Source organism: Chloroflexota bacterium (assembly GCA_016235055.1).
Taxonomy (GTDB): Bacteria; Chloroflexota; Anaerolineae; order JACRMK01; family JACRMK01; genus JACRMK01.
Map to the genome: position 1 here is coordinate 1 of JACRMK010000031.1, position 57,671 is coordinate 57,671.

The 57,671-nt window shown below is 63.0% G+C and carries 44 protein-coding genes (1 of these 44 running past the window's edge); 24 read left to right on the forward strand and 20 right to left on the reverse strand.

Annotation, left to right across the window (positions count from 1 at the left end; translation table 11 throughout):
* Window positions 1–427 precede the first annotated feature (427 nt).
* The 8 genes from alr to HZB53_07800 all read left to right on the forward strand — a co-directional run bounded on the left by alr (window position 428) and on the right by HZB53_07800 (window position 12,350).
* A complete protein-coding gene (gene alr / locus HZB53_07765; GenBank protein ID MBI5877530.1) occupies window positions 428–1,531 on the forward strand; it encodes an alanine racemase in 1,104 nt (367 codons plus the stop codon).
* On the forward strand, window positions 1,528–3,069 hold the full coding sequence (locus HZB53_07770; GenBank protein ID MBI5877531.1) for a 4Fe-4S binding protein: 1,542 nt from the start codon (window positions 1,528–1,530) through the stop codon (window positions 3,067–3,069). Before alr ends, HZB53_07770 begins: the two co-directional genes overlap by 4 nt.
* 25 nt (window positions 3,070–3,094) lie before the next feature.
* Window positions 3,095–3,592 (forward strand): DUF4870 domain-containing protein, encoded by a 498-nt coding sequence (locus tag HZB53_07775; protein ID MBI5877532.1) that lies wholly within the window; start codon window positions 3,095–3,097, stop codon window positions 3,590–3,592.
* A gap of 253 nt (window positions 3,593–3,845) precedes the next feature.
* Window positions 3,846–4,916 (forward strand): ABC transporter substrate-binding protein, encoded by a 1,071-nt coding sequence (locus HZB53_07780; GenBank protein ID MBI5877533.1) that lies wholly within the window; start codon window positions 3,846–3,848, stop codon window positions 4,914–4,916.
* Window positions 4,917–4,970: 54 nt separating this feature from the next.
* Window positions 4,971–7,298 (forward strand): iron ABC transporter permease, encoded by a 2,328-nt coding sequence (locus HZB53_07785; GenBank protein MBI5877534.1) that lies wholly within the window; start codon window positions 4,971–4,973, stop codon window positions 7,296–7,298.
* A gap of 63 nt (window positions 7,299–7,361) precedes the next feature.
* On the forward strand, window positions 7,362–8,438 hold the full coding sequence (locus HZB53_07790; protein ID MBI5877535.1) for an ABC transporter ATP-binding protein: 1,077 nt from the start codon (window positions 7,362–7,364) through the stop codon (window positions 8,436–8,438).
* Window positions 8,439–8,714: 276 nt separating this feature from the next.
* Window positions 8,715–9,167 (forward strand): NUDIX domain-containing protein, encoded by a 453-nt coding sequence (locus HZB53_07795; GenBank protein MBI5877536.1) that lies wholly within the window; start codon window positions 8,715–8,717, stop codon window positions 9,165–9,167.
* Between the two features lie 495 nt (window positions 9,168–9,662).
* On the forward strand, window positions 9,663–12,350 hold the full coding sequence (locus HZB53_07800; protein ID MBI5877537.1) for a hypothetical protein: 2,688 nt from the start codon (window positions 9,663–9,665) through the stop codon (window positions 12,348–12,350).
* 313 nt (window positions 12,351–12,663) lie between these two features.
* Here the strand turns inward: HZB53_07800 and HZB53_07805 are convergent, their stop codons facing one another.
* Window positions 12,664–12,888, reverse strand: a complete 225-nt coding sequence (locus HZB53_07805; GenBank protein ID MBI5877538.1) for a type II toxin-antitoxin system HicB family antitoxin — start codon at window positions 12,886–12,888, stop codon at window positions 12,664–12,666.
* A gap of 267 nt (window positions 12,889–13,155) precedes the next feature.
* Between HZB53_07805 and HZB53_07810 the strand changes: the two genes are divergently transcribed.
* Window positions 13,156–13,410, forward strand: a complete 255-nt coding sequence (locus HZB53_07810; protein ID MBI5877539.1) for a hypothetical protein — start codon at window positions 13,156–13,158, stop codon at window positions 13,408–13,410.
* Between the two features lie 1,019 nt (window positions 13,411–14,429).
* Here HZB53_07810 and HZB53_07815 read toward each other — a convergent pair.
* From HZB53_07815 to HZB53_07830, 4 genes are all read right to left on the reverse strand, one after another.
* Window positions 14,430–15,392, reverse strand: a complete 963-nt coding sequence (locus HZB53_07815; GenBank protein ID MBI5877540.1) for an RHS repeat-associated core domain-containing protein — start codon at window positions 15,390–15,392, stop codon at window positions 14,430–14,432.
* Between the two features lie 410 nt (window positions 15,393–15,802).
* Window positions 15,803–16,150 (reverse strand): DUF2019 domain-containing protein, encoded by a 348-nt coding sequence (locus HZB53_07820; protein ID MBI5877541.1) that lies wholly within the window; start codon window positions 16,148–16,150, stop codon window positions 15,803–15,805.
* Complete coding sequence (locus tag HZB53_07825; GenBank protein ID MBI5877542.1) at window positions 16,147–17,091, reverse strand: RHS repeat-associated core domain-containing protein; 945 nt, start codon at window positions 17,089–17,091, stop codon at window positions 16,147–16,149. Before HZB53_07825 ends, HZB53_07820 begins: the two co-directional genes overlap by 4 nt.
* 76 nt (window positions 17,092–17,167) lie before the next feature.
* Window positions 17,168–17,560 carry a hypothetical protein gene (locus HZB53_07830; GenBank protein ID MBI5877543.1) on the reverse strand — a complete coding sequence of 131 codons (393 nt, stop codon included), beginning with the start codon at window positions 17,558–17,560 and terminating at the stop codon, window positions 17,168–17,170.
* Here HZB53_07830 and HZB53_07835 point away from each other — a divergent pair.
* On the forward strand, window positions 17,545–17,763 hold the full coding sequence (locus HZB53_07835) for a hypothetical protein (GenBank protein MBI5877544.1): 219 nt from the start codon (window positions 17,545–17,547) through the stop codon (window positions 17,761–17,763). The two genes, HZB53_07830 and HZB53_07835, sit on opposite strands and share 16 nt — an antisense overlap.
* 357 nt (window positions 17,764–18,120) lie before the next feature.
* On the opposite strand, the gene HZB53_07840 is transcribed toward HZB53_07835, so the two are convergent.
* The 4 genes from HZB53_07840 to HZB53_07855 all read right to left on the reverse strand — a co-directional run bounded on the left by HZB53_07840 (window position 18,121) and on the right by HZB53_07855 (window position 21,971).
* On the reverse strand, window positions 18,121–18,903 hold the full coding sequence (locus tag HZB53_07840) for an RHS repeat-associated core domain-containing protein (protein ID MBI5877545.1): 783 nt from the start codon (window positions 18,901–18,903) through the stop codon (window positions 18,121–18,123).
* Between the two features lie 357 nt (window positions 18,904–19,260).
* Complete coding sequence (locus HZB53_07845) at window positions 19,261–19,812, reverse strand: hypothetical protein (GenBank protein MBI5877546.1); 552 nt, start codon at window positions 19,810–19,812, stop codon at window positions 19,261–19,263.
* Window positions 19,813–19,928: 116 nt separating this feature from the next.
* Window positions 19,929–20,840: an RHS repeat-associated core domain-containing protein gene (locus tag HZB53_07850; protein MBI5877547.1), complete on the reverse strand. Its 912-nt coding sequence runs from the start codon at window positions 20,838–20,840 to the stop codon at window positions 19,929–19,931.
* A 456-nt stretch (window positions 20,841–21,296) separates the two neighbouring features.
* The gene (locus HZB53_07855; protein MBI5877548.1) at window positions 21,297–21,971 is read right to left on the reverse strand and encodes a hypothetical protein; all 675 of its coding nucleotides are present in this window, start codon (window positions 21,969–21,971) and stop codon (window positions 21,297–21,299) included.
* 467 nt (window positions 21,972–22,438) lie between these two features.
* On the opposite strand from HZB53_07855, the gene HZB53_07860 reads away from it, so the two are divergent.
* Window positions 22,439–22,753: a transposase gene (locus HZB53_07860; GenBank protein MBI5877549.1), complete on the forward strand. Its 315-nt coding sequence runs from the start codon at window positions 22,439–22,441 to the stop codon at window positions 22,751–22,753.
* On the forward strand, window positions 22,714–23,598 hold the full coding sequence (locus HZB53_07865; protein MBI5877550.1) for an IS3 family transposase: 885 nt from the start codon (window positions 22,714–22,716) through the stop codon (window positions 23,596–23,598). Before HZB53_07860 ends, HZB53_07865 begins: the two co-directional genes overlap by 40 nt.
* Here the strand turns inward: HZB53_07865 and HZB53_07870 are convergent.
* The 3 genes from HZB53_07870 to HZB53_07880 form a co-directional block, all read right to left on the reverse strand.
* Entirely contained in the window at window positions 23,493–24,122 is a 630-nt protein-coding gene (locus tag HZB53_07870) for an RHS repeat-associated core domain-containing protein (GenBank protein MBI5877551.1), read from the reverse strand. The two genes, HZB53_07865 and HZB53_07870, sit on opposite strands and share 106 nt — an antisense overlap.
* A gap of 77 nt (window positions 24,123–24,199) precedes the next feature.
* Window positions 24,200–24,466: a hypothetical protein gene (locus HZB53_07875; GenBank protein MBI5877552.1), complete on the reverse strand. Its 267-nt coding sequence runs from the start codon at window positions 24,464–24,466 to the stop codon at window positions 24,200–24,202.
* 638 nt (window positions 24,467–25,104) lie between these two features.
* Window positions 25,105–32,115, reverse strand: a complete 7,011-nt coding sequence (locus tag HZB53_07880; GenBank protein MBI5877553.1) for an RHS repeat protein — start codon at window positions 32,113–32,115, stop codon at window positions 25,105–25,107.
* Window positions 32,116–32,773: 658 nt separating this feature from the next.
* Here HZB53_07880 and uvrA point away from each other — a divergent pair.
* The 5 genes from uvrA (at window position 32,774) to miaB (ending at window position 40,396) form a co-directional block, all read left to right on the forward strand.
* Entirely contained in the window at window positions 32,774–35,668 is a 2,895-nt protein-coding gene (gene uvrA / locus HZB53_07885) for an excinuclease ABC subunit UvrA (GenBank protein MBI5877554.1), read from the forward strand.
* A gap of 244 nt (window positions 35,669–35,912) precedes the next feature.
* Complete coding sequence (locus tag HZB53_07890; GenBank protein MBI5877555.1) at window positions 35,913–36,698, forward strand: YhfC family intramembrane metalloprotease; 786 nt, start codon at window positions 35,913–35,915, stop codon at window positions 36,696–36,698.
* Between the two features lie 253 nt (window positions 36,699–36,951).
* Entirely contained in the window at window positions 36,952–37,845 is an 894-nt protein-coding gene (locus tag HZB53_07895) for a hypothetical protein (GenBank protein MBI5877556.1), read from the forward strand.
* A gap of 17 nt (window positions 37,846–37,862) precedes the next feature.
* Window positions 37,863–38,741 carry a sulfurtransferase gene (locus tag HZB53_07900; protein MBI5877557.1) on the forward strand — a complete coding sequence of 293 codons (879 nt, stop codon included), beginning with the start codon at window positions 37,863–37,865 and terminating at the stop codon, window positions 38,739–38,741.
* Window positions 38,742–39,010: 269 nt separating this feature from the next.
* Window positions 39,011–40,396, forward strand: coding sequence for a tRNA (N6-isopentenyl adenosine(37)-C2)-methylthiotransferase MiaB (gene miaB / locus HZB53_07905; GenBank protein ID MBI5877558.1), 1,386 nt, complete (start codon window positions 39,011–39,013; stop codon window positions 40,394–40,396).
* Between the two features lie 196 nt (window positions 40,397–40,592).
* Here the strand turns inward: miaB and der are convergent, their stop codons facing one another.
* The 7 genes from der to HZB53_07940 form a co-directional block, all read right to left on the reverse strand.
* Entirely contained in the window at window positions 40,593–41,969 is a 1,377-nt protein-coding gene (der, locus tag HZB53_07910) for a ribosome biogenesis GTPase Der (protein MBI5877559.1), read from the reverse strand.
* A gap of 4 nt (window positions 41,970–41,973) precedes the next feature.
* The gene (locus HZB53_07915) at window positions 41,974–43,296 is read right to left on the reverse strand and encodes a hypothetical protein (protein MBI5877560.1); all 1,323 of its coding nucleotides are present in this window, start codon (window positions 43,294–43,296) and stop codon (window positions 41,974–41,976) included.
* A gap of 20 nt (window positions 43,297–43,316) precedes the next feature.
* On the reverse strand, window positions 43,317–44,102 hold the full coding sequence (locus HZB53_07920) for a TIGR00159 family protein (protein ID MBI5877561.1): 786 nt from the start codon (window positions 44,100–44,102) through the stop codon (window positions 43,317–43,319).
* A 24-nt stretch (window positions 44,103–44,126) separates the two neighbouring features.
* Window positions 44,127–46,334: a tetratricopeptide repeat protein gene (locus HZB53_07925; protein MBI5877562.1), complete on the reverse strand. Its 2,208-nt coding sequence runs from the start codon at window positions 46,332–46,334 to the stop codon at window positions 44,127–44,129.
* A gap of 17 nt (window positions 46,335–46,351) precedes the next feature.
* Window positions 46,352–47,140 carry a fumarylacetoacetate hydrolase family protein gene (locus HZB53_07930; GenBank protein MBI5877563.1) on the reverse strand — a complete coding sequence of 263 codons (789 nt, stop codon included), beginning with the start codon at window positions 47,138–47,140 and terminating at the stop codon, window positions 46,352–46,354.
* A 4-nt stretch (window positions 47,141–47,144) separates the two neighbouring features.
* On the reverse strand, window positions 47,145–47,807 hold the full coding sequence (locus HZB53_07935) for an HD domain-containing protein (GenBank protein MBI5877564.1): 663 nt from the start codon (window positions 47,805–47,807) through the stop codon (window positions 47,145–47,147).
* 102 nt (window positions 47,808–47,909) lie between these two features.
* On the reverse strand, window positions 47,910–48,638 hold the full coding sequence (locus tag HZB53_07940; GenBank protein MBI5877565.1) for a class I SAM-dependent methyltransferase: 729 nt from the start codon (window positions 48,636–48,638) through the stop codon (window positions 47,910–47,912).
* A 585-nt stretch (window positions 48,639–49,223) separates the two neighbouring features.
* Between HZB53_07940 and HZB53_07945 the strand changes: the two genes are divergently transcribed.
* The 3 genes from HZB53_07945 (at window position 49,224) to moaC (ending at window position 51,121) form a co-directional block, all read left to right on the forward strand.
* The gene (locus HZB53_07945; GenBank protein ID MBI5877566.1) at window positions 49,224–49,856 is read left to right on the forward strand and encodes a deoxynucleoside kinase; all 633 of its coding nucleotides are present in this window, start codon (window positions 49,224–49,226) and stop codon (window positions 49,854–49,856) included.
* 126 nt (window positions 49,857–49,982) lie between these two features.
* Window positions 49,983–50,621, forward strand: coding sequence for a deoxynucleoside kinase (locus HZB53_07950; GenBank protein ID MBI5877567.1), 639 nt, complete (start codon window positions 49,983–49,985; stop codon window positions 50,619–50,621).
* A gap of 11 nt (window positions 50,622–50,632) precedes the next feature.
* On the forward strand, window positions 50,633–51,121 hold the full coding sequence (gene moaC / locus HZB53_07955) for a cyclic pyranopterin monophosphate synthase MoaC (protein ID MBI5877568.1): 489 nt from the start codon (window positions 50,633–50,635) through the stop codon (window positions 51,119–51,121).
* Here moaC and HZB53_07960 read toward each other — a convergent pair.
* Window positions 51,108–52,373: an MFS transporter gene (locus HZB53_07960; GenBank protein MBI5877569.1), complete on the reverse strand. Its 1,266-nt coding sequence runs from the start codon at window positions 52,371–52,373 to the stop codon at window positions 51,108–51,110. The genes moaC and HZB53_07960 overlap by 14 nt on opposite strands.
* Before the next feature lie 833 nt (window positions 52,374–53,206).
* On the opposite strand from HZB53_07960, the gene HZB53_07965 reads away from it, so the two are divergent.
* The 4 genes from HZB53_07965 to fabF all read left to right on the forward strand — a co-directional run.
* A complete protein-coding gene (locus tag HZB53_07965; protein ID MBI5877570.1) occupies window positions 53,207–54,445 on the forward strand; it encodes a M20 family metallopeptidase in 1,239 nt (412 codons plus the stop codon).
* A gap of 52 nt (window positions 54,446–54,497) precedes the next feature.
* Window positions 54,498–55,589, forward strand: a complete 1,092-nt coding sequence (locus HZB53_07970; GenBank protein ID MBI5877571.1) for a pyridoxal-phosphate dependent enzyme — start codon at window positions 54,498–54,500, stop codon at window positions 55,587–55,589.
* A gap of 73 nt (window positions 55,590–55,662) precedes the next feature.
* Window positions 55,663–56,712 carry a selenide, water dikinase SelD gene (gene selD / locus HZB53_07975; GenBank protein ID MBI5877572.1) on the forward strand — a complete coding sequence of 350 codons (1,050 nt, stop codon included), beginning with the start codon at window positions 55,663–55,665 and terminating at the stop codon, window positions 56,710–56,712.
* Between the two features lie 93 nt (window positions 56,713–56,805).
* Window positions 56,806–57,671: the 5' portion of a beta-ketoacyl-ACP synthase II gene (gene fabF / locus HZB53_07980; GenBank protein MBI5877573.1), read on the forward strand. It continues 400 nt past the right edge of the window; the window shows 866 of its 1,266 coding nt (coding positions 1–866); the start codon lies at window positions 56,806–56,808; its stop codon lies beyond the right edge, outside the window.

Genomic DNA, 57,671 nt, shown 5'->3' on the forward strand with positions numbered 1-57,671 from the left:
GCGCTTTGCGTGCTTTGCGGTAAATCTTTGACGGAGAAAACGACGTGCAAGACTACTTGAACTGGCTGGAACTGAGCCGCCGCACCTTGCTGCACAACCTGTCGGCCGCGCGCGGCAACGGCAGCACGGGCCTCAGGCGCATCAAGATCGAAGAGATCGCCGTTTGAGATTCAACCGCAGAGAACGCAGAGGAAAACAAAGACCATTTAACCGCGAAGGACGCAAAGAGCGCAAAGGGCGACTTGATAGCTGAAACTGCCAGTCACGCTCTCGAGAATATCGCCGGTCGTTCTGCATACAACTTCGACATCCCTGCGGACAGTTACCATATCGCTTTTCTCTGCGTTCTCTGCGCTCTCTGCGGTTTGCTTGTATTGCTTTGCGCGCTTTGCGTGCTTTGCGGTAAATCTTTGACGGAGAAAACGACGTGCAAGACTACTTGAACTGGCTGGAACTGAGCCGCGGCGCGTTGCTTCACAACCTGGCCGCGGCACGCGCGCTGGCCGGAACGGCGCGGATCATCGCCGTCGTGAAAGCCAACGCGTACGGCGCGGGCGCGGTCGGCGTGGTGCGCGTCCTCGAACAGGCCGGTGTCGACGCATTCGCGGTTGCGACGGTCGCGGAAGGCGTGGAACTGCGGCAGGCCGGCATCGGCGGCCTGGTGCTCTGCTTGACGTACTTCACGTCGGACGAGGTCGATGCCATCATGGCGCACGACCTGACGCCCGCCGTTTTCACGAGCGATGCGGCGCAGATGGTGGCCGACGCAGTGCGGCGAAACGGCCGGCGCCAATCGGTGTGGGTCAAGGTGGACACGGGGCTGAACCGGCTCGGTGTGCCGCACGCCGATGCCCCTGCCTTCCTGCGCGCCATCCTGGCGGAGCCGAACCTCCAACTTACTGGCGTGTTCAGCACGATCGCCGAGACACCGGAACGTGACGCGCGTCAGCTTGAGCGAATGCGCGCACTGCGTACGCTGCCAGAACTGGCCGGCGTGCCGTTCAGCCTCGCATCGAGTCACGCGCTGATGGCGATGCCGGAAGCCGCGCTCGACGCGGTGCGGCCGGGGATCATGCTGCTCGGCTTCGAGCCGAGCGAGCGCGAGCGGCTCGACATGCGGCTCGTCGAGCAGGCGTCGCTGCGGTCGATCGCCACATGGAAAGCGCGTGTCGGGTACGTCAAGCCGGTCGTGCGCGGCGACCAGGTCGGCTATGGCGAGCGTACACCACTGAAGGCCGATTCGACTATCGCGACGCTGACGGTTGGTTGGGCCGACGGCTACCCGGCGCGCATGAGCGAGGGCGGCTGCGTGCTGGTGCGCGGCCAGCGCTGTGCGGTGCTGGCCGTCAGCGCGAACAGCACACTGGTCGACGCGAGTATACCCGGCGCGGCGCTTGGTGAAGAGGTCGTGCTGATGGGCACGCAGGGCGATGCGCAGGTCACGCCGTACGAGCTTGCAAATGCGACCGGCAGCGTCTATCGCTTGCTCTGGCCGATCCCGCGCGAGACGCCGCGGGTGTGGGTGACGTGAAACGCCCGACGGCGCGCCTTGCCAACGCCGCCTATGTGCCGTGGCGGCGCGCGCGGCAGGCGGTGCAGATCATCGCGCTGGCCATGTTCCTCGGCCTGCTTGTCGTCACGCGCGGCGGGACGTACCCTGATGTGCCGCCCTCGCTGTTCTTCCGGCTCGATCCGCTCGCATGGCTCACCTCGCTCATCGCCGATCGCCAGTGGATCGGCACGATGGCATGGGCGCTCGCGACAGTCGCTTTGACGGTGCTCGCGGGGCGCGTTTGGTGCGGCTGGCTCTGCCCGCTCGGCACGACGCTCGACGGAGTTCAACCGCCACGCCGCTGGTGGCGGCATCGTACGCAGCCGGACGAGCGCTGGCGGCTCGTCAAGTATCTCATGCTGATCGCGATGCTCGGTGCGGCCGTCGCGGGCAACCTGACACTGATGATCTTCGATCCGATCAGCCTGCTGACCCGCGCCCTCGCCTCGTTTGGTCTGCCGGCGCTGAACCAGATACTGCTCGCGACGGAGCGCGCCCTGTACGCGGTCGAGCCGCTGCAGCCGACTATCGACGCCGTTGACGCGGCGCGCGCGCCGTGGTTCCCGACGGCCGCGTTCAATCCGTGGGGCGTGCTGGCGTTCAGCTTGCTTGTCGCCATTGTCGCGCTGAACTGGCTGTCGCCGCGCTTCTGGTGCCGCTACCTCTGTCCGCTTGGCGGCCTGATCGGGCTGATCAGCCGCATCGCCATCGTGCGGCGAGTCGTCGCACAGGAATCGTGCAAGGTCTGCCTGCGCTGTTCGCGCGAGTGCCCGACCGGTACGATCGACTCCGAGGGCAGCTACCTGAGCGACCCGGCCGAGTGCATCGTCTGCCTCGACTGCATCCCGGTCTGCCCGGTAGCGGGCGGCCAGCAGTTCGCGCCGGTGCGCGGCATCGCGCCCGCGCAAGGCTATGACCCGCAGCGGCGGCAGGCGCTCGGCACAATCGGGCTGGCATTCGCCGGCGCGGTCGCGTATCCGCTGTTGCCGGATGCCCTGCGACGCAGCCCGTACCTGATCCGGCCGCCCGGCGCGCAGACATCGGCTTTCCTCGGCGCGTGTATCCGCTGCAGCGAGTGCGTCAAGGTCTGCCCGACGTCGGGACTACAGCCGTCAATCTGGGAAGCGGGATTGGATGGCGTTTGGACTCCGACGCTGGCGCCGCGCACCGGCTATTGCGACTACTCGTGCAACGCCTGCGGGCAGGTCTGTCCGACTGGCGCGATCCCGCCGTTGGCGCTGGAGGTGAAGCGCACGCAGGTGATCGGCAGGGCGGAGATCGACCGCGAGCGCTGCCTGCCGTGGGCGAAGAATTCGCCGTGTATCGTCTGCGAGGAGATGTGCCCGCTGGCGCCGAAGGCGGTCGAACTTGAAACGGTCACGGTGACGGACGCGGCCGGTCTCCGCATCGAACTGCAACGTCCGTCGGTGATTCGCGATAAGTGCATCGGCTGCGGCATCTGCGAGACCAAGTGCCCGGTGGATGGGACGGCCGCGATTCGCGTGAGCGGCGTGTAAGCAACGTAACCAACAGGAGCAGTTTATGAACGAGCAACCGATGGAGCTAACCACACCTGCTGAACCGTCTCAGGACGACCGCATCATGGCGGCGCTGGCGCACGCCACCGCGCTGGTGCCGATGATGGGGCTTATCGTGCCGATCGTCATCTGGGCGACGCAGAAAGACCGCTCCCCGTATCTGCGCTTCCAGGCGATCCAGGCCACAGCGTACCAGATCGCCATCGTCGTTCTGTCATTTGCAGGCATGTTCTGCTATTTCTGCTCGTTCTTCGGCACGTTCGCCCTGACGATGGGCGGCGTCGCCCTGTTCGGCGACAAGGGCGGCGAACTGCCGCCCGTCGTCGGCTTCGGCATGCTGGCGCCATTCATCGTCTTGCTTATTTATATCGGCAGCCAGGTAGCCATGGTCGCATACGGTATCCTCGGCGGCGTGCTGACGCTGACGGGCCACGATTTCCGCTACGTCTGGCTCGGCCGGCGCGTTGAGGCGTACCTGGCGCGACAAAGCACAACGGGCTAAGCACTCGCTGGCGACGATTAGGACGCGTATTTTGTTGCCTGCCCTGCCCGGACGTGATAGAATAGGGCCGCACAGGGTTGCGCGTCACAGATCTTCGCGTCAGCGGCCTATAGCATTCCGCTTCGCTTACAAAGGAGGTGCGTCGACTGCATTCCACACGTAACGAGCACGATCATTTCAGGTTGTGCCCCCGCTCGCTGTTCGCCTGGCGAGGGGTTTCACCCCATGTCATGGATTCCATTGGAGGAGCTTTATGAAGCATAATCGCCCGTTGTTGTTGCTCGCCCTGTTGCTTGGCGCGCTGATCGCCGCCTGCGCGCCGTCGCCCACAGCTGCTCCGACCACCGCCCCCGCAGCACCCACGGCCGCGCCAGCCGCTGCACTGAAAGGCGAGTTGAACGTGATGTGCACCCCGCAGCAGGAGTGGTGCGAGGGCATGAAGAAGGAGTTCGAGACCAAGAATCCCGGCGTCACTGTCAACTTCATTCGCCTGTCCAGCGGCGAGTCGCTGACCCGCCTGCGCAACGAAAAGGCGAACCCGCAGTTCGACATCTGGTGGGGCGGCCCCATTGACTCGTTCATCGCCGCGAAGAAGGAGGGCTTGCTCGACCCGTACAAGACCGCCGGCCAGGCCAACATCATCGATCCGAAGCTGATGCTCGATCCCGACAACCAGTGGGTCGGCATCTACGTCGGCTCGCTCGGCTTCGCCACCAACACGAAGCAGAGCGCGATCAAGCCGCCCACGTCGCTTGACGATCTGATCAAGCCGGAATTGAAAGGCCAGATTGTCATCGCCCACCCGGCCTCGTCCGGCACCTCGTACACGTTCCTATGCACCGTCCTGCAGATCAAGGGCGCGCAGCCCGGCTGGGACTACATCAAGAAGTTCGGGCAGAACGTCCTGCTCTGGACGAAGAGCGGCGCGGGGCCGGTCCAGAACGTCGGCAAGGGTGAGGCGGCCGTCGGCGTGGTCTTCTCGCACGACATCGTCGCCGGCATCGAAACCGGCCTGCCGCTGGCGTTGACCTTCCCGTCGGAAGGCACCGGCTATGAGATCGGCGGCATGGGCATCATCAAGGGCGCCAAGCACCCCGATCTGGCCAAGGCGTGGTATGACTGGGCGATCCAGCCGGCCACACAGGAACTGGGCAAGAAGTACCATGCGTACCAGGGCCTGACGGTCAAGGGCGCGACCCCGCCCAAGCCCGAGCTGCTGTCGGTCAAGCTCATCAACTACGACTTCGACTACTGCGGCAACAACAAGACGGCGTTCGTCGATAAGTTCTCGAACGAAATCGCCGCCGCGTCACTGGCAAAATAGACACCGCCTGCATGAGGCCCCGCGCGCGGGGCCTCATGCATTGCCCCACACTCTATGAGCGCTCAGACCGGCGGCCTGATCCCCGACGCATTCGTCAGACGCTACCGCGAATTTCGGTTGATTGCGCGCGACCCGGTCCTGCTGGGCGGCCTGCTCGTCACCGGCGCGTTCATCCTGGCCTTTGTCGTCTGGCCGCTGGCGCGGGTCATCTGGCAGGGCTTCTTCACAATGGAAGGCACGCCCAGCCTGCTGTTTTTCCAGCGCTACCTCGACCCGACCTACGCGCTCCAATACTGGCAGATCTTCTCGTGGACCATCCAAATGGGCGTGCTGTCGGCCATCGGCAGCACGGCGGTCGGCTTTCTGTTTGCGTATACGGTCGTGCGCTGCAATATCCCGTTCAAGTCGCTGGTGCACGGTCTCACCCTCCTGCCGACGATCTCACCGCCGTTTGCGATTGCGCTGGCGGCGATCCTGTTATTCGGCCGTTCCGGCTTCGTCACGCGGGAGTTACTGCACATCGAGTTCAAGCCGGGCGTCAATGACATCTACGGCCTCGACGGGCTCGTCTTCGTTCAAATCATCACCTTCTTCTCGGTCGCCTACTTGATCCTGCGCGGCCTGCTGGAGCGCATCGATCCGTCGATGGAAGAGGCCGCGCTCAGCCTCGGCGCGAGCAAGTGGCACATCTTCCGCACCGTGACGCTGCCGCTGTTGACGCCCGGTATCGCCGCGTCGTTCCTGCTCATGTTCGTCGAGTCGCTCGCTGACCTGGGCAATCCGATTTTCATCGGCGGCAACGTGACCGTGCTCTCCACCCAGATCTGGATCGCGGTCAACGGCGAATACGACCAGCAGAAAGGCGCGGCGCTCTCGCTCGTGCTGTTGCTGCCCACGCTGACCGTGTACATTCTCCAGCGCTACTGGCTGGCCAACAAGTCGTTTATCGCCGTCACTGGAAAGCCGACCGGCGGCGCCAGTTTCGTGAAGGAACCGCTGATTCGCTGGACGTTCATTGGGCTGACGTTCCTGGTCCTGCTGCTCGTGGTCGCGCTGTACGGCGCCATCCTGATGGGTTCGATCACGAAATTGTGGGGCATCGACTACACGCTGGACTTCAGCCACTACGGCGCCGCGCTGGACCGCGGGCTAAAGGCGATCCTCGACACCACCTTCCTGTCGGCGGTCGCCACGCCGATCGCGGGCCTGGTTGGGATGGTCATTGCGCTGCTGGTCGTGCGCAAGCAGTTCAGCGGCAAGGAAGCCCTGGACTTTTCGTCCAACCTCGGCGGCGCGGTGCCCGGCACCATCCTCGGCATCGGCTACATCGTGGCGTTTATCAAGGCGCCGCTGATCGTCGTCAGCGTGATCTATGCGGCGCTGGGGTTCGTGCTGATCGGTCAGGTCGCGCGCGGGGCGTGGCGCAGCACCGTGCTGCTCCTGATCGGCACCCTGGGCGGCGCCGCCCTGAACTGGCTGGCGCTGGACGACAAAGGCCGTGCGCCGCTCCTGTCCAATCCGATCGGGGCGGCGTTGGGCGCACTGCCGCAACTTGCCACGCAGGACTGGCTCGTCCTGGTGGCCGCTGTGCTTGTCGTGCTGGCCCTCGCGGCCCTGCGCATCGCGCGCGAACGCCGCACGGTAGCGGTCGTGCTCATACTGATGGCGGTCTACCTCCTTTCGCGCCAGTTCATCCCCATGCTGACCGAACCGCTGACGCTGTATGGCCGAACACTGGGCGGCAGTGCGTGGTCCAAACTGTTTGCCAGCCTGAGCGCGTGGATCAACTTCTGCTTCCAACCGCCGCTGGCGATCATTGGGTTCACCTATACCTTCCTGTCCGCGTACATCGTGGCCCAATGGGCGCCGCGGGGACGGATGGCGGTCGCGTTGCTGTTGCTGACCGTCTGCGCCGCATTGACGTTCCAGGGCGAAACGCTGGCGCTGGTCGGCACGCCGTATATCATCGTCGCAGCCTTTGCGGTGCGCAGCCTGCCCGCCTCGGTGCGCGCCGGCATCGCCGCGCTGCAGCAGATCGATCCCGCGATCGAGGAAGCGTCCACCAGCCTCGGAGCCGACGCGCAGGTGACGTTCCGCCGCGTCACGCTCCCGCTGATCGCTCCGGCGTTCCTCGCGGGCATGATCTTCAGTTTCGCGCGACATATGACCTCATTGTCGGCGATTATCTTCCTCACGTCGCCCAAATGGCAGGTCCTCACCGCGCTGATTATGAGCGAGGTCGAGCAGGGCGGCACCAGCCTGGCCGCGGCCTACTCGATGCTGCTCATCTTCATCGTGCTGGGGGCGATTGGCTTGCTGTACCTGTGGGCGGGCCGCGCGTTCCAGACCACGGTCACCGATGTGACCGGGGCCGGGCGCTGACGCGTCGTCATTGACAACGAAAAACACGCGCCCCGGCGGATGGCGGCGCACGGAGACTGCGGGATGTACCTGACACTCGAACACCTGACCAAGCAGTTCCCGGCCCGCGGCCAGAGTGGAAGCGTGGCGGCCGTCGACGACATCTCCCTGGGCATTGAGAACGGCCAGTTCGTGACGCTGCTGGGTCCCTCCGGCTGCGGCAAGACGACGACCCTGCGCCTGATCGCCGGCTTTGAGTACCCCACGGCCGGCCATATTGTGCTGGATGGTAAGCGACTGGACGACGTGCCGCCCAATCGCCGCGACATGGCGATGGTGTTTCAGAGCTACGCCATCTTTCCACACCTCAGCGTGTTTGATAACATCGCCTACGGGTTGACGATCAAGAAGCTGCCGCGCGCGGAGATCAAGCGGCGGGTGGACGATGTGATGCGGCTGGTCGCGTTGACCGGGCTGCAAGACCGTCAGCCGAACCAGGTCTCCGGCGGCCAGCAGCAGCGTGTTGCGCTGGCGCGCGCGCTCGTCGTCGAGCCGAAGGTGCTGCTGTTCGACGAGCCGCTCTCCAACCTCGACGCCAAGCTGCGCGAGGAGATGCGCTTCGAGATCCGCGATCTGCAGAAGCGGCTCGGCATCACGGCAATCTACGTCACGCATGACCAGCAGGAGGCGCTGGTCATGTCGGATGTGATCGCGATCATCAACAAGGGCAGGCTGGCGCAACTCGGATCGCCGGAGGATGTGTACGAACGGCCGCAGTCGCGCTTCGTGGCGGAGTTCATCGGCCTCTCGAACTTCCTACCTGCAAAGATTGAGTCGGTGGCCGGTGAGCAAGCGACCGTGCGCGTCGGCGTGGCGCAATTGACCGTCACCCCGCTGCCCGGTTTCAAGCCCGACCAGCCGGCCCTACTCTTCATCCGGCCCGACGAGGTCGAGATCGGCGGCACAGCCGGCGCGCCCAACACGCTGGCCGCCGTGATCGGCAAGGCAACGTACCTGGGCGACCGGATCGACTACACGGTCAAGCTCGGCGACGGGCTCGACATGCGCGTGCAGGCGAAGGGCGACCGGCGCTACCATGCGGGCGAGACGGTGCAGTTACACTTCCCGCCCGCACGCACGCGACTCGTTGCCGCAGATTAACAAACGGCTTGCCAGCGCGCCCGGAGCCACGCCGGGGACGCTGATGCTTTTCCGCCCCCGCACACCAATGAATCATAGTTCTACAGAGTTTTCCGGAAATAACCGATACGCGATCTGTCACTGCGAGTAACCCATGCGCGGTCGGCAAGATTTCTCAGGCACTGCGTGCCTTCGAAATGACGGTGCGCGGTGTCGTCATTTCGAAGCCGCGTAGCGGCTGAGAAATCTTGACCTCGTCGCCCACTGGCCGTAGCGGATTATTAGTGAAAACGCTCTATGGACAGGGCTCCACATAACCACACCCGCTTCGCGCTCGTCGCCGCCGTGCACCTGTTCCTGCGCTCCGGCGAACGGGTGTTGCTCTCACGCCGCTTCAACACCGGCTACGAGGACGGCAACTTCAGCGTCGTCGCCGGGCATCTGGAAGGTGGCGAGACGGTCGTCGCCGCCGCCATCCGCGAGGCGCGCGAGGAAGCGGGAATCGAGATCGCTCCGGCCGACCTCGCCGTCGTCGGTATCATGCACCGGATGTCCAACGATGAGCGCGTGGATTTCTTCGTCGCCGCGCAGCGCTGGAGCGGCGAGATCGTCAACCGCGAGCCGGACAAGTGCGACCTGCTGGCGTGGTTCCCACTCGACGGCCTGCCGCCGAACGTCATACCGTACGTCCGCCGCGCGCTCGACAATTATCAGGCGGGCCGCTGGTTTGACACGTTTGGGTGGCCGTAGATAGAAACGCCACAACACTTGTCATGCTGAACGCGAAGGCAAGACCGACCCTGTTCTGTACGTTACGCTCGTGAAACAACTGGGCTTGTCGCAATAAATTATCAACCCCGGAGTGCCGGCTCCTCGCGCGCGCGATATCCATGAAGACGCCTAAAGCGGATTGCGGATTAACCGACATAGTGCCGCGCGAACTACACGCCGCATGTAGGGACAGGCCTTTGGCCTGTCCGGGCAGGTCAAAGACCTGCCCCTACGCGGCGCACCGCATGGCATGCCCGATGTTTATGCAAAATGCTCTAATGTTGCCTCCGCGCTCAGAGTGACAACTTGTTGTAATCATCAAGCCTTGGTATTGAGATTGTCGCTGTCCACCTCACTCAGGCAGTCTTTGGCAGTTGCACAGCGGCACATGGCGTCCTTTCCTTGCTAGAGTTGATCATGAGGCTAACGACCCGGTTATTTGGATCGTGAACCGTCCGCCAAAGGAGCCTGACCATGACACTCTCACGCGCATTTGACCAGATTACCCGGAACGATATCGGCATTGTCGGCGGCAAAGGGGCTAACCTCGGCGAAATGACCGCGGCCGGACTGCCGGTGCCACCCGGTTTCTGCCTGACCGCCGACGCCTACCGGCAGTTTATCAGCGGCGCGGGGCTGGACAGCCAGATCGAGGCGATCCTGGCGGCGATGCGGATTGACGACCCGGCCGACGTGGACGCCAAGGCCGCGCAGATCCGCGCGCTGATCACGGGCGCGCCGATGCCGCCGGAAATCGCCGCCGAGGCGGTGGCGAACTATCGCCGGCTGTCGATCCAACTCGACCCGCACGGCGACTCGATCGCCGTGGCGGTGCGCTCGTCGGCGACCGCCGAAGACCTGCCCGGCGCGTCGTTTGCCGGCCAGCAGGACACCTACCTCAATGTGCGCGGCGAGGACGACTTGCTGGAAAACGTCCGGCGTTGCTGGGCGTCGCTCTGGACGGCGCGCGCGGTCACCTACCGCGTCAAGCAGGGCTTCGACCACAAGCTGGTGGCGCTGGCGGTCGTGGTGCAGGCGATGATCCGCTCCGAGGTGTCGGGCATCCTGTTCACTGCCAACCCGGTCAGCGGGCGGCGCGGCGAGGCGCTGATCAACGCCAGTTGGGGGCTCGGCGAGGCGATCGTCTCCGGCATGGTCACGCCCGACACGTACATCGTGAACAAGCGCGACGGCGCGATCCTGTCGCGCATGATCGCCTCCAAGGAACTGAGCGTCGAGTACGCGCCGGACGGGCGCGGCACTGTCGAACGCGCCGTGCCGGCCGAGCAGCGGCGCAAGCCGGCGCTGAACGACGCGCAGATCAGCCAGCTTGGCGTGCTCTGCGCGACGATCGAGAGGCACTACGGCGCGCCGATGGACATCGAGTGGGCGTTCGCGCGCGGGCAGTGCACCATCCTGCAGGCGCGCCCGATCACGACGCTGAAAGACGCGCCCGCCGCGGTGCCCGGCGACTTCAACCGCACGATGTTCATCGAGATCTTCGCGGAGCCGATCTCGCCGATCTTCGTCTCGGTGATCTGCCCGCTGTTCCATTCGATGCTCGACTTCACGTTCGGCGCGCTCGGCTTCAAGCCGGCCAAAGGCGTGCAGGCGATCGGCGCGTTCTACGGCCAGCCGTACTTCAACCAGCGCTACATCGAGGCGGCGCTCGCACCGCTGTCGCCCTCGGTGCGCGAGCGGCTGGTCGCGCAGATCGTCAACCCGTTCGGCAAGCACCAGGTCGGCTTCAAGGGCGAGGTCACGCCGCGTTTCCTCGGCATGGGCCTGCGCCTGCTCGGCTTCATGCGCGGATTCCCGGCGCAGTTGCCGAACCTGATCAAGAGCTACCGCACCGACATCGCGGCGATCGAAGCACAGGAGATTGACAACCTGCCCGACACGGAGATCGTGAAGCAGGTGCGGCGACTGCTCTTCACGACCGGCCGCGAGTTCCTGAGCTACGACTTCCTGATGATCGCACTGATCGGCATCACCTACCAGGCGATGTCGGAGATGCTGGTGCGCTACTTCGGCGCGGAGAGCGACACGGTGCGCAGCCGCCTCGTCTCCGGCGTGACCGGCAACGTCACGATGGAGACGAACAAGGCACTGTGGGATCTGGCGCAGATGGCCAAAGCGTCGCCGGCGGCCCGCGCCGCGCTGGCCGCGCCGGACTACGCCGCATTCCGCGCGCAGTTGGAGCACAGCGCCGACGGCGTGCGCTTCCGCCGCGCGCTCGACCAGTTCCTGCACACTTACGGCCACCGCGAAGTACGGATGGACATCATCTACCCCACCTGGAGCGAGGACCCGTCGCCGGTGCTGGCGTTCCTGCGCGGCTACCTGGACCTCGACGAGGAGCGCAGCCCGCACCGCCAGCAGGAGCGGCTGGTGCGCGAGCGCCACGCGCTGATCGATCGCGTGCACGACCGCATGCGCACCGACCTGCGCGGCCGCCTGATCGACTGGCCGATCTTCAACACCATCCTCCAGCAGGTGCAGATGCACACGCGCGAGCGCGACACGATGCACTTCGAGCTGACGCGGCTCTTCCCGCCGTTCCGGCGCATGCTGGGCGAATTAGGGAACCGGTGGACGGCGAAGGGCCTGCTGACCCAGCCGGACGATATCTACTACCTGACGTTCGACGAGATCGAGAGCACGCCCGCCAAGCCGCAGGACTGGCGCGCGGTCGCGGCGGCGCGGCGCGGCGAGCACCAGCGCAACTGCAAACGCCACGCCCCGCCGATCATCCGCGACGGCGAGGAGATGCTGGCCGAGAGCGAGGCCGCGCCGGTGCCGGATGGCGCGGTCGGCGGGTTCCGCGGCACGGCCGGCAGCCCGGGGCGCGCCAGCGGCATCGTGCGCGTGGTGCTGGGACCGGAGGAGTTCGGCAAGCTCGGCAAGGGCGATATCCTGGTCGCGCCGTTGACCAACCCGGTCTGGACGCCGCTGTTCGCCATCGCCAGCGGCATCATCACCGAAGTCGGCGGCATCCTATCGCACGGCGCGATTGTGGCGCGCGAGTACGGCATCCCGGCGGTCATGGCCGTGAGCGGCGCGACCACCCGCCTGACTGACGGCCAGCACGTGACGGTGGACGGCGACACCGGCATCGTCACGCTCATCGAGGACGGCGCGACGGCGGCGGTCACGACGTAGCGCGGACCACGCGCTGAGGAATGAAACAAGGCACCGGGATGATCCGGTGCCTTGTTGTATTTGGCGACTGTTCAGGCTGTCATGCCGGCGAAAGCCGGCATCCAGATATGAGTCCCGGCTTTCGACGGGCGGCGTCGTAGCTCGTGCTGGTCGTGAAGACGGCGACGACGCTGATGCGCGTGGCCTCGCGCGTGAAGCGCCCGCTCGCCGCGGTGGCGCGCCATCCGCGTGTCAGGTCGCACTTATAGCCAACGCGGGAGAACAAAAAAAGCCGATGAACGCTCATCGGCTTCGTGGTTGTGTACAATGCACCTCAGGCGGCCACCAGGTGCGTGCGTGGTTCTGGAATCTCGCGTCCCAGTTCGCGTGCTGTTTTGAGCCACAATTTCATGGCGTCGTTCACCTGTGCGAGCGCAGCGTCACGCGTCCTACCATGCGCCATACAGCCGGGCAAATCGGGAACTTCGGCCACATAGATGTGGTCCTCTTCGTTCCACCAGATATTAACGTCATATTTGCTGGTTAGTGTTTTGCTCATGCCTGTCTCCTCCGATCCGGTACTGCCGCAGAATCTTTCGCACCTGCCGCACCTGGTAGACTTTGGCCTGATTGCCCTCACGCTGCAGGTTGATCATCTCCCGCACGCCCGGCCGGCTGAAGAGATGATGGCTCCCGCGAGTGCGCTCCGTGAATCCGAGCGCGTTGAGCAATTGGCATAGATCGTTGAATCGTATGTTGGCATCTGATCGACCGTTCAGTACTTGATCGAGCGTTGCTTCCCAATCAGGCATACGGCGATTATAGCATGAGAGGAATCGACACGAAAGCTCGTGTTGGCTCTGGCGATGCTGCAGGCCAGCATGTGACGGTGGACGGCGACACCGGCATCGTCACGCTGATCGAGGACGGCGCGACGGCGGCGGACACGGCGAGAGACCCGAAGGGTTTTGCGAGGATGACCGCCAAGGGGAGATACGCATCCAAACCCTTCGGGTCTGCGCGGCGAGAAAGAGCAACGGGCGTTCAATTGAACGCCCGTACGTGGCAACCGAAAGTATAACGCCGTTGCGTCTCAACCTGCGCACATGAGCCTCGCCGACCGGATGTCTCTTGTCGTTGGCTTGCCCAAGTGGCGGCGTTTGATTTCCGGCGATTTCAAAGAATCGGCCTATTTTGCTCGATTGGGCCGATTTGATTAGGCCAGGACACGTTATTATTCAAACGCAAACGACCGGGGCCTGACGAATTTGAACGGCATGGCCGGGCCATACACTCGACTTCAGTGTAGCACATTTGTGCTATCGCGTCAAGCATAGCACGCGGGTTTTAAGGTTAGACGTTGTGGTTGGTCTGCGTGATGCGCTGGGTGCCGGTGAGCGTGACCTCGATGCCGCCGACATACGCGATCTTGGTGCCGTCGGGGAGTGTTTGCATGACGTGCAAGCCCTGTACCGCGCGCTACGCGCGCCGACGCGGCTTCGCCGCGTGGCACAGGGCAGGCGCGCATCGCGATCAGCTTGGCACCTGCCGCATAGTAGGTCTTCGTGATGCGCTGCGTGCTGGTGATCGTCACCTCGATGCCGCCGACGTACGCGATCTTGGTGCCGTCCGGCAGCGTTTGCAGCACGCGCCGCCGGTCGGGTACGTCAGGGAGCGTACGCGGTCGGCGGCATCATAGCTCGTGCTGGTCGTGAACACACCGACGCGTGTTGACTTCGCAGGCAAGCTTACTCGGCCATGTTGTTTGACGAGGGCCTCAGCGCCGTCGATGAAATCGTATGCGACCAAACAACGTATAAAGCGTATTGCTTGCTATGAGTGACGCACCTGCAATGAGCAAAGTCACTATGGTCGTCGTAATCCACGCTTGATCTGAATCAGGTATGCACCGGGACGCAATTTGCCAAATGACGATGTTCGATAGAAAGAACATTATGTATCCTAAGATGACATATACATAGTCAGTCGAACGTAGCCTTCGATTGCGACTTGTGCAAATCATAATGCCCAGAAGAATATTACCTATGATGAAGTTCACGATGCGTCTGTCGATACAATCTGGCATAGGTTCTAGCCTTCCTATGGCGTCGGGACTGGCACTGGAATTGGTGAATCATACAGCATTGGAGTTCCCGTAGCAGTGGGTACGATTATTGGCTCTGTAGTTGGGACAATTCCCGGGCCAAGGCATTGAGCTGCACCGCAATTGGTTTCTAAGTCTGCGTTACGTGAGCGGCGCTCTTTTGTTGGGAACTTGCGTATCGTTTCTTCTGGCGATGTCAACTCGCAGTCGTTTAGGTAACAGTAAACCTGGGCGGCAACATAACCAAGTGTAATGACCCAAGCGGCCTTACCTTTGGCACTGTAAGGGCCTTCTGGGACGGGGTTCGGCCCATGAGATGGCGAATTGCGGTCATATGGGGGTTCTAATGGAGCCGATTGTTGCGGCGGAGGCGGCGCAGGCACCGGCTTGGGATCTACCTTGCCCCGTGTTTGACTATCAGGTGCCTTTCCATAGCCCTTTGCGCCATTGGTCCGCGCCTCATCGATGTTTGACCCAATGGCCTCGGTTGCTGCGACAGTCAAGGCCGCGGCACCGGCTGCTGCGAAACCGCCCTTCACAAACGGGCCCAACGAGCGAATACCGTAGTAGCCTTCGCATTGGGTCATTGCCAGCGCCCCAGGGCAGTGCCCACTCGGGTCCGTGTACTTCAGCGGGTTCCCCAGCACATAGCTGTACCGGTTCAGCGCCTGCGGGTTGCCCGCGCCGGGGACGATGCTGTCGGCGCTGATGAACCGGTTAAGATAACTGTCGTAATAACGCGCGCCGTAGAACATCAAGCCCGTTGACGCATCCGCCCTTTGGCCTGTATATCCAACATCCGTCGGCATCGCGCCGTTCGCCGCGCGCACCACGCCCCAGGCGGTGAACTTCTGCTCGCTGACGACCGCCCCGGCGCCGTCGGTCGTCAGCGACACGCTGCCGAGATGGTCGGTATGCACGAAGTATAGCGCACTTACGGCCCCCGTTACTACACGCATCGCGATCAGCTTCGCGCCTGCGCTGTAATAGGTCTTCGTAATGCGCTGCGTGCCGGTGATCGTCACCTCGATGCCGCCGACGTAGACGATCTTGGTGCAGTCCGGGCAGAGCCACGCGCTCTGCCCGTTCGTTTCCTAACTGCGTGCGGGCTGCACCGTCCCAAGGCGGTAAACTCTAGGCAGCACGACTGCTCGGCGGAGAACCCGTGATATGCAGAGACCACGGGCTCAGATCAATCCGAGCCTGTTATTGACACAGATCGCGCTAGAGCCTGTTATGCACTTTGGTAAGATCGGCGGTTTTTCTAGGATTTCGTGCTATCACTCAGCACGCTGGTTGCTTCTGCGGCGGAAGGAAACGTCGATTTTCCCCCAATAATCCGCGCAAGCACAGAAGTGCATAACAGCCTCTAGTGATTGAAGGAAAGAGAGCCCTTGTCGAACTGTTTGAGAATCATTTCTGCATCAAATGAACAACGCCCTTTCGCATCACGTAGTTCTTCCAGGACGCGGCGTGCCAATTGAGGCGCCCAAGCCAATGCATGGGCGCCCGCCCAACAACGTACATGCGGACTAGTGTCCGACAGCAAAGTTACAATTGCAGCTCTACCTTCCTCAGTTGTACGCAGTCGTTTATACAACTCATGCAGCCTTCTCGCCGACTGGTTGGCAATATCGGAGGATTTATGTCCCGTTAACTCGGCTGCCTGCTTATATTGCATGAGAATCTGCACAGTTGTTGTTTGCGGGTCTGTCATGGTAATACCCCACCATTCTGCACCATATCGAGTATTCGTTGCCCGAATTCGAACTGATCTTCAAAGGACTGCGTCGTAAGCCATTCACGTACCGTCATCCCATTTGTGAATCCGCGAATTCGTGAATAGTAGTCCGCTATTGCCTGATTGACTTCGCGTGATACTTTGATGACATTTATCGTATTGTGAATGGCCGCGGCCCCGAAGCGCTCCACGTTGACTGCCCGCTGTTCAACTATGTGATGCCACACATTCTCTTCACCTGCGGAGCCCATGGCGCGTTTGAAGGCATCAAATGACCTATACCCAACATTGCCGACCTGCGGTGCCGAGCTTTCGAAAACAGTATGACCCCGCCTTAGGGCATCCCCGGCCGCTCTTGCTTCGTTCGTGCAATCTCCATCGTCAAAGCAAAGGCTAGCAGCTATTGCGGCAGCAAGGCGCACTCCGGTGTAGGCTATCGCAGCATCTCGCGCAACATTGCTCGCTACTTCAAAATCAGAGGGACCTTGTGAAACGCAACCGGAACTCCCACAGGGCTGACCTCTACTGTCGACCAGGCCACCGCCGACAGGCGTTGCATTGTATGGAGCAATGATTTCCCAGACGGCAACCACTAAGGCAACGCCGACAACAACGCAGGCGGGTACACAATGACCCGTTGGGTCTACGTAGCGGACCGGATTGTTGCGCGCATAGCTATAGCGATTGAGATCTTGCGGATTTGACGCGTCTGGTACAATTGAATCTGGACTGATCCACCGGTTAAGATAAGCGTCGTAATAGCGCGCCTGCATGAACGTCAGGCCCGTTGCGTCCGCATATTGCCCCGTGAACGCCAGCGCGGTCGGCATCGCGCCGTTCGCCGCGCGCACCATGCCCCAGGCGGTGAACTTCTGCTCGGAGACGACTGCCCCGCTGCCGTCGGTCGTCAGCGACACGCTGACCAGGCTTGCCCTGAGCTTGCCGAAGGGTGGTCGGTATGCACGAAGTATAGCGCACTTACCGCGCCGGTCATCACCCTGTGCCGCGCGCTACGCGCGCCGACGCGGCTTCGCCGCGTGGCACAGGGCAGGCGCGCATCGCGATCAGCTTCGCGCCTGCCGAATAGTAGGTCTTCGTGATGCGCTGCGTGCCGGTGATCGTCACCTCGATGCCGCCGACGTAGGCGATCTTCGTGCCGTCCGGCAGCGTTTGCAGCACGCGCCGCCCGTCCGCGTCATAAGCGAACTGCGTCGCGAGCGTGCTCGACACGACCTGCGTTAGCCGGTTGTCCACGTCCCACGTCTGCGTGTACGTCGTGCCCGCTTCGGTGCGCAAGGTCATGTTGCCGTTCAGGTCGTATGTGTACGTGTTGCCGCCCGCCGCCGTGACCGCGTGCGAGCGCGGCGGCGATGCTGGCAGAATCATTCGGCGTGCGGGTTGTGTTCACCATGACAGCGCTCGACCTCAAAGCCCATATCAGTATCGCAAGTGATGTCAGTCTGCACGTTTTCGTACTTTGGAAATCACTGGACTTCGTAGGTCAACAGTATGCGCAGAAATGTGGTGGCCCCATGAAAATGCATGACCGAAAAATCATCCAACAATTCAAGACCACCGCCGTCACTTGATTACGAATCTGGCCTGCATCCAAGCTAGCAGTTTTGCCCTCATCCAACGCATGCAGAATGAAAATGTTGCTGCACCAGTGAACAAAAGGAATAGTAGGATAGCCCCCTGAATTTCCATGGCGATCACAATAGCGAGAATGGCACCAAACACAATGTCAGTAAGATACAACGCTTTCGCCCAGCGCCGCAATTTTGACGTACCTCGGTTGGCAATTGAGACCGCAACTCCAACGATGATCCAAGAAATCAGTAGTATCTGAAGAACGCATGTATATGCGTTGCTCGTATTCTCCATGATCATGACCTCTATCAATGCCCGCTTCACGCCCGGTTAGTCGAAGTTGCGCATACTTCAGTCTATCGGAACCAAGACAGAGTGCTGAAGAAATCATTACTGAAGAGGCGCACTGGACCGTTGCTAATTTCCCCTTGGGAACGCTTGATGTCGTACGCAACTTGACTCATATTAATCAGAAAGTCGACATTTGCCTCTGGTATGTTGCCTAGCGCCACATTCCTGACTGATATGATTGTGTCACGGCCTAACACTAATCCGTTTGCGTCCAAACGGGTGTCGTTCCGCAGCACATCGGCAACAAGAGTAGTAGTGGCGGCAACCGAAGAAAGGGAGTTCTCCACGCCATTAATGGGGCCAAAGCTGACTACACCGTCAAGGATAGGAATCGCCTCCCAGACACCAACGATAGTTCCCAGACCGCCAATGCCATCGACGATAGCCACGCCAACGCCGGATACCGTCAGTGCTGCAACGTCAACAAATCCTGCGAAACCAGACAGAGTTTCTCCCGCACTGCGAAAGCCCTCCGTCCGCGCTCTTTCCTGTTCCTCAAACCAATCGTGGGGAAAGATGATCCATCCACAGTCAAGTGAATAGCAGCCTTCTACATCTCCGCCTCCAAATTCATCGCTGGCTGCGTGCCCCGTAGGATCTGTGAATCTTACTGGGCTATTGAGGCCATACACGTAGCGATTTCGAGCCTGCGGGTTGCCCGCGCCGGGGACGATCGTGTCGGCGCTGACGAAGCGTGCCAGCGCACTGTCGTAATAGCGCGCGCCGTAGAACATCAAGCCCGTTGACGCATCCGCCCTTTGGCCTGTATATCCAACATCCGTCGGCATCGCGCCGTTTGCCGCGCGCACCACGCCCCAGGCGGTGAACTTCTGCTCGGATACGACCGTGCCGCCGCCGTCTGTCGTCAGCGAGACGCTGACCAGGCTTGCCCTGAGCTTGCCGAAGGGTGATCGGTATGCACAAAGTATAGCGCACTTACGGCCCCCGTTACTACACGCATCGCAATCAACTTTGCGCCTGCGCTGTAATAGGTCTTCGTGATGCGCTGCGTGCCGGTGATCGTCACCTCGATGCCGCCGACGTAGACGATCTGCGTGCCGGCGGGGAGCGTTTGCAAAACGTGGTTGATTTGAATGGCGATCCAGCATGCGATTCAATGACACGTCACAACGGCGCACCAGATGTCATTTAGGTAGTCGCCGTACAGGACCAAAACCAGGCCAGCCCTGCGCCATCCGCAAGGGACCGTGCGTCTCGGTCTCCAGCTCTTCAAGTGTTCGTGCCCGGTAGAGGAAAACCGTGGTGACACGCATGGTCGGCGTCATGTTCACAGCATCTTGGTTGTACGGCCGTTCTGCTAGTGCAACTATTCCCCTGTCTCCATAGATCAAGAAGACGGCAAAATTCACCGGATCCTGCACTGATGAGCCAACCTTGTCTGGTGTGCCTACCGCTGCGACGAATTCGTCCAAGCGCATGGGGGGGACCACTTGGGCACGGCACCCATCGTCGCAACGTAGATATGCTAAATGGACTCCGACTGTTTCAAGCTCGGCAATTTGCGAATCGGGGATCGTGCCAATCGGCGTCGGCTTACTGGTCGGACGCATGATCGGCGTCAGGTATCCATTTGGATTTGTGGTTGGCACCGGGCTTTGCATCAAGGTTGGCAAGACGTTGATAGGGGTTGGCAGAATTGTTGCGTCTGAATCTGGCGTCGAGGTCAGGTTTGGCACAGTAGCCCCCGGCGTGGGAGGCAGCCTGACCATTCCGCAGGCAAACAAAAGGGTGCCACCCATCAATAGTGCGGCTATGTTATAAGCGCGCCTATAAGTGAATGACAATAGGCGCCTCACCTGGCTCCTCCCACCTGTCGCACCATTCTGGATACGAAGTCGCTACGTATCGACCATTGGTCATTAGAATAAGATCGCCTAATCTCGTTGGTCGATGCCTTCGTGACCCATAGTTGAAATGACATCGCCCAGTCCTCCCATGGCGTATTGCGCGCATGGCTTGGACGACCCGGGTCATTCATGCTCAATGCCCAGTCGGAATTGCCTGAGAATCCTGGCTCTCCTCCTTCTCTACATGCCAGATGTGTGCAGAAATAGCCGCCGGTTAGGTTTGCCATTGCGCGCCACAGCCCACCATGCTCAGTATCCTTATCGATGATGGTCCGCGCCAGCCCCTGCGGCGTCTTCGTGCGATAGTCCCAGACGTGTGCCAACTCGTTCGCTAGAGTACTAAATCCGAGATTGAGTAGATCCCAACGAGTTAGGTAAATTTCGCCATTGGGTGAGCACGACCTAGCAAAAGAACAAATCCCCCGCCTCACGAGAGTCTCGCCATCCTCATGCGTGTACACTTTCGTACCTTTCCAAATATTCCGAACGACATTGTCTCCACCCACCCCATCGGAAATTGATTGGAAAGATTTCCACAACTCATTGATTGTCCCTTCGTCGTAAGCACCTGCTGGCTCAATGCCATACGACTTTTTGATCTGGTCTTCGATGAAAAGGCACTCCTCAGACGCATTTCGGCCACCGACACAATAATGTCCTGTCGGGTCCGTATACTTCAGCGGATTCCCCAACACGTAGCTGTAGCGGTTCAGCGTCTGCGGGTTGCCCGCGCCGGGGACGATGCTGTCGGCGCTGATGAAGCGTGCCAGCGAGCTGTCGTAATAGCGCGCGCCGTAGTACATCAAGCCGGTTGAGGCATCGAGCCGCTGGCCGGTGTAGCCGATGTCGGTCGGCATCGAGCCGCTGGCCGGTGTAGCCGATGTCGGTCGGCATCGCGCCGCCGGCCCCTGAGCCTGTCGAAGGGCGCACCCCGCCCCAGGCGGTGAACTTCTGCTCGGATACGACTGCGCCGGCGCCGTCCGTCGTCAGCGAGACGCTGCCGAGGTGATCGGTATGCACAAAGTATAGCGCACTTGCTGTGCCAGTGGCAACGCGCATCGCGATCAGCTTCGCGTCTGTGGCGTAGTAGGTCTTCGTGATGCGCTGCGTGCCGGTGAGCGTGACCTCGATGCCGCCGACATACGCGATCTTGGTGCCGTCGGGGAGCGTTTGCAGCACGCGCCGCCCGTCCGCGTCATACGCGAACTGCGTCGTGAGCGTGCCCGACACGGCTTGCACGAGGCGGCTGTCCACGTTGAACGTCAGCGTCATGCCCACAACGGCTATCCAAGTTACCGTTCGCGTCGTACGGGTTAACGCCCATGTATCTTGATTGGGCCAAACCCTTTCCAATCTTCCGCCATCCGGATGTTCTGCGTTCCTGTCAATCGGTCCGATTCCATCGCGATCCCATCTAGCGTGCGAGAATGGAATAGATCCAATCGGCCTACAAACATATCCGGCGTGATTTCATCGCGCGGGTCAATCGGACGATTGGCAAAGACGGAGAAGCCCTTTTTGATGTAGTACAGTACAGCGACAATATCTGCGCGTTCGCCTCCTGAAAATAGAAAGACGTTGACCTTTTCTGGAAGACCGACCCTAGAGACAAAATCCCCAAGTTTCAACGGTCTGCCATATGCAAGGTCGCGTACAAACGTAATGCATGGCGCAACGCACTCCTTGCCGATCTCTAAACCGTACTCCTTCTGAAACTCCGCAAAGCGTGGATCGGGTTCGTGTGTGGGTACTGGTCCGGAGGGGGTCGCCGGATGTGTGGGCGTCGATCTGGGTGGAGCAAATGTGCCGGCTCGTGTGAGCGCTTGCACAAGACGATCTGGCGTGGCCGTTGCTGTCGGCGCGGGCGCCAGCGCGTCGGTCCCCGGAAAGACAATCGGTCGGAGCAACAGGATTGCGACCATAGCCAAACCTACAACTATGGCCCCGATGACCAGGCGCCGATTTCGCGAATCTTGGTATGCGTTCATCACTTTACTCGTAGTGCATCGCGATGCCTCTGAAGAAAGATGATGCGCATGTTGTATTGCTCTGTAGTGTACGTCGCTTCCCTTTTGAGTCCATCACCAGTCATCCAAAGTTCGAAAGCCATAGCGAAGTCCTCGAGTCCACTTGCTGCTCCTGCATAACTACGCCACATCCTACCATCGGGGGTGAGCCCCGATAGCGTGCCACCTGGGCCTACTTCGTAGGTGGTAAGACACGCGCGGCCACCGCAATATGTCGCCGAGTGACTGCCGGTTTGTGCTGCCATTTCTCGAGATAATCCATAGTCGTTGGTTCTATAATCCCATACGTGCCCAAGTTCGTGAAACATCGTGTCGGACAGATTGTAACCTCGCGTGAACTGTCCCCGCCGCAGAATAATGTCCCTGTAATGCGCCCCTGAAGTTGGAGACCGGTGCGGGGGTAAAATACCCACCAGCGAGGTGTTCACATGCAGGGACAACCGAAACGCAAGTTCTCCGCCGAGTTCAAGAGTCGCATCGTGCTCGACGTGCTCAGTGGGCGCAGCAGTGTCGCTGCGCTCGCCCGGCGCCATCGCCTCAAGGACAAGCTGATCTCTGAGTGGCGCGACCAGGCGCTCGCGCGCTTGCCGCAGGTGTTCAACGCCAAAGCTGACAGTGCGGCGCACGAGCAACGCATCGCCGATCTCGAGCAGTTGATCGGCCAACTGACCATCGAGAAAGAGGCCTTAAAAAAAGCCTCATTGTGGCTGAGCCGTCTGTCGCGCTCAAACGACAACTCGTGAACACGCTCAGCCCTCGGTACGGCTCAGTCCACGCGCTGTGCGGCTTGCTCGACCTGGCACCCAGCAGCTACTACTACGCCGGCCGTGGGCGCGTTGACGCCAGCGCCGATCAGCGCGTGCTGCGCGCACTCACGCAACTGGCCGGCCACTACCCGACCTACGGCTACCGGCGGCTGACCGCCTTGCTGCGCCGCCAACCCGCGTTTGCGACGCTGAACAGCAAACGGGTGCGGCGGTTGATGAAACAGGCCCATTTACAGGCCCGGCGACCCCGCCAGCGACTGTGGACCACGGACTCGCGGCACGGCTTTCAACGCTACCCGAATCTCGTGCGCGACGTGGTCGTCGCACGGCCCAATCAAGTCTGGGCCTGCGATTTGACGTACATCGTGCTGTCCAGCGGCGCGGTGGTGTTTCTGGCCATCGTGCTGGACGTGTTCACGCGCACGATTCGTGGCTGGGCCTTGGGTCAAGACCTGACCCACACACTGGCGGTGCGGGCATTGCAGAAAGCGTTGCGGCAGGGCGTGTGCCAGATGCATCACTCCGACCAGGGCGTGCAGTACGCCACCCTGGCCTACACCCAGTTGCTGACGGCGCGTGGCATCCAAATCAGCATGAGCGAGGTCGGTCAGGCTTGGCAGAACGGCTTTGCCGAGCGCTTCATGCGTACCTTGAAAGAAGAGGAGGTGTACCTCAGCGACTATCAGAGCTATGCCGAAGCGTTGCAGCATGTTGGTCAGTTCATCGATGCCGTGTACAATCGCAAACGGATCCACTCGGCGCTGGGCGATCTGTCGCCGCGTGAGTTCGAAGCGCAGTGGTACGCGCAGCAAGCCGGATAGCGATCACCCTTAACCCGGCCCCCAACCTGTCCAGCCTTAGGGGCGCACTTCACCCTCCCAGGCGCGCAAGCGTCTGATGTCTTGCATTCACCAGGTCCATCTTGCTCTTGGCGTCTGATCTTGGTTCCCGCCCAGATACTGCGGAAATTCTCGATGCCCCCTATGTAGTCTCGCACTGTTTGCATAACGTTCTTCAGCTCACCCATCTGTCCTGCGGTCCAGTAATCCCAGTCATCTGTGAACCTAAGGCCATAAAGATCCTTCAATTCATTCATGTATCTAAAGCATTCATCCCTTGCGTCTTGCTCTTCGCGGATACAGTGCCCGCTCGGGTCCGTATACTTCAGCGGATTCCCCATCACATACGAGTACCGGTTCAGCGCCTGCGGGTTGCCCGCGCCGGGGACGATGCTGTCGGCGCTGATGAACCGGTTAAGATAACTGTCGTAATAACGCGCGCCGTAGTACATCAAGCCCGTTGACGCATCCGCCCTTTGGCCTGTATATCCAACATCCGTCGGCATCGCGCCGGTCGCCGCGCGCACTAAGCCCCAGGCGGTGAACTTCTGCTCGCTCACGACGCCCCCTGCGCCGTCGGTCGTCAGCGACACGCTGACCAGGCTTGCCCTGAGCTTGCCGAAGGGTGGTCGGTATGCACGAAGTATAGCGCACTTACTGCGCCTGTCACTACACGCATCGCGATCAGCTTCGCGCCTGCCGCATAGTAGGTCTTCGTGATCCGCTGCGTGCTGGTGATCGTGACTTCAATGCCGCCGACGTAGACGATCTGGGTGCCATCGGGGAGCGTTTGCAGCACGCGCCGCCCGTCGGCGTCGTAGCCGAACTGCGTCGTGAGCGTGCCCGACACGGGTCACTTTCCGCTCGCGAGTCAAGTCGTTAATGAGACATCGGCTCAGTCTGTGACCTCATTGATTTGCCCGTCTTGGACTTTGAATCTGCACTTTTGGACAAAATTATGCAGGGGCCCACAGCGTACATCCCACCCGGTTTCTTGTTGTGTGAGGGTGACTTCGCAATCCGGCAGATTCAGTGATGTAATGTGCGTGCTAGCCAGTGATGCAACGGCCTCTATCGAATTGTGTCCGGCGAAAGTATACTTCGCCAAGTTTGGATAGAAGTCCGAAACATCATCGAACTCGAGTGACATGCTATGCAGAGATGTGTCTACCGTGACGATACTCCGTATGACTTGTCGCCCGACGAAGATTCTGGTTTCTAGGAATGTTAGCACCAGTTTGCCTCGAAAGGCCGAAAGATCGCGGCAGTGACCCGAAAATACAAGTCCCGTGAAATATGCAGCTGGCAGGGTTTTATGAACTTCAGCACTGACACCCGCAAATACTAGGTCTAGGTCCACCGCGGTCTGGCCTGGCTTCGACATTGCTAATGGAACTGCGCTCACCGTAGTTGATTCGAAACTTGATACACAGCCAGCAAGTAAGATCAAAACGACCATACTAACGACAGCGTTCCTATCGTACGGCTTCATTGCTGACTGCTCCATCGGAGATACTCATCAAGTGTTTGCTGATCGTAGTCGGAGCTGTCTATCACCCATTGAAAACCGTGTTTCTCGATATTGGCCTGAAGCCCTCTATCTCCGTCCCAACCCCAGTTATACCCGATAAGAATCAGCCGCTGCTTTTCCGAAGGACCCAACTTGTCGAAGCCAGGCATAGCACTTAGTTGATCTGTGAGGTACTGTGCCATCCCCGACACATATTCGATAGCAGTGGGGCTATTCTGAAGCGCAGCAACTCTTTCTTGGTCATTCGCACGGGTCCTTACGTAACCCAAACCCTCCAATTGGCGCGCTCTTCTCAGCTGCATTTGCCCTGGCCCTATAGACGCGATGTGCCCCGGTACCAAGACCTCTAGGGATTCGGCACCGTTAGCGATAGCCCCTGGAACCTGGTTTGGAATCGGTGTTAATAACCGGCGCTCAAACGCAGCACTCTCATGGCGGAGAATGGCCTTGACAAGTGTTGGGTCTAATCCCCTTGATGCTGATTCACTTTCGATCGCTTGCGACATCTGGGTTACGAGTTGGCCACCAACTTGATCGCGACTTGCTCGATCGGCGCCCGGGACGATCACAGTGCTGAGCTCCCAAGCACCTCGCCCTCCGACGTATGCTCCTAAAAGGACAATGCCAAAGGCGCATGCTGGGCAATGCCCCGTCGGGTCCGTATACTTCAGCGGGTTGTTGTAGGTGTAGCTGTACCGATTCAGCGCCTGCGGGTTGCCCGCGCCGGGGACGATACTGTCAGCCGACAGGAACCGGCCTAGCAGCGTGTCATAGTGCCGCGCGCCGTAGTCGTACAGCGCGCCCAGCGCCGCGCCCTCCGCCCGCTGGTCGGTGAACAACCGGTCGGTCTGCTGCGCCCCGCTCGTCGTGCGCGTCCCGCCATACGCGTAATACTTCGTGCTCGCCACCACCGCGCCGTTGGCGTCCGTCGTCAGGCTGTTGCTGCCGAGGTGGTCGCCCTGGATGAAGTATAATCCCGCCGCGTTGCGCACCGCAACCCGCTTGCCGCCCGCGAAGTAGTAACTGGTGTCCGTGCCTGCGGTCACGTTGCGCTCGTACAGCGCGCCGACGGCCACGGTCGTGGTGACGCCGTTCGCCACCCATTTGACACGTTTGCCGTCACCGTCGTAGATGTACGCCATGCTGGCGCCGTTGCTGGTCGTCACCAGCACCAAGCGGTTGTCCACGTCCCACGTCTGCGTGTACGTCGTGCCCGCTTCGGCCCGCAATGTCATGTTGCCGTTGAGGTCATACGTATAGGCGTTGCTGCCCATCGCGGTCGCCGCATGCGGGCGTGCCTGCCCAGCTGATGGGTAACTGTACGCCACGCTGCCGCTGCCCTCGTCCTTGCCCGTCAGGTTGCCGATGGCGTTGTACGCGTATGTGCCGCTGTAGCCCTGCGTCGTGGTGCTGATCACCTGTGTCAAGCGGTCGAGCGCGTCGTACTGGAACGCCTGCTTGTCGTCCGGCACGACCAGCGCGCCCCCGTTGAACTCGCGGTAGTCGTCCAGATAGAGCGTGCCGCTCTTGATCGAACTTAAGAAGTGCCATTGCTGGCCGCCAGCGATGTCGAGGTTGTAGGCGTAATGCACACCGGCGGTTGCAGTATACACCTCCAGCGTCAGTCCACGTGCGTCATCCACGACCATCGTGAGCGTGTACCACGTGTTGGCTTGCAGCGTCGGGGTCAACCACACGGGATAACGCTTGCCCACCCCGTCGTAATACTGCATGGCCAGGTGGCCGGTCGCCTCGCCGACCACGGCCAGGCGCTGATACGCTGCGTTGTTTGAGTTGATGCCCAGCGAGAAGGAGTTCAGCGCGTTATCCAGCTTGAAGCGCACCTCCATGCCCGTTCCGCTCGCTAGCGTGTAGCCGGTGCGTGTCAACATTACGCTGTAGTCCGTGCCGTTACCGACCAAGCGCGCCGTGTTGTTGCCCGCGTCGTTGTACGGGATGGTGACGTTGCCGGCGGTACTCCAGTTGCCGCCCGCGCTATCAAAGGGATCGCTGAAGGTGATATTGAGGGTGCCGGTGATCGCGCGCGGCACATCGCGAATCGCCGTGACGTTGCCCACGCTATCGTAGGCATAGCGCAAATCTTGCACCGCCGCGCCGCTGGGCGATTCGGTGCGAATGCGCCACAGCCGCCCGTAGTTGCTCAGACCGGTGCTGGGTGGACTATCCCAGGAGTTGGCGCCCCAAGCGTTGCTGCCGATGCCAAAGTACCCGAAGAGCGTGCTGAGGCCGTTGCCGAGGTCGAGGCGCGCGAGTGAGCCGTTGACGTTGTAATCCAAATTGCTCGCCAGCCACTGGCCGTTGCTCTGGCTGCGCACGTTGTCGAGCAGCCCGCGCGTGCTGTATGCGTTGGTGATGACCTCGCCGGTCGGGTATGTCAGTGACCGCACGCGGTCGGCGGCGTCGTAGCTGGTGCTGGTCGTGAACACGCCGACGCTCGTGATGCTCTTGACCTCGCGGGTGGCGCGCCCACGTGCATCATACGCCCACGTCGTATAACCCGTCGCGTCGTCCATGCGCACGCGGTTGCCGACGCCGTTCGTGCCCGTATCATACGTGTAAGTGATCGGCGCAAGGCTGCTACCGACCGGATACGTCTTCCTTGTCAAGCGGTTCAGTTGATCGTATGTGAAGCTGAGTGTCTGCCCCTTGGCGTCGGTTTGACTGGTCAGGTTGCCCGCCGCGTCGTAGGCATACAGCCAGCGGCCCATGTCCGGGTCGAGCATGCCGGTCTTGCGACCCAGGTTGTCGTAGGTGATGACCGTCGTGTTGCCGACGGTATCCGTCACGCGCGTCAGATGCCCTAGCATGTCGTAGCCGTAGCGGGTGGTGTTGAACTGCAATTCGTCGTAGTTGTCCAGGCGCTGTGTTCCCACCTTCACCCGCGCCATGAAGTTCCAGGTACGGCCTACCCAGTTGCCGTCGCCGCTCTTCACCTCCCGCAGTTCCGCCCCACTGGCTGGATTGTCGCGCTCCCAGACCTGCGTAATAAACTCGCCCGTGCCGCCCGCTTTCAGCAGTGCGCGATACCAGACGCCGGTCTTCAGCGCGAGCAACGATGCATCCGCTACGCCGTATGCCTGGCGCGCAATCACCCCACCGCTGATCCGCAAACCCCAGCTGCGCCAACTGCCGGCCGGCCAGTCGCCGGTTTCCAGGAAGATCTCCGAGTCCGGTGTGCTGCCCGCGTCCAATTCGAAATCAAACACCACGCCCTGGCTGTCGTGTGTCGTGGCCACCCGCACGGCGTTGGCGTTGTAGTCAACGCCGTTGCCGACCTCGTTGAGCGTGCTGCCCGAGGCGGTCACCTGGTTGTTCCATAAAGACCAGCCCGGCAAACTCGCGTTGTCAAAGCCATCGCTCCAGCGCACCAGCGTCTCGTCGACGGCGGATAGTCGCCCCAGTGCATCCTGGAACGACAACTTGACGTGCCGGTTGGCGTCGATGTTCGTCTGTGCCAGTGCGCCGTAGGCGGCGCCGCCGGTTGTGCCGTCGGGGTTGACCACCCACACCGGCCGCGCCAGCGCGTCGAAACTCGTCGTGGTACGCGGGCGGCTGTCGATCGCCGACCACTCGCCGCTGACGAATGTGCCCAGCGTGCCGACGACGCTAGTCGGCACCGAAGCTGCTTCGACCTTGCCCAGCGCATTGTAGCGCTGGTTGCTGACGATGATCTGCCCGGCCGTGTCGCTTGCGGACTGCGATTGCACAACCTGGCCGAGGCCGTTGTATATGCTGGCGGTCGACTGGTAGGTGGTCGCCTCGCCGGGCGCGTCGGTGCGCACCTCGACCTTGAAGACGAATGGGATCGTATCGCTGTAAGTCATTTTGGCGGTCGCCGCGCCGCCCTGCTCAGTTGGCGACCAGACGCTCGTGCGCCGCCCGAAGGCGTCATAGGCGATGCTGGTGACTGCGCCGTTGGGGTCGGTCACGGTAAGCGGCTTCTGCAGCGTCAGGTCGTACTGCGTGACGGTGCGCTGGCCGAGCGCGTTGGTGACGGTCAGCGGTAGCACATGGTAGACGCTGTCATAGCCGGTGGTCGCCGTGTAGCCGCGCGTGTCGGTCACGACCGTCGGATTGCCGTAGCTGTCGAACGCCAGCGTGGTCGTTACATAGAAGCCATTCGGATCGTTAGCTGGGTTGTTGCCCCGCACGATGCGCGTGACGTCGCCCTTGATCGGCGGCGTCGTCAGCCCCTGCCCATCAAAGTAGTAGATCGCCTGTGTTTTGAGATTGATCGAGCCAACATTAGTCGGCATGATCGTCACAAAGGTATTCTCCCAGGCGATCTTGTTGACGATGTAGCCGGTCGTGGTGCTGTAGGGGTACGTTTTGCGGTGAATGGTGAAATCGTCCGCCGCGTCATTCACGTCGCCGTAATGCCATTCGGCGACTGTATTGCCATAGGTATCGTAGCCATAGGTCGTCCGGGTCTGGCGGCAGGTCGCGGTGCCCTCACATGCATACGCGTCCGACTCATCGAGCCGGATGAAGTTGCGGTCATATAGCGGCATGCTGCTGCGATCCTGCAAGACCACATACGAGTACACGGCGGTCGTCGAGACCAGCACGCTCCCGCTCGGCGACAACTGGCGCGCTTCATACATGCGGCCCTGCCGCGGATCGACCTTGTTATCGGCCAGCCGCTGGTGGAACTTCTGCACGCTCCGACTCGCGACGCCGCTGGCGGTCGTCCCGCCCGCGTAGACCGTCTGCGTGACGACGCCGTGGCCGAGCAGTTTGTCCCCTGTCTCTTCAGGCACCCCGATCGCGTCATACTCGGTGGGCGTGTAGTTCACTTGAGGGTTAAAGCCCAGAGCATTCGTTTGTAAGGTCAGCGCGCCATACGCCCAGGTGGTGAGGAATGACGCGCTCGGCGTCACGCTGCTGACCGTCTTGGTCATCACGGCCCAGTATTTGCTCTGCCCGTTTGTGTTGCAGGTCGCCGGATCGACGCACCACGAGGCAATCGTCTCCTGCCCGTAGTGATACTCGACACCGCCGCCGTACCCGTTGGTCCCGGTCACCACGAACTGGCTGTCGTCGCCGCTCGTCCCGTAGCCCAATGTATATGTCGGTACACTGATGGCGCCGCCCTGCCCGCGCAGGCTGATACCGGTCACCCGCGTCTTGTTGGCCGCCGTGTCGTATCCCAGCACGTAGGAGCGCACGATATTGCCATTGGCCCAGACCTGGATCGTCGCCAGACGGTCATAGGCGCACGTTTTCTGGCTCCACGCATCCTGTCCGTAGTTCGGGTCGTTGTCGCTGCCGCAGTAGCCCATATCTTTGTCCGGCTTGGTTTCGTATACGAACGTCGCGACGCGCATGCCGTTGACCGTGATCGTCATCGGATAGATCGCGTTGATCGACGTATAGCTGCGCTTGCGCTCGCCGGGAACGTCGTCGCATAAATAGTTGATTTGCCGTGTTTGGACGCGGTAGTCAATCGTGGCTACGTTCTGGTGTGTGTCGGTGATCGCCGTCACATTCCATTGGTTGGGAAATGATGATGGTGCGTCGCAGTACGAAGCGTAGCCAGTCACCAGAAACCCCGGATACCTGTACTCCCCGAATTTGTCGAAGCGGTACTGCGTCCCATTCGGGTCGAACATCAGCCACTGGCTTTCACCGTTCAGGCGTGATAGCCGCGCATAGCCCTCGTTTAGCGGGTGCCAGTAATCGTCTCCGCCCGACGCGGCCGGCCACTGCACGATGCGACCGGATGCGCCTGGCGCCGACACATAGTAGCGGTCGTACGGGACTTGTTCGCTGAACCAACGCGTTGCGACGGTGACTTGGCGATTAATCGTAGGCAGACCGTTGAGCGACCAGGCCGCACCGAGGAAGCTCGACTGGCGCCCGTACATAAGCGTGTCGTCGTCGCGGCGCGCCTCGGCGGCGCTGGCCGAACTGTAAGCCAGCGCGAGGGGCGGCATCACATTGCCTGGCAAGACCGGCAAGGCGATCGGGTAATTGACGGTCGCGCTGCCCATGAACGGGTCTTCACCGAAGCTGTTCATGCTCGGCAGGTAGTGCTGATCGAGACCGGTGAATTGGCCGAGCCCCCACTGGCTGAAGTGCGAGATGGCGGCGGTGAGCGTACGCGACTCGTAGTTGTTGACCGCGTCGACGCGCTCCCAGCGCTGCGCCTGCGTACTGAACGTGAACAGCGCCGGCGTGCCGCCGGACAGCCGATTCCAGAAGCTGCTGTAGTTGATGGTGAGCGTCAGTGGCTTAGCAAAGGCATCCACGCCTATCCCGTTGGATACCTGCCGCGCTGTGAGGTCAAAGACGTAAACGAGCGAGCGGGTGTAGATCGGTGCACGCTCGATGTGCTGGATGACCAGATCGGTGGCCGTCGCACTGGACGGAAGATCGAGCGTGAGCACGCCGTCTGTGGTATGCAGTTGGCCGCCGATGGCTGCTGACACCATGATCGTCGTGGTCACTTCGACAGTTGCCGTGGGGATCGCAGTGGGCGTCACGCTCAACGTGGCTGTCAATATCACCGTAGGCGTCAGGGTCGGCGTCGCGGTCGGGGTGAACACGACCGTGGGCGTCACGACCGGCGTCGCCGTGCTGGTCGCTGTCGGTGCGGTCGTCGCGGTAGCCGTCGCGGTCGGTAGCGGCGTGCTGGTCGCGGTGGCCGTGATCGGCGGAATCGCGGTAGCCGTGCTGGTAGCAGCGGGCGTGTTGGTCGCGGGTAACGGCGTGGCGGTGTTGGTGGCAGCCGGTAATGGCGTCGCCGTTGCGGTGCTCGTGACGGGCGCACTGGTCGCGGTCGCGGCCAACGCCAGCGTGGCGGTGGGCGTGACAACGCGCGTGGCCGTCGCAGTGGCAACGGTCTGAGCGCGCACGGTGGGGGCGAGCGCGAATGTCACGTACAGCAGCGCGGCGCAGGCACCGGCGAGACCGATCACGAACGACAGACGCATTGCAGGACGCATAGTATTGCTCCGACGAAATGTTTATATTGTGGCCTACCGCCCGCTCCCTAGCGAACACCATAGCACGGAATTTGGTTAATTTTCAAGGAGATGTTGGTTAACGCCAGATTAATCGCACAATCATAATACCTTACCGCCTCGCTCCCTGTTCCCTGAACCCTGAACCCTGACACCCGTTTCCCGTCTTCGCTCATTTGTGCTACACTACTTTTGAGTGACAGGAACCGATAAATTAGCGCCTCTCGCCGGTCATGTGCCGCGAGAGGATTTGTATCTGTGATGCCATAATACGGACGCAAACAGATCATGCCCATTGTTGTCATGCATGTCCTGTGCACGGCGCTGCCCAGCGGCTTCGGGCCGCTGGACGCTTAGCGCGTCTCGGCCATGTCCTGTGCAGCGGGGCGTACGCCCCGCTCCGCGCCTGAGGTGCGGGCACAGGATGAAGGCCGAGACGCAGCGTCGCCGTCCGCCGCTGCGCGGCGGGCACAGGCTGAAGCGCGAAGGCCATGCCTGCAATTAGGCGCACATTTCACGCGCGAAGCATCTAAAGTGCGGCAGTTCAGATGTTTCGCGCGCGTGGCGCATTTCCAGGACGATAGGCTTGCCTCCGCGCTCAACATGACATTACAGGACGTGACCAGATTGAAATAACATTATGCCCCAAGACAAGATCATCATCCACGGCGCGCGCGAGCACAACCTGAAGAACGTCACGCTGGAGATCCCGCGCGACAAGCTCGTCGTCTTCACCGGCCTGTCCGGCTCCGGCAAGTCGTCGCTGGCGTTCGACACGCTGTACGCCGAGGGCCAGCGGCGCTACGTCGAGTCGCTCTCGGCCTACGCGCGGCAGTTCCTCGGCCAGATGGAGAAGCCGGACGTCGACAAGATCGAGGGGCTGTCGCCGGCGATCTCAATCGACCAGAAAGGCGTCAGCCATAATCCGCGCTCGACCGTCGGCACGGTCACCGAGATCTACGACTACCTGCGCCTGCTGTTCGCGCGCATCGGCATCCCGCACTGCCCGCAGTGCGGCCGCGTCATCCAGACGCAGACGGTCGAGCAGATCGTGGACATCATCAGCGGCTGGCCGGAGGGCACGCGCATCCTGATCCTCGCGCCGCTGATCCGCGGGCGCAAGGGCCACCACCAGAAGGTGTTCGAGGACATCCGCAAGGCCGGCTTCGCCCGCGCGCGCGTCAACGGCGAAATCCGCGACGTGAACGAGGAGATCGAGCTCGACCGCTACAAGAACCACAGCATCGAAGCGGTGGTCGACCGCCTGACGGTGCAGCCGGCCGGCGACGGGCAGTCGCGCCTGGCCGATTCGCTCGAAACCGCGATAAAACTGGGCGAGGGCGTGGTGATCGTCAGCCGCGTCGAGGGCGACAAGGGCGAGGATCAGTTGTTCTCCGAGCAGTACGCTTGCCCGTACGACGGCTTCTCGCTCGGCGAGATCGAGCCGCGCTCGTTCTCGTTCAACACGCCGCACGGCGCGTGCCCGGCCTGCCAGGGGCTCGGCGTCAAGATGGAGCTCGATCCCGACCTGATCGTGCCGAACAAAGACCTGTCGCTGACCGAAGGCGCCATCAAGTCGAGTGGCGCCGCCAACGATGAGGACTCGTATTTCATGCGCCTGCTGACCGCCGTGGCGCACCACTACAAGATCGACCTCAATGCGCCGTTCCGCACGCTGACGCCGGAGCAGCAGCAGGTGATCCTGCACGGCAACCAGGGCGAGGTCGTCAGCATCGAATACACCAACCGGCAGGGGTTGAAGCGCTACTGGGAGACGAGCTACGAGGGCGTCATCCCGAACCTGGCGCGGCGGCACGCCGAGACGACCTCGGACTGGATGCGCTGGGAGATCGAGTCGTACATGTCATCGCGGCCGTGCCCGGAGTGCAACGGCGCGCGCCTGAAACCGGCCGTGCTCGGCGTCACCGTCCAGAAGCGCAACATCGTCGACGTCACGCACATGAGCGTCGGCGACGCGCTCGGCTGGGTCGAGATGCTGCAAGGCAAGAAGACACCGCGCACGACCAGGCTGAGCAACGGCGAAGCGCTGCCCACCCTCTCCGCGCGCGAGCAGAAGATCAGCCAGCAGATCCTCAAGGAGATCTACAACCGGCTCGGCTTCCTGGTCGACGTCGGGCTCGACTACCTCTCGCTGCAGCGCTCGGCTGGCACGCTCTCCGGCGGCGAGGCGCAGCGCATCCGGCTGGCGACGCAGATCGGCTCGCAGTTGATGGGCGTGCTCTACATTCTCGACGAGCCGTCGATCGGCCTGCACCCGCGCGACAACGCGCGACTGATCCGCACGCTGACGCGCATGCGCGATCTGGGCAACACGCTGATCGTCGTCGAGCACGACGAGGAGACGATGCGCACCGCCGACTGGATCGTGGACATGGGCCCCGGCGCGGGCGAGCACGGCGGCAAGGTCGTCGCCAACGGCCCGCTCGAGACGATCCTCAAGACGCCCGGCTCGCTGACCGGCAAGTACCTGAGCGGCAAGCTGAAGATCGACGTGCCGGAGACGCGGCGGCCGGGCAACGGCCGCGCCGTCGAGATCATCGGCGCGACCGAGAACAACCTGAAAAACATCTCGGTCACGCTGCCGCTCGGCAAGTTCGTCGTCATCACCGGTGTGTCGGGCTCCGGCAAGTCGTCGCTGATCGTGGAGGTGCTGTACAAGCGGCTGGCGCAGGTCTTCTACGGCGCGCGCGAGAAGCCAGGCACGCACGCCGAAATCCTTGGCACCGAGCACCTGGACAAAGTCATCGACATCGACCAGTCACCGATCGGCCGCACGCCGCGCAGCAACCCGGCGACGTACACCAACGCGTTCAACGACATCCGCGACCTGTTCTCGCAACTGCCGGAGTCGAAACTGCGCGGCTACAAGGCCGGGCGCTACTCGTTCAACGTCAAGGGCGGGCGCTGCGAGGCGTGCCAGGGCGACGGCACCATCAAGATCGAGATGAACTTCCTGCCCGACATCTACGTGCCGTGCGAGGTCTGCAAGGGCAAGCGCTACAACCGCGAGACGCTGCAGGTGCACTACAAGGGCAAGAGCATCGCCGACGTGCTCGACCTGACGGTTAGCGAGGCGATCGAGTTCTTCGACGCGATCCCGTCGCTGCGGCGCAAGCTGCAGACGCTGCACGACGTCGGGCTGGACTACATCCGGCTCGGCCAGCCCGCGCCGACGATGTCGGGCGGCGAGGCGCAGCGCGTCAAGCTGTCGAAGGAGCTCAGCAAACGCTCGACCGGCCAGACGCTCTACATCCTCGACGAGCCGACCACCGGCCTGCACTTCGACGACGTCAAGCGGCTGCTCGGCGTCTTGCAGCGGCTGGCCGACGCGGGCAACACGGTCGTCGTGATCGAACACAACCTCGACGTGATCAAAAGCGCGGACTGGATCCTCGATCTCGGCCCGGAGGGCGGCGACAAGGGCGGTCAACTGATCGCCGAGGGCACGCCGGAGGCGGTGGCACGCGTGAAGGAAAGCTACACCGGTCAGTTCCTGCGCAAGATATTGAAATAAGGCCACCACAGAGACACGGTGAACAAGAACTGTCATCCTGAGCGCGGCGGCAATGCGTTGTTTTTACATGATGCCACGCGCGCGAAGGATCTGAAAACAGTGAACAATAGCGCCTGCGGCGGCCAATCGTTGAGATGCTTCACGCGCGTGGCGCAATCGTGTTCTGCGGGACTTGCCTTCGCGTTCAGCATGACAACGCCGTGTCTCCGTGCCCCTGTGGTGAAATGCTGATTGGGAGACCCCCATGCCAGAAAATCCAATACTGATCACCCTGCCGCTGGACGGTCTGCTGATGATCGCCATCCCAATCGCGCTGGCGGTCGCGATTCACCGGCGCTGGAGCGTGCGCGGCGCGCTGTTCGGCGCGGGCGTAGTGACGTTCATCGCCTCGCAGGTCGTGCACCTCCCGATGCTCTGGCTGATCGGTCTGCCGTTCCAACAGAAATGGGTCGCGATGCCCCCTGAATGGAACCTGCCGTTCAACGTGCTGGTCGGCGGCCTGACGGCCGGCCTGTGCGAGGAAACGGCGCGCTATATCGCGTTCCGCCGCTTCCTCAAGACGACACAGACATGGGAAGAGGGCCTGATGTTCGGCGCGGGGCATGGCGGCATCGAGGCCATTCTGCTTGGCGTGCTGGTGCTGGTGACGTTCGCCAACTACTACACGATCAGCCAGATGGACATCAGCGCCCTGCCGGAAGCGTCGCGCGCCGGCGCGCAGCAACTGGTCGACGCGATCAACCGCACGCCGCCGTTCGAAGCCTTGCTGGGCGCGGTCGAGCGCGTGTTCGCCATCTGCCTGCACCTGGCGATGTCGCTGCTCAATCTGGTCGCCGCGCGGCGCGGCAAGCCGGCGCTCGTCGGCGTCGCCATCCTCTGGCACGCGGCGGTCAACGGCATCGCGCTGGTGGCGGCCTCACTGTGGGGCGCGGTCGCCGCCGAGAGCGTGCTGGCCCTGACGGCGATCGCCGCGGTCGTGCTGATACTCCGCCTGCGAGCGGTTCTCCCTTCAAGCCGAACCGCGCCTTGAGCCTTTCGGGACCTGAGCCTGTTGGGACGGATATACCGCCAAGGTTTCGGAACTCATAAGTTCGTCATGCCGGTATGTAGTTAGCCGGAATGACGGGCTGTTAGGCCACGGCTTGTTTCTTGTCCTCCGACAGTTCTCAATTGTGCCCGTTGGTCCCTGACCCTGTCGAAGGGCAAACCTGCGACTTTCGTGCCTGTGTTATAATTTCTTCTCAGCGTGACGCGGCAAGCCAGCCTCGCGCAGGGAGAAAGCCATGAACATCAACCTGAGCAGTACCGACTGGAAGCAGCGGCGTGAAGACGCCGAGCAACTGGCGCGCGACATCGGTCAACAACTGTTCAAGTTCAGCGTGCGCTACGGCGCGGCCGTCGGCGCGCTGATTGTTTCGGCGTTCGCCGGGTGGTCGATCGCCAACGGCGTCTCGGATTACACCAAGGGCGGGTGGGAGACGCACATCGTCCAACGCAACATCGGCATCGACATCCACTTCCACCACTGGTATTACGGCATCCCGCTTGGGTTAATCGCCCTGCTGCTGATCAGTCGGCAGACGACACTGTCGATCTTCCTGTTCGGGCTGGGCGCGGCGCTCTCGACGCACTCGTACGTCAACGAAGGGGGCATACCGGCATTATTCGAGAACGGCGCGACATGGAAGGTTCCGACCGAGATCTACCTGCCAGCCGTCACGCTGTTCTGCGTGCTGTACGCGTTCTTCCTGTTGCGGCGCGAGGAGTGGCTGTCGCGCGCGCGCGAGCGCGAAGAGATCGCCATGTCGTACCTGTGCCCGTCGGCTATGGTGCCGTTGATCATGGGGCGCATCGACAAATGGGCGTCGGCCCGCTTCCGCCGGCGGCGCGTGCATCAAGACCGCTGGACGGCAATCCGCTATGCGTACTGGCGCACGCCGGATCCAGCGCTGCGGGGCGAGTGGCAACTGCACACCGTCTGCTCGCCGTTCGATGCGCATGCGTACCTGCTGGTCATCAAACTGCATCACCTGCCCATGGCGGGCCGCAAGGGCACGCTGGATGAGTGGATGGTAGAGTTAGACCGGCTGGTGCAACCCGAAGCGCGGCTGGCGCTGGCCGATGGCCGCATGGCGGACCTGGCGCCGGCCGATCCGGCCCGGCAAGCGGGCAACTGAGCACGAGAGAGGGAGTCATGTACGACACAATCATTTCTGCGAGCGAACTGAAGCGCCTGATTTCCAGCGGCGGTGACCTGGCGATCTTCGACACGCGGCACGTATTGACCGCGCCCGATCACGGCACCAATGCATACAAAGCGGGTCACATTCCGGGCGCACAGTTCGCGCACCTCGATCACGATTTGGCCGCGCCGATCAACGCGGACCCGCAGGCGCACAGCGGCCGCCACCCGCTGCCCGACATGGCGACCTGGCTGAAACGGCTGGGCGATTGGGGCGTGGAGCCGGAGACGCAGGTCATCGCCTATGATGATGCGGGAGGCATGGTCGCCTCGCGCATGTGGTGGATGCTGCGCATGGCCGGGCGCCGCGCCGCGGCTGTGCTCGACGGCGGCATGCCGGCCTGGCTGGCGATCGGCGGCGCATTGGAGACGAGCGAGAAAAAGCGTCCGGCTTTGCCACCGCACTCCGGCGGCAGCAGCTACGCAGACGAGCGCACGATCGCCGATGTGAGCGCCGACCGCGCACGCCCTGCCGCCGAGCAGCGCTATTTGCTGGTCGATGCGCGCACGGCAGAGCGCTTCCGTGGCGAAGTCGAGCCGTACGGCCCGGTCGCCGGTCACATCCCCGGCGCCGTCAACGCCTTCTACGGCGGCAATCTGAACCCCGATGGCACCTTCCGAAGCGTGGATGAGTTACGCGCGCGCTTCGCACCGATCGTGGCGCAGGCCGGCGACCGCGAGGTCGTGATGTACTGCGGCTCCGGCGTCTCGGCCTGCCATAACCTGCTGGCGATGGAGATCGCGGGGCTGCCCTCGGCGCGCCTGTTCCCGAACTCGTGGAGCGGCTGGAGCGCGACCGAGGGATTGCCAGTGGCAAAGGGCGAGGCGTAGTGCCCTGAGAAGGGTATCTGCCCGTAGACGATAGCTGTGCGATAAGGCTAGTTTTTGCCCACCCCCCGACCCCCTCCCAGCAAAGCTGGGAGGGGGCGAGAATCAAAGGGTATTTGCGCGGCGGCTTTGCCGCCGCGCAAATACCCAAACCCGATGCCCCCTTCTCCCCGCAAGCGGGGAGAAGGGGGTTAGAGGGATGAGGGGCGCAAAACCCATTCATATCTAAATCGGACGTATGATGGTTCAGTAAATATGAAACGGTGCAAATCGTGACCAAAACGTATCACATCTGGACCGAAGGCTGCCAGATGAACCTGGCCGACTCGCAGCGCGTAGCGATCGAGCTTGAGCGGCTCGGCTACGCGCCGAGCGAGCGCGCCGAGCAGGCCGACGTCGTCGTGCTCAACACCTGCGTCGTGCGCCAGCAGGCCGAGGAAAAGGCCGTTGGCCGCCTCTGGTCGCTCAAGCCGGCCAAGCTCAACAACCCTGACATGGTGCTCGCGCTGATGGGCTGCATGGTCGGCGTCAAGGACGCCGAGCCGCTGCGCAAGCAGTTCCCGTTCGTCGATGTGTTCATGCCGCCATCCGAGCCGGGGCCATTGGTGCGGCACTTGCGCGCGCGCGGTGACGATCCCGGCGCCGATCTGGAGCGCAGCGAGGTTGAAGCGCGGCACGCCATCCAGGACGAGTTTCGCCTGCCCGGCGGCGACACGGGCACGGTGTCGGCGCATGTGCCGGTCGTTTACGGCTGCAACCACGTCTGCACCTTCTGCATCATCCCTTACCGCCGGGGACAGGAGCGCAGCCGCCCGGTCGGCGACATTGCGCATGAGGTGCGGGCACTGGCCGCGCAGGGCGTCAAAGAGTTCACGCTGCTCGGTCAAATCGTCGACCGCTATGGCTACGATGTTGCCGATGGCCCGCGCCTGCCCGACCTACTGCGCGTGCTCAACGGCATCGACGGCGTAGAGCGCATCCGCTTCTTGACCTCGCACCCGAACTACATGGACGGCGCGCTGCTCGACTGTGTCGCTGAGCTGCCGAAGGTGATGCCGCACATCGAGGTGCCGGTGCAGGCCGGCGACGATGCGGTGCTGGCGGCGATGCGGCGCGGCTACACCAGCAGCGAGTATCGCGAGTTGGTCGGCCGCATCCGCGCGCGCCTACCCGGCTGCTCAATCGCGACCGATATCATCGTCGGCTTCCCGGGCGAAAGCGAAGCGCAGTTCATGCGCACCTACGACCTGCTGGCGGAGCTACGGCTCGACGTGGCGCACCTGGCGATGTACTCGCCGCGCCCAAACACTGCGTCGGCGCGGCGTTTGGCCGACGACGTGCCAGCCGAGGAGAAACTGCGCCGCCTGAAGGCGCTGGACGCGCTGCAGGAAGGCATCTCGCGCGAGATCAACGAGTCTCTCGTCGGCAGCGCGCAGCACGTGCTGGTCGACGGCCAGCACAAAGGCAAGTGGCGCGGCCGCACGCCGACCAACAAGCTTGTCTTCTTCGGCGACGATTCGCGCGACTGGCTGGGGCAGACGCCGATCGTGACGATCGTCGAGGCGGGCGCCTGGTCGATGCAGGGTGCGCTCGGCGGTGCGCCGCGCGCGGTCACCGGAGCGCCACCGCGCCGCGAGGTGATTCCGCTGAGCGGATAGAAACCAAAGACCCTTCGGATTCTCGAATCCCGAAGGGTCTTTTTTTCCTTCTAAAAGCATTCTGCAAATAACATCGGGCACGCCATGCGATGCGTAGGGGGCAGGTCTTTGACCTGCCCGGACAGGCCAAAGGCCTGTCCCTACATGCAGCGTGTAGACCTGTGCGGCACCATGTCGGATTATTTCTCAAACCACTCTACTGCCCCTTGCGCGACTCCTGCGCCTTGAAGGTCAGCCGGATCGGCGTCCCCGCGAACCCCCAGCGCTCGCGCATCAGGTTCTCCAGATAGCGCTGGTAGGAGAAGTGCACCGCGTCGGGATCGGTGACGTAGAACACGAACGTCGGCGGATTTTCGCCGGACTGCGTCGCGAAGTAGAAGCGCTGCCGTTTGTTGCGGTAGGTCGGCGGCGAGTGGCGCACCGTCGCATCGCGCACCAGGTCGTTCAACTCGGCCGTGCCGATGCGAATCGAACGTGACTCGCGCGCCTTGATCGCCGCATCCACGACGAGCCCCACCCGCTGCCTCGTTTTTGCCGAGATAAACAGGATCGGCGCCCACTCCATGAACTCCAGCGCCTTCCGCACCTGCTTCTCGTACAGCGGCAGCGTCGTCTCGTCTTTCTCGACCAGGTCCCACTTGTTGACGATGATGACGGCGCTCTTGCCCTCTTCGATGATGTACTGCCCGATGTGCGCGTCTTGCGCGGTAACGCCGTCCGCGCCGTCGATCAGCAGCAGCGCCACGTCGCAGCGCTGGATTGCGCGCAAGGCGCGGATGACGCTGTACTGCTCCACCGCGCCATGGTCAATCGCGCCGCGCCGCCGGATGCCCGCCGTGTCCACCAGCGTCACGTCCATGCCCTTCCAGTTCAGGGGCGTGTCGATCGCGTCGCGCGTCGTGCCGGGGATTTCGCTCACGATGGTGCGGTCTTCGCCGGTCAGCGCGTTGACCAGCGACGACTTCCCGACGTTCGGGCGGCCGACGATGGCGATCTTCGGCTCGGTGCTCTCCGGCGCGGGCGCCTGCGGGGGAATGCGCGCCACGACCAGGTCGAGCAAGTCGCCGGTTCCGTTGCCGTGTACCGCCGAGACGATGCACGGGTCGCCCAGCCCGAACTGGTAGAACTCGACGGCGTCGAGCTCGCGCTTGAGATTGTCGGCCTTGTTGGCGACCAGTACGATCGGCTTGCCGCTGCGGCGCAACTGTTCGGCCACATCCAGGTCACCCGCCGTGACGCCTTCGGTGATCGAGGTCACGAACACAATCACGTCGGCCTCAGTAATCGCGAGTTGCGCCTGGTGGGTCACCAGTTCCTGGATCTGGCGCGGGTTGTACTCGTGCATCAACTCCGTGCGGCGCGTCGTTTCGCGCTGGCCGGTCACGCGGTCGAGTCCGCCCGTGTCCAGCAGGGCGAACTCGACGCCGTTCCACACGGTATCGGCGTACAGGCGGTCGCGCGTGGTGCCGGGGCGCTCGTCCACAATCGCGAGCCGCTGACCGATCAGGCGGTTGAACAGCGTTGATTTGCCCACATTGGGGCGTCCGACAATGGCAACAATCGGTTTAGGCATGATTTCAAGGTCCCGGCGCGCGCGCCACAGTGACTTCGATGGTGTCCGGCACGATGCTCTCGACCCTCAGTGCATCGGGCTTGACGACCGTCGGGGTAATTTTGTACTTGCCGGGCGTCCTATTCGTCAGGTCGATAATGACCTGCACATCGTCCACGCGCAAGGATTGCAGTATTGGAAGCGGGCCGGCCAGAATGACGTCCACGGACTCCGGCGACAGCGTCGCCTTCAGCGCGCGGTCCAGCCCGCGCACGGTGATCTGGCGCTGCACGGTCTGGCCGCCCGTAATCGGCTGAACGTCGATCGTGACCACCACGCTCTGCGCATCGACCGGCGACACGCCTTCGGGCAACACGAGATTAACGCGGCTCACGAAGCCGATGCGCGAGTCTTTGATGTCGATCGGGTCCGTCGAGATAAATCCGCCGATCTCGTCGAGCCGGTTCGGACTGCCGACCACCGTCAGGGTGCTCGGGTTCACCGTAATGTTGCTGAGCCAGTAGCCGGCGGCGACGTTGCCGCGCGTCACGGCGCGCACCGACACATCCTTGAAGCCGAGCCGCTGCTCGACCGGCACGCGCACCGTGGCCGCATCCGGCACGATCCGCACGCCGGACACGACGTTGCCCTGCGCGTCACGCGCAAAGAGCGCGCTTTCGCGCTCGACTGTCGTCTTGGCGCCGCGCAGTTGCACGGCCGCCACAATTTCCGCCACCTGGTCGACGCGCGATTGCGGGCCGCTGACCTGCACGTACAGCGGGTTCGGCGCCGGCGCGCCCAGCAGGAAGCCGATCGGCGGGCTGTCGCCCACGTTGACCTGCACCGGGAACGACTTCTCGCGGTAATCCTCCAACCGCAGCGACACGCTGGCCGGATCAACCGACAGCAGCGCCACGTCCGTGTCAGCGAACTTGACTTGCACATCGTACACGCGCAGGCCGGAGACTGCGCCGGCCAGGTCGATGAACGCGCGCGCGCTCTGCAGGCGGTCGGCGCCGGACTGCAGGCGCTCCCAGCTCGCTTGCGACGCGCGGATGCGTACCCGCGCGGCGCGCTCGAACGGCTGGAACAGCACCAGCGAGGGCGGCTTGTTGACGATCTCGATCGGGATATCGCCCGGGAAAAAGTCGTCGCGCGACGGGTTCTGTTCGATCGCCGCCGCCAGCCAGATCGCCACGGCCAGCACGGCGGAGATCAGCGCGGTAGTCAGGTTGTCGGCCGTGAAGCGCGCCCAAGCCGGCATCCGCAGCCGGCGCGGCGCGCGCCGCGGGCGCGCGGGCGGCGCCTCGGTCGGCCTCTCGGTTTCCAGTGAGCGCGTGTCGTTCAAGTCAGCAATTGGCGCGTCCGTCAGTAGCGCCGGTTGGGATCGGCGTGTGTGAACAGATTCAGGATGCTCCGCAGCCGCACTTCATCGAGATTGCGGACCATGCGACCGTTGCGCGCGATGGAGATCGCACCGCTCTCCTCGGACACCACGACGCTGATCGCGTCGGTCTGCTCCGTGACGCCGATCGCCGCGCGGTGCCGGGTGCCGTAGTTCCGCTCGGTGGCCTCGTTCTGCGCCAGCGGCAGCATACAGCCGGCGGCCACGATGTGATCGCCGCGCACGATGACCGCCATATCGTGCAGAGCCGAGTTCTTGAAGAAGATCGTTTCCAGCAGCTCTTTGGACACGCGGCCGTCAATCGCCACGCCGGTATCAATGTACTGCCGTAGGCCGGTGCGCTGTTCAATCACGATCAGCGCGCCGAGGCGCTGCTGCGCCAGCGCGGCAATCGCTTTGCAGATCTCGTTGATGGCCAGTTGAGCGTCGCCGCCGGGCGAGCGGTCGAGCCAGCGGCCCGCGCGGCCCAGCCGCTCCAGCGCGCGGCGCATCTCGGGCTGAAAGATAACCGGCACAGCCACCAGCAGCGCGGGCAGGCTGTTGCGAATCAGCCAACTGACGGCGGTCAGGTGAAACACGGCGGTCAGGACGCCGGCCGCCCCCACCACCAGCAGCAGCCCGCGCATCAGCGTGACGGCCGGCGTGCCGCGCACGACATACAGCCCGGCGTATATGATCAACGCCACCAGCACAATGTCCACGACCGACAGCGCATCGAGGCGGCTGAGGGCAAGCAGAACGTTGGACATACGTCACGCGCGGCCGGCGCCGCGTCAGGCGCCGGCCCGTAATTGCGCCAGCAGTTTCTGGTACTCTTCGACCTTCGCCGGCTTGAGCGCGATGATGCGCTCGATGGTCAGGATCGCGTCGGTCGTCTGGTGGTTCAGCAACTGCGCCTCGCCCAGCGTGTCCAGCTCGCCAATCGCCTGCTCGGTGCGTCCGGCGCGAATCAGCAGGTCGATCAGGAAGTTCTTGAGCGCCGTGCTGCGCGGGCGCATGGACGCCATGTCCGCGACCATCGGGATCAGCTTGGCCGAATCGCCGCGCTTGTCATAGAGCGAAATCAGGTGCGCAAGCTCGTTCTCGGTTTCCGGCGCGCGGCCCAGTTTGAAGTACAGGTCGACCAGGCGCAGGCTCGCCTTGTCGTCGTCGGGCACCAGTCGACGCACCTGCATGTAGACCTGCAGCGCGTCCTTCCACGTCGCCTTCTGCATGAAGATATCGCCGATCATGTGCAGCGCGGTCACGGTCCAGCGATCGTTGACGCCGGCGCGCGCCACCAGCCGCAGGCCGGCCTCGTACGCCTTCTGCGCGCGATCGAGCTGCGCCAGACGCATGAACACGTCGCCGAGCGCCAGGTACTGGTCAATCGCGGGCGCGATGTCGCCGCGCGCCACCAGCACGTCGATCAGATGCTGGCGGACGTTGTCGTTGTCCGGCGCGTACGTCAGCACGCGCCCGTACGTGGCCGCCACCTGATCGCTGTCGCCGCGCGCCTGCTGCACCGCCGCGATCGCCATGTACTTCGCAATCGCGTCGTCCACCCGGTGCTGCTGCGCGAAGATCTCGGCCAGGCGCGCGTGCAGCGGCAGGAAGAACGGCGCAACCGCCAGCGCGTAGTAGCATTCGTCGGATGCGGCGGTCGGCTTGTCCAGCAGTTGATACTCGCGGCTGCTGTGCAACGCGCCGACCACGCGCTCGGCGCTGCCGGTGCCCACCGCCTCGGCCAGGCTGATCCAGCTATCCGGCGTGCTGGCCGCATCCAGTTGCTGGCGCAGGCCATCCACCCGCTCGCGCCAGTTCGGCACGGTGATGAATTCGGTGAGCGCATCGGCAAACTCGATGAGCTGCGTGGAGCCTTCACGCTGCCGCGCGACCGAGACGTACACATCGCTGACTGTCGCAATCAGCGCCGGCGACACCATCTCTTCATCCAGCAGCCGGTACGCGGCCAGCACATGCCGGAGCGCCTCCGGCATATCGCGGCGCGCGCGGCTGCATTGACCCAGCGCGAAATGGCTCGCCAGGTCATAGCCGGGCGTCTCGGTGGTGCGCTGAAATTCGGCTACGGCTTCGTCCAGCCGCAGCGTATCCAGGCACAACATGCCGATCGCGAAGTGGATGTCGGGCTCGTCGTAACCGGCGGCCAGTGCGCGGCGGTAACCGTTTATCGCTTCGTCCTGGCGGCCGCGCACGTGCAGGTCCATCGCGTTGGCCAGCAGCGGGCCGATTGCGTTCGACGCGCCCGGCGCCGGCGCTGCCGCTTCAAAGACGGAGTCCGCCAGGCGCGACAACGCCCGGCGGGCCGCTTCGAGCACCGGCCCGCCCTCGTCCGACGTCGCCGCCGGCGGCTCGATCATGGTATGACCGCTGGCGTCGGCGAGCGGCGGCTCAACCTGTTGCAGGGTGCCAATGATCGCGCGCGCATCCGAATTGCGCGGGTCGAGCGCCAGCGCCTTGCGCGCCTGTTCGGTCGCCTCGGCGGTGCGGCCAAATTCGTGCAGCATCTTCGCCAGCGTGGCCCATTCCTGTGCGGACTCCACGCTGCGGCCCAGCCGTTCGAACAACTCGGCCAGCCGCCGGCGCGACTCCAGGTGCAACGGCTGGATGCGCAGGATCGCCCGCCAGGGCGCCGCGGCCCGCAGCGGATCCGGGCCGCGCTCCAGGATTGTCGCAATCTGCAATTGCGCCACCAGCGCATTCTCACTGTCGCCCAGCCGTTCATAGACCTCGGCCAGCCGCTGCTGAATGCTAATGTCATCGGGCAGGAGTTCCGAGGCCCGGCGAAAGACGTCCTTGGCGTCCGCCAGGCGCTTCAACTCGATCAGTGCAGCGCCCAGGCTCGTCCACACGAGCGCGTCCGTGTCGAATTCGGCCAGCGCGCGGCGATATTCCACGACAGCCTGCGACCACTTGTGGTCCCACGCGAGATTGTGCGCTTTGCGCAGCGCCTCTTGAAAAACGACCTGGTTGCCGGGCATAGGAGTGGCGGACCGTGTTAGTTGTCGGCGACGACCGGGTTGCGCAGCGTGCCGATGCCTTCAATGTCGATCTCGACGACGTCGCCGGGCTTGAGCGCCGACACGCCGCTCGGTGTGCCGGTCAGGATCACGTCGCCCGGCTCCAGCGTCATCGCCTGGCTGATGAACGCAATTAACTGCGGGATCTTGAAAAGCAGGTCGCTGGTGCGGCTGGCCTGCTTCACGGCACCGTTCAGCCGCGCCGTAATGCGCAAGTCGGACGCGTCCAGCCCGGTGACGACCCACGGTCCGAGCGGCGCAAAGGTGTCGAAGCCTTTGCCGCGCATCCACTGGCCGTCGTCGCCCAGCCCGCGCGCCGAGACGTCGTTGGCGCACAGGTAGCCGAAGACATGCGCGAGCGCGTCGGCCTCGGCGATCTTGCGGCCGCGCCTACCGATGACCAGCGCCAGCTCGGCCTCGTGCTCGACCAGTTCGGCGCGGCCGCTCGGGTAGACGATGTTGGCGCCCGGGCCAATGATCGCCGAGTTCGGCTTCAGGAAGAAGGTCGGGTTGAGCGGGCGCGGCGGCAGGTTCGACGGGCCGCGCGCGGCCATCTCGTCGATGTGCTTCATGTAGTTGCGCCCGACGGCCAGCAGTTTGGTCGGCGCCACCGGCGCCAGCAGGTGCACGCCGGACAGCGCACCAACGCGCGCGCCGGGGCGGGCGGATGGTTCCAGAATCGGGCTGCCGGACAGCGCGAACACGTCGTCGCCTTCGACGACGCCCCAGCGCGTTTCTCCGGCAGCGGCATAGCGAATGATTTTCATAGCGTTAATATACCCGGGTGCCGTTGACGATCAAATAGTACTCGCACCCCAGGAATTTGGCCGCGCGGCGCGCGATGACGAGGCGGCTCAGGTAGATTTCGAAGAAGTCGCCGACTTTGGACACATCCGTGTCGATATCGATCTCCATCGCGATCTGTTTCTTGTCGGCGTCCACGCGCACGAACGAGCGCGCCGAGGCGTTGTTCACCAGGTCGTGTATGTCGTACGTCTCGGGGTGCGGGTTCTGCACGCGGCTCTTGTGCACGTCGGCCTTGTCGGCGATGATCACCGCCGCCGAGATCGGGCCGACCGGTTCGCCGCGCTCTTCCTCGTGGTTGCCGATCGCCCCCAGGATGACAGCGATTTCGTCATACGGCATGCCGAGCCGGTCGAGCACCTGCATGGCGATGAACGAACTGGACAGCGCGTGGCTTTCGCGGTGGATGACGTTGCCCGCATCATGCAAATACCCGGCAAGTTCGGCCAACTGCGCCAGCCGCTCCGGGTAGCCCAGCCGGATCAGGATATTGTAGCTGATGTTGCCGACCAGCGATGCGTGGCGATGGCCGTGCTCGGTGTACCCCAGCAAGCGCATCTGCTCGTTGGCCCGCTGCAGGAATGCAATGACTTGGGGATCCTTCTTAAGATCATCGATCGTCACCGGCATGGCGCGCTCGCTCACAACCACCGGCGGCGCGCCGATCTTCAAATCTTTCATAACGTCCTTCCCAACCGGCAGAGCCGGACACGGCATCGTGGCCGCCCCCGCTTAACTGTGTATAGTACCGCTTCCTGATTTTGTGGCCGCCGGCTTGCGCGCCCAGATCAGATCGTAATACGTCAGCCACTGATTGGTGGTGATGGCCGCAAGGTCCAGCGATGCCAGCAGCGCTTCGAACTGCGCGACCGAGTACGACCGGCCGGGAAAGGCCAGCCGATCCGCGCCGCAGCGATTGGTCACGACGAGCATGCCGCCCGGTTTGAGCGCACGCACCATCTCGCCCAGCGCCTGCCGCATATCCGGCAGGAACTCCAGCGCCTCGATGCACGTCACTGCATCGCATGCGCCGCCGGCTACGGGCAACTGCCGCGCATCGTTCTCCAGCAGATCGAGCGACTCCGCGAAGAACACGGTTTTGGCGGCCGCCACCTCCAGCATGGCGCGTGACGAATCGAGCCCGATAACGCGCCCTTTGAAATCCAGGTGGCGAAACAGCGTCAACGGCAGGCGGCCGGTGCCGGTGGCCACATCCAGCACGAGCGCATCGTCCTGCCCGGCCAGCAGTTCCGCCAGCGGCGCGCCAAGATGCCGGTCGTCCGCCTCGTCGTCGAACTCCTTGATCTCGTCGTACTCATGCGCGCTGCGGTCATATAGCCAGCGCACGACGCCCGGCCCCAGGTAGACGCCTTCCGTCTGGATAAACAGCCACCAGCCAAGTGCGACCACCACCGCAATCGCGGCAACGGCCGGCACAAGTAAAGTGGTAAGGTCCGCCACGGGCTAAGCGCCCAGCCGAGCACAATGCATAATGTCGTGCTACAAATTATAGCACACGGGCGCGGGCGACGCGACAACCGGCAGGATGTAACCGGAAAACCATCGAAGAGCATGGCCCCGGCGGCGGGCAGCCAGTCCGTCATTCCGGCACGATTTTGGCCGGAATCCACTTAAGGTGTGATGGTGGTCACGATGAAAGTGGAAGCCGGCTAACTACAGGCCGGCATGACGGACTTGCGACCTGCAACAGTCTGGCGATATATCCCAACCAGCCATAGCGTTTGACCAGCAATTCTCATTTTGGAGTCTGGCCACCAAGCTGCCCCCTCATCCCCTGGCCCCTTCTCCCCCGCGTTGCGGGGGAGAAGGGGAAAAGTGAATGGGGAGGGCAGCATTACTTACTCGTCGAATCGGTTTGCGTGATAAACACCTGAGCACCAGCGCATGACAAGCCGCCATTGGAAAGTACCCGTCCAATGCCAAATTGAGAATTGCTGAGCGTTTGACATTTCGCGGCGTCGCAGGCAAGATAGCGGGCAGACGCGCCGGTCACGTCGCGGCGCGCAGACTTACCCGGAGCATTCCATGGGCAATTTTTTCATCGCCGTCGAGGGCGTCATCGGCGTCGGCAAGACAACCCTGGCGCGTATGCTGCTGGCGCCGTTCACGGCCGAACCGATACTCGAAGTTGTCGAGGAAAACCCGTTCCTGTCGGATTTCTACCATGACCGGGCTAAGTATGCCTTCCAGACGCAGATTTTCTTCCTGCTCTCCCGCTATCGGCAAATGCAGGTCTCTGCGCCGGCGATCCTGTCGCGCGGCAATCTGGTCAGCGACTATATTCTGGCCAAGGATCGCATCTTCGCGCGCGCGACGCTCAACCGGGACGAACTGGATATGCACAGCCGCCTCTACCCGATCCTGGCCGAGAGCCTGCCGCCGCCCGACCTGGTGGTCTATTTGCAGGCGGACACCGATGTGCTGCTGAGCCGGATCGCGCAGCGCGACCGCCCGTTCGAGCGCGCCATGTCACGGGCGTACATCGACGGCCTGGCGGGCGCCTACGACCGGTTCTTCGCCGGCTTCGACGACGCTCCCCTGCTGACCATCAACACGAACGACCTTGACTTCGTGCGCAAGACCGAGGATTTCCAGCATGTCGTCGGCCGCATCCGGGCGCACCTCAGCATCGGCGAATTCCAACAGCAGTTGCTTTGATGCGTACAAAATAGAAATGTCACCACGGAGACACAGAGGCACAGAGAACATCATTTTTTCTCTGTGCCTCTGTGTCTCCGTGGTAGATTATAAAGCGGGCCGCTGCTGCAATGATCGAGAAATCGTATGACCAAACGGTACATCGTCATCGCGGGCAACATCGGCGTCGGCAAATCCACGCTGACGCAGTTCCTGGCCGACCGGCTCGGCTGGACGCCGTTCTTCGAGCCGTTCGAGGCCAATCCGTACCTCTCGGATTTCTACGCCGACATGCCGCGCTGGGCGTTCCAGTCGCAGATGTTCTTCCTGTCGCGCCGCCTGCGCATGCACCGGCAACTGATCACGCACCCCGGCACGGTGCTGCAGGATCGCAGCGTGTACGAGGATGCAGAGATCTTCGCCAAGAACCTGTTCCGGCAGGGGCAGATCGCCGAGCGCGATTACCGCTGCTACCGCGAACTGTACGACGTGCTGCTGGAGTTCCTGCCGGCGCCCGATCTGGTCGTGTATCTGCGCGCCGACGTAGACACACTGCTGGCGCGCATCGGGCAGCGTGGGCGGACGTACGAGCAGGACATTCCGCGCGCCTACGTGGCGCAGCTAAACACGCTGTACGAAGAATGGGCGTCCTCGTTCGCGATGTGCCCGATCCTGACCGTGCCATCGCACAACCTCGACTTCGTGAAGCACCCGGCTCACCTCGATCTGATTGTGACGAAGGTGCAGGAGAGGCTGCAGGGCAAAGAAACAGTGTCTTTCGACTGAGGGAGCGGAGCATTATGAACCTGAGCCATCTGGACGAGCAGGGCCGCGCACGCATGGTGGACGTGAGCGCGAAGAGCGACACTGAGCGCACAGCCATCGCGCGCGGCGCGATCCGCATGCAGGCCGCGACGCTGGCGCTGATCAAGCGCGGCGGCATCGAGAAGGGCGATGTGTTCGCCGTGGCACGCGTGGCGGGCATCATGGCGGCCAAGCGGACGAGCGACCTGATTCCAATGTGCCACCCGCTGATGCTGACCAGCGTCAAGATCGACTTCGACGTGCCCGACAGCGCGGAAGGCGCCGAGGCCGTGGTCGGCATCCAGGCGACGGTCAAGACGACCGGCAAGACCGGCGTCGAAATGGAGGCGTTAACCGCCCTCAGCGTCGCCGCACTGACGATCTACGACATGGCCAAGGCGGTCGATCGGGGCATGCGCATCGAGTCCGTGCGACTGGCCGAGAAGCACGGCGGCAAGAGCGGAGACGTTATCCTGGAGTGACCGCCGCGGCCTTGGCAATCCGCCTAGGGTCGTGCAGTTTGAACTGAATCACGATCGCCGTCGCCAACCCGCCGACCGCCGAGACGGCAAACGCCGCCGGGTAACCGGCGATGTCGGCCAGCGTGCCCGCCAGCAATGGGAACACGATCGTCGATGGCGCGACCAGCGTGTTCGCGAGACCGATGTACGCGGGCCGCTCGTTGTGCGTGCCGAACTCCAGCGTCATCGCAATCGCAATCGTCCAGACCGCGACGTTGGCGATGCCGGCCAGCGTGAAGACGGCGTAGAACCAGTTGATGTCCGGCGCCAGCCACGCCAGCACCGCGCTGAACGTCGCGCACAGGATGCCGATCTGCATCACGCGCTTATGGCCAAGCCGATCACTGAGCCAGCCCATCACCGCGTTCGCGCCGATCTGCGCGGCGGTAAAGACGCTGGTCATGATGCCGGCGACCAGCGGCCCCATCCCATGCTGTTTCACCGCGAAAACGGTGTAGAATGCGATGGACGTGACGGCCATCTGCGCGATCATGCGGGCGATGATGAACCAGCGGAAGTTGGCGTCGCGGCGCAGGATGGCGCCGAGTTGGCTCCAGAAGGCGCGCTGGTTGGGCGCGGCGCCCGTCGGCGGCGCGGGGCTTTCCCGAATCGACGCGAACCAGCCCCACGAAAGCGCCATCGCCACGAAACCGAGCAGAAAGCAGAGCGTGAAATTCGCGGGCGCGCCTACCCGCTCGAGAATCAGGCCGGCGGCCACGGCGGTGATGCTGGAGGCGAGGTTGACGCCGGCCGCCTGCGTGCCGAAGAATATGCCGCGCCGATCCGGCGGCACAATCTTGGCGATCAGCGACTGCCACGGCACGGCGGTCAGGCCCGCGCCAATGCTGTTCCACGTCAGCAGCGCGAACGTGATGATGAGCGCCAGCGTGTGGTCCATACCGGGCAGGAACCAGGCGACGGCCGCGAAGCCGAGCACCGGCCAGCGCTCCTGGATCGTCATGAAGAGTGCGAGCGGCTTGTAGCGGTCGCGTTTGGCGACCAGGTTGACCGTGAACAACTGCGGCAGTTGCCAGCCCATGCCGCGCATCGAGGAGATCAGCCCGATCAGCAGGGCCGAGTCGGTCATCTGACTGACGAACAGCGGCAAGATCGTCACATATGAGATAAAGCCGAGTCCCAGCCCGAAGAAGCCGCCATCGAGCACGCTGACGGAAAAGTTGTGGCGAAAGTTCTTCTGCGCTTCAGTATCCATGCCGCACCATCAGGGGCATTCAATTGTCGTAGTGCATGATAAATAAATCCGAGAAGCGGGCGCTGAGCGGCGCAATACGCCGTCGAAGCGCGCATTTACCTGCCCTTCGATAGGCTGTTCAGAAACTTCGCTGCATTCGACACCAAAGCGTCACCGGTTGTCGCCCCGGCGAAAGCCGGGGCCCAGAGGCAGCACCGCTGGATGCCGGCTTTCGCCGGCATGACGGGTTGGCAGTCCGGCGCACCAGTTTCTGTCCGCACGCACGTCGGCGCGCCGACCCGGAATTCTCGGGGCACGGTCGCAGCCATTGTCAAGAGACTTTTCAATCGCCATGCCGCACCGTGTGTGCTAAACTCACCGGGCGATTATACATCACGGGCGGCGCGGTACACAATGCGCTTGCGATCCACGAAATCACACGAATGAGCAAGTTGGTCTTTCATGCGGGCAGGGCTTTTTCAAAGTTGGATTTGCTCTCTCCCTAACCCTCGTCCGCGACGCAAAAACGGCGTCGCAGGCGCGGGAATTGATTCCTTCCCCCGTTCGCAACTGCAGTGAACAGGGGGAAGGTTAGGAAGGGGCAGTTTGGACTCCGACTATGAAATGGCCCTGTTCATTCGGGTGCATCCCAGTAAGCGTTCAGTCCAGTTGCGAATCAATAACCGCAGAGCGCGCCGAGTACGCAGAGCAAACCTGCCTAACCGGTTGGGAGCTGGATTTTGGGATTTGGGAGTTGATGTGTGGCAACCGGTTGGGATTTGGATTTTGGGATTTGATCTTATTCGTGTTCCTTCGTGTCATTTCGTGGATAATACCTCTCAAGGAGACCGCCGATGAGCCTGCTGAACAAACAGATTGAAGCCAGCGAAGCCGACATGGTCGCCTTTCTGCAGTCGCTGGTGCGCATCGCAACCGTCAACCCGCCCGGCGAGCGCTACGAGGAGTGCGCCGGCGTGCTGGACAAGCGCTTGCGCGCGCTCGGCATGACGACGCAAGTCGTGCGCGTGCCGGACGAGATCGTGGCAAAAACGTACCCGGACTCAGCCGGCTACGCGCGCTACAACGTAATCGGCCGTTGGGACGTGGGCGCGCCCAGGACACTGCACTTCAACGCGCACTATGACGTGGTGCCGGTGTCGGGCGCGTGGAAGCACGACAGCCCGTTCAACCCGGTCGTCGAGGACGGCTGGGTCTACGGGCGCGGCTCGGGCGACATGAAGGGCGCGATCGCCTCGCTGATCACCGCGCTGCAGGCGCTCAAGGCGTGTGACGTGATGCCGCACGTGAACATCGAGGTGTCGCTGACGGCCGACGAGGAAGTCGGCGGCGAACTGGGCGCAGGCTGGATCGTGCGGCAAGGGCTTGTCAAGCCGGATTACGCCATCGAGTGCGAGGGCGGCGGCAAAGACAACGCCGGCTACGGCCATAACGGCGTGCTCTGGTTCCGCAGCGAGGTGACCGGCAAGCCGGCGCACGCCTCGCAGCCGCACAAGGGCATCAATGCCTTCGAGGGCGCGGCAAGCATCGTCAACCATATGCAGCCGATCAAAAAGACGCTGACCAAGCGGGCGTTCACACAGTCCAACGGCAAGGTCATGCACCCAACGATCAACATCGGCGGTGTGTTCGGCGTCGGCGGCGGAGCCAAAGTCAACACGGTGCCCGGCCAGGCGTGGTTCACAATCGACCGTCGCATCGTGCCGAGCGAACGGCTGAAAGACGCCGAGCGCGAAGTGCTCGCCGCCTTGCGCGCGGCGAAGGCGCGCACGCCGAAGGTCAAGCTCGACGTGTCGGTCTTCCAGCGCATCGACCCGTGCGTCAGCGACCCCGACTCGGCGTTCCACCGCCAGTTTTCAGATGCGGTGCGTGCCGTGCGCGGCAAGAAGCCGAAGTGGTCGGTGGTCAGTGGCTTCACCGACTTGCACTGGTACGTGCACGACTTGAAACTGCCAGGCATCGGCTACGGGCCGGGCGGCGAAAGCGCGCACGGCATCAACGAGCGCGCCAAGATCGAAGACCTCGTCTCCACCGCCAAGGTGTACGCGCGGTTCATGGAGACGTTCAAGCCATAACCCAATGACCCTGCGGATTTTGAAAACCCGCAGGGTCTACTTTGGAAGAACTATGAACTACATCTGCTCAAATTGCCGAACAATCTATCCGGCGGGACCGCAGGCGTGGCGCTGCGCGGCGTGTGGCGCGCACCTTGAGATGGAAACGCGCGCGCCATTCAAGGCCGGCGCGATCAACCGCGACGACCACACCCTCTGGCGCTATCGCGCGATGCTGCCGGTGAGCGATGACGAGCCGATCGTCTCGCTCGGCGAAGGGATGACGCCGCTGGTGGCCGCGTCCTTTGCGGGCCATACGGTGCACTTTAAGCTGGAATACATGGCACCGACCGGGTCGTTCAAAGACCGCGGCACGACGGTGCTCGTCAGCAAGCTGAAGGGGTGGGGCGTGCAGCGCGCCGCCGACGATTCGAGCGGCAACGCGGGCGCGTCATTCGCGGCCTACGCCGCGCATGCCGGCATCGCCGCCGAAGTGTATACGCCGGCGTACGCATCGCCGGCGAAGCTGGCGCAGATCGAGATCTTCGGCGCGAAGCTGAACAAGATCGAGGGCGTGCGCGAAAAGGCGACCGAGGCGATCGAAAACGCGGTCGCCGGCGGGTTGGTCTACGCCTCACACGCCTGGTCGCCGTTAACGTACGAGGGCACCAAGACCGTCGCGTACGAGATCTGGGAGCAACTCGGCCGCCGCGCGCCGGATGTCTTCATGAGCCCGGTCGGGCAAGGCTCGCTGTTCCTGGGCGCGTATCGCGGATTCCAGGATTTGCTGGCGGCGGGACTGATTGCGAAACTTCCGCGCATGATCGGTGTTCAATCTAATGCATGTCCGCCGATCGTCGAGGCGGTGCGGCAGGGGCTCGACCGGCACGCAACCATCGACAAGCAGCCGTCGGTCGCCGAGGGCATCAGCCTCGCGCACCCGATCCGCGACCGCGACGTATTGCAAGCGATCCGCGACACGGGCGGCACGGCGATCGGCGTGGACGACAGCGAGACGCTGGCCGCGCGCGACGAACTGGCGCGCACCGGCCTGTATGTGGAGCCGACGAGCGCCGTGGTCGGCGCGGCGCTGAAGCGCGCCGGGTTGAGCGGCATTGTCGTGGCCGCGCTGTCCGGCAGCGGCCTGAAAAGCCCGCCCAAGTAGGACAGGGATCAGGGCACAGGGATCAGGGGTCAGGTTCTTGGGATTTGGTGTTTGGGATTTGGGAGTTTCTTGAGTGTCCACTGGCAAACAGATTCGACTGACACAATACGCGGCGTGCGCCGGCTGAGCGGGCAAACTGGGCCCGGCCCTGTTGGCGCAAGTTTTGCGCCCGTTAAGCGAATCGTTTAATCCGCTGCAATTTCCGAACCTGCTGGTCGGCCTGCAAACGTCCGACGACGCTGCCGTTTGGCGCCTGAACGACACGCACGCGATTGTGCAGACAGTGGACTACTTCCCGCCGATCGTGGACGTTCCATACGCCTTCGGCGCCATCGCGGCGGCGAACGCCATGAGCGACGTCTACGCCATGGGCGGCGAGGTCATCTTCGGGCTGGCCATCGCCGGCTTTCCGGCCGACTTCCCGCCTGAGGTGATAACGGAGATCTTCCGAGGCGGCGCGGAAAAGATGGCCGAGGTCGGCGCGGTCATCGCGGGCGGCCACACGGTGCAGGACGCCGAGCCAAAGTACGGCCTGTGCGTGACCGGACTCGTGCATCCCGGCCATATCGCCACCAAAGGCGGCGTGCAGGCAGGCGACGCGCTGATCCTGACCAAGAAGCTCGGCACCGGGCTGATCTCGACCGCCGCCAAGAACGGCCGCTGTGATGCCGGCGTGCTGGCGGACGCCGTGGCATCGATGGCCCGGCTCAACCGCACCGCCGCGCAGATTATGATGGAAGTCGGCGTGCACGCCGCCACGGACATCACAGGCTACGCCCTGCTGGGGCACGCCAACGAGATGGCCGAGCGGAGTGCCGCCGGGCTGCGCATCCGCGCCGAGGCGCTGCCGGTGCTGGATGGCGCGCTGGCGTGCGCCCGCGACGGCCAGGCCAGCGGTGGCACGGGCCGCAATCGCAAATACCTGGCCGACAAGGTCCGGCTGCCGGCGAACCTGTCCGGCGAAATGAACGACCTGCTGCACGACCCGCAGACCTCCGGCGGCCTGCTGATCGCGACGCCGCCGGCGCAGGCCGCGGAGATGATGCGCCGGTTTGCCACCGCCGGGCAGGATGCCTGGCTCATCGGCGAAGCGATTGAAACGCCGGGACTGGAAGTCGTCTAGCGCTTTTACAATTCCGCTGTTCTGCATTATTATTCGCCCGCACGCCGCGCCAGCGCGCGCGGCCGGGCGCCGAATACCTGATCGGGAGAAAGCATGGATTCACCACATACGCATCCGCGAGTCGTCGTGACCGGTCTCGGAGCTGTCACGCCGCTGGGTTTGAATGTTGACACGACGTGGCAGAACCTGCTGCGCGGCGTTTCCGGCGCGAGCCTGATCTCTCGCTTCGACACGACCGGCTTCGCCGTGCGCATCGCCAACGAGGTCAAGGATTTCGACCCGATGGCGTACCCGGACGTGATCGACCGCAAGGAGGCGCGCCGCTTCGACCGCATCATCCAGTTGACGCTGGTGGCGGCCGCCGAGGCAATCCGGCAGTCCGGCCTGAAAGTCACGGCCGACAACACCGATGAGATCGGCGTCGTGATCGGCACCGGCATCGGCGGACTGGGCGCGGTGCAGGAAGCGGCCGACACCCTGCACAGCAAGGGACCGATGCGCGTCTCGCCGTACACGGCCACCAACATGCTGCCGAACATGCCGGCCGGGCAGGTGGCGATCACGTTCGGATTGCGCGGCATCAACTACTGCCTGATCTCGGCCTGCGCCACCGGCTCGCACGCGATCGGCGAGGCGTTCGAGATCATCCGGCGCGGCGACGCGCAGGTCATGGTGGCCGGCGGCGCCGAGGCACCGCTGACGCCGATCGGCCTGGCGGCATTCCACCGCACCGGCGCGATGTCGACCCGCAACGACGATCCGCAGCGCGCTTCGCGCCCGTTCGACAAGGACCGCGACGGCTTCGTGATGGCGGAGGGCGCCAGCCTGCTGGTGCTCGAGAACCTCGAGTCGGCGCGCGCACGCGGCGCGACCATCCTCGCCGAGATCGTCGGCTACGGCGCGACCGACGACGCCTACCATGCCAGCGCGCCCGCCGAGGGCGGCGTGGGCGCGATCAA

Bases quoted from the DNA above. Each gene is read 5' to 3' on its own strand.
- HZB53_07965 (MBI5877570.1), top strand. From the start codon at position 53,207: ATGAGCCTGCTGAACAAACAGATTGAAGCCAGCGAAGCCGACATGGTC.
- HZB53_07960 (MBI5877569.1), bottom strand. From the start codon at position 52,373: ATGGATACTGAAGCGCAGAAGAACTTTCGCCACAACTTTTCCGTCAGC.
- HZB53_07805 (MBI5877538.1), bottom strand. From the start codon at position 12,888: ATGAGCAAAACACTAACCAGCAAATATGACGTTAATATCTGGTGGAAC.
- HZB53_07930 (MBI5877563.1), bottom strand. From the start codon at position 47,140: ATGAAAATCATTCGCTATGCCGCTGCCGGAGAAACGCGCTGGGGCGTC.
- HZB53_07935 (MBI5877564.1), bottom strand. From the start codon at position 47,807: ATGCCGGTGACGATCGATGATCTTAAGAAGGATCCCCAAGTCATTGCA.
- HZB53_07895 (MBI5877556.1), top strand. From the start codon at position 36,952: ATGAACATCAACCTGAGCAGTACCGACTGGAAGCAGCGGCGTGAAGAC.
- HZB53_07950 (MBI5877567.1), top strand. From the start codon at position 49,983: ATGACCAAACGGTACATCGTCATCGCGGGCAACATCGGCGTCGGCAAA.
- HZB53_07820 (MBI5877541.1), bottom strand. From the start codon at position 16,150: ATGACAGACCCGCAAACAACAACTGTGCAGATTCTCATGCAATATAAG.
- HZB53_07775 (MBI5877532.1), top strand. From the start codon at position 3,095: ATGAACGAGCAACCGATGGAGCTAACCACACCTGCTGAACCGTCTCAG.
- HZB53_07970 (MBI5877571.1), top strand. From the start codon at position 54,498: ATGAACTACATCTGCTCAAATTGCCGAACAATCTATCCGGCGGGACCG.
- HZB53_07795 (MBI5877536.1), top strand. From the start codon at position 8,715: ATGGACAGGGCTCCACATAACCACACCCGCTTCGCGCTCGTCGCCGCC.
- HZB53_07790 (MBI5877535.1), top strand. From the start codon at position 7,362: ATGTACCTGACACTCGAACACCTGACCAAGCAGTTCCCGGCCCGCGGC.
- HZB53_07835 (MBI5877544.1), top strand. From the start codon at position 17,545: ATGCTGGCAGAATCATTCGGCGTGCGGGTTGTGTTCACCATGACAGCG.
- HZB53_07780 (MBI5877533.1), top strand. From the start codon at position 3,846: ATGAAGCATAATCGCCCGTTGTTGTTGCTCGCCCTGTTGCTTGGCGCG.
- HZB53_07830 (MBI5877543.1), bottom strand. From the start codon at position 17,560: ATGATTCTGCCAGCATCGCCGCCGCGCTCGCACGCGGTCACGGCGGCG.
- HZB53_07850 (MBI5877547.1), bottom strand. From the start codon at position 20,840: ATGCCGACCGACATCGGCTACACCGGCCAGCGGCTCGATGCCTCAACC.
- HZB53_07900 (MBI5877557.1), top strand. From the start codon at position 37,863: ATGTACGACACAATCATTTCTGCGAGCGAACTGAAGCGCCTGATTTCC.
- uvrA (MBI5877554.1), top strand. From the start codon at position 32,774: ATGCCCCAAGACAAGATCATCATCCACGGCGCGCGCGAGCACAACCTG.
- HZB53_07840 (MBI5877545.1), bottom strand. From the start codon at position 18,903: ATGCCGACGGATGTTGGATATACAGGCCAAAGGGCGGATGCGTCAACG.
- HZB53_07815 (MBI5877540.1), bottom strand. From the start codon at position 15,392: ATGCGTGTAGTAACGGGGGCCGTAAGTGCGCTATACTTCGTGCATACC.
- HZB53_07800 (MBI5877537.1), top strand. From the start codon at position 9,663: ATGACACTCTCACGCGCATTTGACCAGATTACCCGGAACGATATCGGC.
- HZB53_07945 (MBI5877566.1), top strand. From the start codon at position 49,224: ATGGGCAATTTTTTCATCGCCGTCGAGGGCGTCATCGGCGTCGGCAAG.
- HZB53_07925 (MBI5877562.1), bottom strand. From the start codon at position 46,334: ATGCCCGGCAACCAGGTCGTTTTTCAAGAGGCGCTGCGCAAAGCGCAC.
- HZB53_07860 (MBI5877549.1), top strand. From the start codon at position 22,439: ATGCAGGGACAACCGAAACGCAAGTTCTCCGCCGAGTTCAAGAGTCGC.
- der (MBI5877559.1), bottom strand. From the start codon at position 41,969: ATGCCTAAACCGATTGTTGCCATTGTCGGACGCCCCAATGTGGGCAAA.
- HZB53_07890 (MBI5877555.1), top strand. From the start codon at position 35,913: ATGCCAGAAAATCCAATACTGATCACCCTGCCGCTGGACGGTCTGCTG.
- HZB53_07870 (MBI5877551.1), bottom strand. From the start codon at position 24,122: ATGCCGACGGATGTTGGATATACAGGCCAAAGGGCGGATGCGTCAACG.
- HZB53_07785 (MBI5877534.1), top strand. From the start codon at position 4,971: ATGAGCGCTCAGACCGGCGGCCTGATCCCCGACGCATTCGTCAGACGC.
- HZB53_07810 (MBI5877539.1), top strand. From the start codon at position 13,156: ATGAGAGGAATCGACACGAAAGCTCGTGTTGGCTCTGGCGATGCTGCA.
- HZB53_07880 (MBI5877553.1), bottom strand. From the start codon at position 32,115: ATGCGTCCTGCAATGCGTCTGTCGTTCGTGATCGGTCTCGCCGGTGCC.
- HZB53_07920 (MBI5877561.1), bottom strand. From the start codon at position 44,102: ATGTCCAACGTTCTGCTTGCCCTCAGCCGCCTCGATGCGCTGTCGGTC.
- HZB53_07855 (MBI5877548.1), bottom strand. From the start codon at position 21,971: ATGAACGCATACCAAGATTCGCGAAATCGGCGCCTGGTCATCGGGGCC.